The 57671-nt window shown below is 42.0% G+C and carries 54 protein-coding genes and 3 other annotated features (2 of these 57 running past the window's edge); of the genes, 49 read left to right on the forward strand and 5 right to left on the reverse strand.

Going from position 1 to position 57671, the window contains the following annotated elements:
• The 11 genes from tig to NSS77_RS12695 form a co-directional block, all read left to right on the forward strand.
• Nucleotides 1-1268 carry the 3' portion of a trigger factor gene (gene tig / locus NSS77_RS12645; protein ID WP_342469055.1) on the forward strand. The gene continues 25 nt to the left of window position 1, outside the view, so only the last 1268 of its 1293 coding nucleotides appear in the window; its start codon lies beyond the left edge, outside the window; its stop codon occupies nucleotides 1266-1268.
• 203 nt (nucleotides 1269-1471) lie between these two features.
• On the forward strand, nucleotides 1472-2746 hold the full coding sequence (gene clpX, locus NSS77_RS12650) for an ATP-dependent protease ATP-binding subunit ClpX (protein WP_342469056.1): 1275 nt from the start codon (nucleotides 1472-1474) through the stop codon (nucleotides 2744-2746).
• Nucleotides 2747-3076: 330 nt separating this feature from the next.
• The gene (lon, locus tag NSS77_RS12655; RefSeq protein ID WP_342469057.1) at nucleotides 3077-5395 is read left to right on the forward strand and encodes an endopeptidase La; all 2319 of its coding nucleotides are present in this window, start codon (nucleotides 3077-3079) and stop codon (nucleotides 5393-5395) included.
• Entirely contained in the window at nucleotides 5396-5977 is a 582-nt protein-coding gene (yihA, locus tag NSS77_RS12660; RefSeq protein ID WP_342469058.1) for a ribosome biogenesis GTP-binding protein YihA/YsxC, read from the forward strand.
• A gap of 277 nt (nucleotides 5978-6254) precedes the next feature.
• Complete coding sequence (gene hemA / locus NSS77_RS12665; RefSeq protein ID WP_342469059.1) at nucleotides 6255-7613, forward strand: glutamyl-tRNA reductase; 1359 nt, start codon at nucleotides 6255-6257, stop codon at nucleotides 7611-7613.
• Nucleotides 7614-7714: 101 nt separating this feature from the next.
• Nucleotides 7715-8536 (forward strand): cytochrome c biogenesis protein CcsA, encoded by an 822-nt coding sequence (gene ccsA, locus NSS77_RS12670; protein WP_342469060.1) that lies wholly within the window; start codon nucleotides 7715-7717, stop codon nucleotides 8534-8536.
• 18 nt (nucleotides 8537-8554) lie between these two features.
• Nucleotides 8555-9481 carry a hydroxymethylbilane synthase gene (gene hemC, locus NSS77_RS12675; RefSeq protein ID WP_342469061.1) on the forward strand — a complete coding sequence of 309 codons (927 nt, stop codon included), beginning with the start codon at nucleotides 8555-8557 and terminating at the stop codon, nucleotides 9479-9481.
• A complete protein-coding gene (locus NSS77_RS12680; protein WP_342469062.1) occupies nucleotides 9474-10226 on the forward strand; it encodes a uroporphyrinogen-III synthase in 753 nt (250 codons plus the stop codon). The genes hemC and NSS77_RS12680 overlap by 8 nt, the downstream gene beginning before the upstream one ends.
• Nucleotides 10226-11206: a porphobilinogen synthase gene (gene hemB, locus NSS77_RS12685; protein ID WP_342469063.1), complete on the forward strand. Its 981-nt coding sequence runs from the start codon at nucleotides 10226-10228 to the stop codon at nucleotides 11204-11206. The genes NSS77_RS12680 and hemB overlap by 1 nt, the downstream gene beginning before the upstream one ends.
• 1 nt (nucleotide 11207) lies before the next feature.
• The gene (hemL, locus tag NSS77_RS12690) at nucleotides 11208-12497 is read left to right on the forward strand and encodes a glutamate-1-semialdehyde 2,1-aminomutase (RefSeq protein ID WP_342469064.1); all 1290 of its coding nucleotides are present in this window, start codon (nucleotides 11208-11210) and stop codon (nucleotides 12495-12497) included.
• A gap of 119 nt (nucleotides 12498-12616) precedes the next feature.
• Nucleotides 12617-13474, forward strand: a complete 858-nt coding sequence (locus NSS77_RS12695) for a hypothetical protein (RefSeq protein WP_342469065.1) — start codon at nucleotides 12617-12619, stop codon at nucleotides 13472-13474.
• Here NSS77_RS12695 and NSS77_RS12700 read toward each other — a convergent pair.
• Nucleotides 13467-13676, reverse strand: coding sequence for a hypothetical protein (locus NSS77_RS12700; protein WP_342469066.1), 210 nt, complete (start codon nucleotides 13674-13676; stop codon nucleotides 13467-13469). The genes NSS77_RS12695 and NSS77_RS12700 overlap by 8 nt on opposite strands.
• Before the next feature lie 77 nt (nucleotides 13677-13753).
• Nucleotides 13754-13976 (forward strand) — a binding site (T-box leader).
• A gap of 56 nt (nucleotides 13977-14032) precedes the next feature.
• On the opposite strand from NSS77_RS12700, the gene NSS77_RS12705 reads away from it, so the two are divergent.
• The 22 genes from NSS77_RS12705 (at nucleotide 14033) to NSS77_RS12810 (ending at nucleotide 33891) form a co-directional block, all read left to right on the forward strand.
• Nucleotides 14033-16681, forward strand: coding sequence for a valine--tRNA ligase (locus tag NSS77_RS12705; RefSeq protein ID WP_342469067.1), 2649 nt, complete (start codon nucleotides 14033-14035; stop codon nucleotides 16679-16681).
• Between the two features lie 447 nt (nucleotides 16682-17128).
• Nucleotides 17129-18421 (forward strand): folylpolyglutamate synthase/dihydrofolate synthase family protein, encoded by a 1293-nt coding sequence (locus tag NSS77_RS12710; protein WP_342469068.1) that lies wholly within the window; start codon nucleotides 17129-17131, stop codon nucleotides 18419-18421.
• Nucleotides 18418-19683 carry a folylpolyglutamate synthase/dihydrofolate synthase family protein gene (locus tag NSS77_RS12715; RefSeq protein ID WP_342469069.1) on the forward strand — a complete coding sequence of 422 codons (1266 nt, stop codon included), beginning with the start codon at nucleotides 18418-18420 and terminating at the stop codon, nucleotides 19681-19683. Before NSS77_RS12710 ends, NSS77_RS12715 begins: the two co-directional genes overlap by 4 nt.
• Nucleotides 19684-19847: 164 nt before the next feature.
• Nucleotides 19848-20483 (forward strand): hypothetical protein, encoded by a 636-nt coding sequence (locus tag NSS77_RS12720; RefSeq protein ID WP_342469070.1) that lies wholly within the window; start codon nucleotides 19848-19850, stop codon nucleotides 20481-20483.
• Between the two features lie 94 nt (nucleotides 20484-20577).
• On the forward strand, nucleotides 20578-21165 hold the full coding sequence (locus NSS77_RS12725; protein ID WP_342469071.1) for a Maf family protein: 588 nt from the start codon (nucleotides 20578-20580) through the stop codon (nucleotides 21163-21165).
• Between the two features lie 16 nt (nucleotides 21166-21181).
• Nucleotides 21182-21880: a DNA repair protein RadC gene (radC, locus tag NSS77_RS12730; protein WP_342469072.1), complete on the forward strand. Its 699-nt coding sequence runs from the start codon at nucleotides 21182-21184 to the stop codon at nucleotides 21878-21880.
• A 350-nt stretch (nucleotides 21881-22230) separates the two neighbouring features.
• Nucleotides 22231-23250, forward strand: a complete 1020-nt coding sequence (locus NSS77_RS12735; protein WP_342469073.1) for a rod shape-determining protein — start codon at nucleotides 22231-22233, stop codon at nucleotides 23248-23250.
• Nucleotides 23251-23262: 12 nt separating this feature from the next.
• On the forward strand, nucleotides 23263-24180 hold the full coding sequence (mreC, locus tag NSS77_RS12740; protein WP_342469074.1) for a rod shape-determining protein MreC: 918 nt from the start codon (nucleotides 23263-23265) through the stop codon (nucleotides 24178-24180).
• On the forward strand, nucleotides 24180-24707 hold the full coding sequence (gene mreD, locus NSS77_RS12745) for a rod shape-determining protein MreD (protein ID WP_342469075.1): 528 nt from the start codon (nucleotides 24180-24182) through the stop codon (nucleotides 24705-24707). The genes mreC and mreD overlap by 1 nt, the downstream gene beginning before the upstream one ends.
• A gap of 27 nt (nucleotides 24708-24734) precedes the next feature.
• Complete coding sequence (locus tag NSS77_RS12750) at nucleotides 24735-25400, forward strand: septum site-determining protein MinC (protein WP_342469076.1); 666 nt, start codon at nucleotides 24735-24737, stop codon at nucleotides 25398-25400.
• Between the two features lies 1 nt (nucleotide 25401).
• A complete protein-coding gene (gene minD, locus NSS77_RS12755) occupies nucleotides 25402-26199 on the forward strand; it encodes a septum site-determining protein MinD (RefSeq protein WP_342469077.1) in 798 nt (265 codons plus the stop codon).
• Nucleotides 26200-26381: 182 nt separating this feature from the next.
• On the forward strand, nucleotides 26382-26933 hold the full coding sequence (locus tag NSS77_RS12760) for a M23 family metallopeptidase (protein ID WP_342469078.1): 552 nt from the start codon (nucleotides 26382-26384) through the stop codon (nucleotides 26931-26933).
• Nucleotides 26906-27544 (forward strand): site-2 protease family protein, encoded by a 639-nt coding sequence (locus NSS77_RS12765; protein WP_342469079.1) that lies wholly within the window; start codon nucleotides 26906-26908, stop codon nucleotides 27542-27544. The genes NSS77_RS12760 and NSS77_RS12765 overlap by 28 nt, the downstream gene beginning before the upstream one ends.
• A gap of 38 nt (nucleotides 27545-27582) precedes the next feature.
• Nucleotides 27583-27658 (forward strand) — a sequence feature (ribosomal protein L21 leader region).
• Nucleotides 27659-27671: 13 nt separating this feature from the next.
• Entirely contained in the window at nucleotides 27672-27980 is a 309-nt protein-coding gene (rplU, locus tag NSS77_RS12770; protein ID WP_342469080.1) for a 50S ribosomal protein L21, read from the forward strand.
• Between the two features lie 11 nt (nucleotides 27981-27991).
• Entirely contained in the window at nucleotides 27992-28348 is a 357-nt protein-coding gene (locus tag NSS77_RS12775) for a ribosomal-processing cysteine protease Prp (protein ID WP_342469081.1), read from the forward strand.
• Between the two features lie 5 nt (nucleotides 28349-28353).
• Nucleotides 28354-28644, forward strand: a complete 291-nt coding sequence (gene rpmA / locus NSS77_RS12780; RefSeq protein WP_342471279.1) for a 50S ribosomal protein L27 — start codon at nucleotides 28354-28356, stop codon at nucleotides 28642-28644.
• 187 nt (nucleotides 28645-28831) lie between these two features.
• Nucleotides 28832-30106, forward strand: a complete 1275-nt coding sequence (locus tag NSS77_RS12785; RefSeq protein WP_342469082.1) for an ISL3 family transposase — start codon at nucleotides 28832-28834, stop codon at nucleotides 30104-30106.
• A 182-nt stretch (nucleotides 30107-30288) separates the two neighbouring features.
• Complete coding sequence (locus NSS77_RS12790) at nucleotides 30289-30810, forward strand: Spo0B domain-containing protein (RefSeq protein ID WP_342469083.1); 522 nt, start codon at nucleotides 30289-30291, stop codon at nucleotides 30808-30810.
• 4 nt (nucleotides 30811-30814) lie between these two features.
• Nucleotides 30815-32101 (forward strand): GTPase ObgE, encoded by a 1287-nt coding sequence (obgE, locus tag NSS77_RS12795; RefSeq protein ID WP_342469084.1) that lies wholly within the window; start codon nucleotides 30815-30817, stop codon nucleotides 32099-32101.
• A 15-nt stretch (nucleotides 32102-32116) separates the two neighbouring features.
• Nucleotides 32117-32572 carry an ACT domain-containing protein gene (locus NSS77_RS12800; protein ID WP_342469085.1) on the forward strand — a complete coding sequence of 152 codons (456 nt, stop codon included), beginning with the start codon at nucleotides 32117-32119 and terminating at the stop codon, nucleotides 32570-32572.
• A 50-nt stretch (nucleotides 32573-32622) separates the two neighbouring features.
• Nucleotides 32623-33495, forward strand: a complete 873-nt coding sequence (pheA, locus tag NSS77_RS12805) for a prephenate dehydratase (protein ID WP_342469086.1) — start codon at nucleotides 32623-32625, stop codon at nucleotides 33493-33495.
• A gap of 3 nt (nucleotides 33496-33498) precedes the next feature.
• Nucleotides 33499-33891, forward strand: coding sequence for a DCC1-like thiol-disulfide oxidoreductase family protein (locus NSS77_RS12810; protein ID WP_342469087.1), 393 nt, complete (start codon nucleotides 33499-33501; stop codon nucleotides 33889-33891).
• 143 nt (nucleotides 33892-34034) lie between these two features.
• On the opposite strand, the gene NSS77_RS12815 is transcribed toward NSS77_RS12810, so the two are convergent.
• Nucleotides 34035-34565, reverse strand: a complete 531-nt coding sequence (locus NSS77_RS12815; RefSeq protein ID WP_342469088.1) for a transcription repressor NadR — start codon at nucleotides 34563-34565, stop codon at nucleotides 34035-34037.
• Between the two features lie 143 nt (nucleotides 34566-34708).
• On the opposite strand from NSS77_RS12815, the gene safA reads away from it, so the two are divergent.
• The 8 genes from safA (at nucleotide 34709) to NSS77_RS12855 (ending at nucleotide 41963) form a co-directional block, all read left to right on the forward strand.
• Nucleotides 34709-35935, forward strand: coding sequence for a SafA/ExsA family spore coat assembly protein (gene safA, locus NSS77_RS12820; protein WP_342469089.1), 1227 nt, complete (start codon nucleotides 34709-34711; stop codon nucleotides 35933-35935).
• A 48-nt stretch (nucleotides 35936-35983) separates the two neighbouring features.
• Nucleotides 35984-36796, forward strand: a complete 813-nt coding sequence (locus NSS77_RS12825) for a phosphotransferase (RefSeq protein ID WP_342469090.1) — start codon at nucleotides 35984-35986, stop codon at nucleotides 36794-36796.
• A 124-nt stretch (nucleotides 36797-36920) separates the two neighbouring features.
• The gene (gene ruvA, locus NSS77_RS12830; protein ID WP_342469091.1) at nucleotides 36921-37541 is read left to right on the forward strand and encodes a Holliday junction branch migration protein RuvA; all 621 of its coding nucleotides are present in this window, start codon (nucleotides 36921-36923) and stop codon (nucleotides 37539-37541) included.
• Nucleotides 37542-37556: 15 nt separating this feature from the next.
• Nucleotides 37557-38558: a Holliday junction branch migration DNA helicase RuvB gene (gene ruvB, locus NSS77_RS12835; protein WP_342469092.1), complete on the forward strand. Its 1002-nt coding sequence runs from the start codon at nucleotides 37557-37559 to the stop codon at nucleotides 38556-38558.
• A gap of 14 nt (nucleotides 38559-38572) precedes the next feature.
• Nucleotides 38573-39610: a tRNA preQ1(34) S-adenosylmethionine ribosyltransferase-isomerase QueA gene (queA, locus tag NSS77_RS12840; protein ID WP_342469093.1), complete on the forward strand. Its 1038-nt coding sequence runs from the start codon at nucleotides 38573-38575 to the stop codon at nucleotides 39608-39610.
• Nucleotides 39611-39663: 53 nt separating this feature from the next.
• Nucleotides 39664-40809: a tRNA guanosine(34) transglycosylase Tgt gene (gene tgt / locus NSS77_RS12845; protein WP_342469094.1), complete on the forward strand. Its 1146-nt coding sequence runs from the start codon at nucleotides 39664-39666 to the stop codon at nucleotides 40807-40809.
• 122 nt (nucleotides 40810-40931) lie between these two features.
• Nucleotides 40932-41192 carry a preprotein translocase subunit YajC gene (gene yajC, locus NSS77_RS12850; protein WP_342469095.1) on the forward strand — a complete coding sequence of 87 codons (261 nt, stop codon included), beginning with the start codon at nucleotides 40932-40934 and terminating at the stop codon, nucleotides 41190-41192.
• Nucleotides 41193-41312: 120 nt separating this feature from the next.
• Complete coding sequence (locus NSS77_RS12855) at nucleotides 41313-41963, forward strand: DUF421 domain-containing protein (RefSeq protein WP_342469096.1); 651 nt, start codon at nucleotides 41313-41315, stop codon at nucleotides 41961-41963.
• Here the strand turns inward: NSS77_RS12855 and NSS77_RS12860 are convergent.
• Entirely contained in the window at nucleotides 41934-43451 is a 1518-nt protein-coding gene (locus NSS77_RS12860) for an oligosaccharide flippase family protein (RefSeq protein ID WP_342469097.1), read from the reverse strand. The two genes, NSS77_RS12855 and NSS77_RS12860, sit on opposite strands and share 30 nt — an antisense overlap.
• A 97-nt stretch (nucleotides 43452-43548) precedes the next feature.
• Here NSS77_RS12860 and NSS77_RS12865 point away from each other — a divergent pair, with 97 nt between their 5' ends.
• Nucleotides 43549-43878, forward strand: a complete 330-nt coding sequence (locus NSS77_RS12865) for a post-transcriptional regulator (protein WP_342469098.1) — start codon at nucleotides 43549-43551, stop codon at nucleotides 43876-43878.
• A gap of 241 nt (nucleotides 43879-44119) precedes the next feature.
• A complete protein-coding gene (gene secDF, locus NSS77_RS12870; protein WP_342469099.1) occupies nucleotides 44120-46387 on the forward strand; it encodes a protein translocase subunit SecDF in 2268 nt (755 codons plus the stop codon).
• A gap of 28 nt (nucleotides 46388-46415) precedes the next feature.
• Here secDF and NSS77_RS12875 read toward each other — a convergent pair whose 3' ends face one another.
• Complete coding sequence (locus NSS77_RS12875; RefSeq protein ID WP_342469100.1) at nucleotides 46416-48068, reverse strand: IS1182 family transposase; 1653 nt, start codon at nucleotides 48066-48068, stop codon at nucleotides 46416-46418.
• A 235-nt stretch (nucleotides 48069-48303) separates the two neighbouring features.
• On the opposite strand from NSS77_RS12875, the gene recJ reads away from it, so the two are divergent.
• The 4 genes from recJ (at nucleotide 48304) to dtd (ending at nucleotide 54031) form a co-directional block, all read left to right on the forward strand.
• Nucleotides 48304-50625 (forward strand): single-stranded-DNA-specific exonuclease RecJ, encoded by a 2322-nt coding sequence (gene recJ, locus NSS77_RS12880; protein ID WP_342469101.1) that lies wholly within the window; start codon nucleotides 48304-48306, stop codon nucleotides 50623-50625.
• A 13-nt stretch (nucleotides 50626-50638) separates the two neighbouring features.
• Nucleotides 50639-51151 carry an adenine phosphoribosyltransferase gene (locus NSS77_RS12885; RefSeq protein ID WP_342469102.1) on the forward strand — a complete coding sequence of 171 codons (513 nt, stop codon included), beginning with the start codon at nucleotides 50639-50641 and terminating at the stop codon, nucleotides 51149-51151.
• 221 nt (nucleotides 51152-51372) lie between these two features.
• Complete coding sequence (locus tag NSS77_RS12890) at nucleotides 51373-53568, forward strand: bifunctional (p)ppGpp synthetase/guanosine-3',5'-bis(diphosphate) 3'-pyrophosphohydrolase (protein WP_342469103.1); 2196 nt, start codon at nucleotides 51373-51375, stop codon at nucleotides 53566-53568.
• 22 nt (nucleotides 53569-53590) lie between these two features.
• Nucleotides 53591-54031: a D-aminoacyl-tRNA deacylase gene (dtd, locus tag NSS77_RS12895; RefSeq protein ID WP_342469104.1), complete on the forward strand. Its 441-nt coding sequence runs from the start codon at nucleotides 53591-53593 to the stop codon at nucleotides 54029-54031.
• A 362-nt stretch (nucleotides 54032-54393) separates the two neighbouring features.
• Here dtd and NSS77_RS12900 read toward each other — a convergent pair whose 3' ends face one another.
• On the reverse strand, nucleotides 54394-55941 hold the full coding sequence (locus NSS77_RS12900; protein ID WP_342469105.1) for an SH3 domain-containing protein: 1548 nt from the start codon (nucleotides 55939-55941) through the stop codon (nucleotides 54394-54396).
• A gap of 144 nt (nucleotides 55942-56085) precedes the next feature.
• Nucleotides 56086-56309, forward strand: a binding site (T-box leader).
• Between the two features lie 58 nt (nucleotides 56310-56367).
• On the opposite strand from NSS77_RS12900, the gene hisS reads away from it, so the two are divergent.
• Nucleotides 56368-57639 carry a histidine--tRNA ligase gene (gene hisS, locus NSS77_RS12905; RefSeq protein WP_342469106.1) on the forward strand — a complete coding sequence of 424 codons (1272 nt, stop codon included), beginning with the start codon at nucleotides 56368-56370 and terminating at the stop codon, nucleotides 57637-57639.
• Between the two features lie 25 nt (nucleotides 57640-57664).
• Nucleotides 57665-57671 carry the 5' end (the start) of an aspartate--tRNA ligase gene (aspS, locus tag NSS77_RS12910; RefSeq protein WP_342469107.1) on the forward strand. It continues 1760 nt past the right edge of the window, so the window shows 7 of its 1767 coding nt (coding positions 1-7); the start codon lies at nucleotides 57665-57667; its stop codon lies beyond the right edge, outside the window.

Raw genomic sequence — 57671 nt, forward strand, 5'->3', positions numbered from 1 at the left:
ATGGAAACACTGGAGTATTAACAATTGAAGTTCCTGCTGAGAAAGTGAATAAAGCACTCGATCAAGCATTCCAAAAAATCGTAAAACAAATCAACGTGCCTGGATTCCGTAAAGGAAAAGTTCCACGCAATATCTTTGAAAAACGTTTTGGTGTGGAAGCATTATACCAAGATGCATTGGAAATTTTAGTTCCTGAAGAATACTCAAAAGCTGTCGATGAAACTGGCATCTTCCCAGTAGATTATCCTGAAATCGGTGAACTTGACGGTTTTGAAAAAGATAAAGATTTTACATTTACTGCGAAAGTGACAGTAAAACCTGAACCAAAACTTGGAGAATACAAAGGGTTGGAAGTGAAAAAATTAAGCACAGAAGTAACGGATGAAGAAGTGGAAGAACAAATCCAAAACTTATTGAACAGAAAAGCTGAATTCGAAATCAAAGAGGATGAACCAATCGTTGAAGGCGATATCGCTGTAATCGACTTCGAAGGATTCATCGGCGACGAAGCTTTTGAAGGTGGAAAAGGAGAAGATTATTCTCTTGAAATCGGATCCGGCCAATTCATCCCTGGTTTTGAAGATCAATTAGTTGGCGTAAAAGCTGGCGAAACAAAAGATGTTCAAGTGACTTTCCCTGAAGAATACCATGCTGAAGAACTTGCTGGTAAAGATGCAACTTTCAAAGTGACTGTGAAAGAAGTAAAAACAAAAGTGCTTCCTGAGTTGAATGATGAATTCGCAAAAGAAGCTGATCCGGAAGTTGAATCAGTTGACGAGTTGCGTAACAAAATCAAAGAAAGATTGGCTGAACAAAAGAAAAACGAAGCTGAAAGCACACTTCGCGACGAATTGGTAGAAAAAGCGGCTGAAAATGCTGAAATGGATATCCCTGAAGCAATGATCCATAATGAAATTCATCGCATGATCGACGAGTTTGCTCAACGTCTTCAAATGCAAGGCATGTCCCTTGACCTTTATTATCAATTCTCTGGCCAAACGGAAAAAGACTTGCATGAGCAATTCAAAGAAGATGCGGAAACTCGCGTGCGCATTTCATTAACATTGGAAGCAATCGCTAAAGCTGAAAACATCGAAGTGACTCAAGAAGATATCGATAAAGAACTTGAAAAAATGGCTGAACAATTCAAAATGGACAAAGAACAAATCATTACAGCTTTAGGCGGTTCAACTGAAATTTTAGAGAACGATATCCGCACACAAAAAACAGTTGAATTTTTAGTTGAGAATGCCAAAATTACTGAATAATTTTCCGTTTTCCTTTAAAATGGATAGTGAGGATAACTGAATAATTTCACTGACAAGGTACGGCATATACTACCGTGCCTTGTTTTATACCAGCAAGAAATTTTTACATACTGACAGATATAAACCGACAGCATCTAGTACTTCTTATTTGCTAAAGCGTTTAATATCTTGTATGATTGTTGCTTGAATAGGGGTGAAACAAATTGTTTAAATTTAATGATGAAAAAGGCAATTTAAAGTGTTCTTTTTGTGGGAAACCACAGGAACAAGTGCGCAAATTGGTAGCTGGACCCGGAGTTTACATTTGTGATGAATGTATCGAACTTTGTTCCGAAATCGTTGTTGAGGAATTAGGTGCAGAAGAGGAAATCGATTTTCAGGATGTTCCAAAACCGAAAGAAATTTTAAACATTCTGGACGAATATGTGATTGGACAAGAACGTGCGAAAAAAGCTCTTGCCGTTGCTGTATATAACCATTACAAACGAATTAATTCAAACAGTAAAATAGATGATGTGGAATTGTCAAAATCCAATATTATTTTGATTGGGCCGACTGGTAGCGGGAAAACATTGCTCGCTCAGACACTTGCGAGAATTTTAAATGTGCCTTTTGCGATTGCGGATGCCACTTCTTTGACAGAAGCCGGTTACGTTGGCGAAGACGTGGAAAACATTTTGCTGAAACTGATCCAAGCTGCTGATTATGACATTGAAAGAGCCGAAAAAGGGATTATTTATATAGATGAAATTGATAAAATCGCCCGCAAATCCGAAAATCCTTCCATTACACGTGATGTATCAGGTGAAGGAGTACAGCAAGCATTGTTAAAAATTCTTGAAGGTACAGTGGCCAGCGTCCCTCCACAAGGCGGCCGTAAACACCCCCATCAGGAATTTTTGCAAATTGATACAACCAATATTTTATTTATTGTTGGTGGCGCCTTCGATGGAATCGAAAATATTATCAAACGCCGTTTAGGCCAAAAAGTCATCGGCTTTGGTTCTGATGCGAAAAATAAAAATGTGGAAAGCGATTCTCTGCTTTCACAATTAATTCCGGAAGATTTATTGAAATTCGGGTTAATTCCGGAGTTTATTGGCCGTTTGCCTGTCATTGCGACACTGGAGCAATTGAATGAGGATGCTTTAGTCCGCATTTTAAATGAACCGAAAAATGCATTGGTGAAACAATATCAAAAAATGCTTGAATTGGATAATGTGGAATTGGAATTTGAAGAAGAAGCGCTTCGGGCGATCGCGAAAGAAGCCATTGAACGCAAAACAGGCGCCCGCGGACTCCGTTCCATCATTGAAAATGTCATGCTTGATATGATGTACGAATTGCCATCCCGTGAAGATATTGCAAAATGCATTATCACAAAAGAAACGATTACAGATAAAGCACAGCCAAAATTAATTTTAAAAGATGGAACAGAATTGAAGGATTTGAAGGACAATAAAAAAACTTCCGCATAACTTGGAAGCAAGGAACTGAAATAAGGAATCCATAAAGAGCTGACTGCGAATTTGCTTATGCATTTCTCGTTAGTCAGCTCTTTATAACGAAAATACAGATTACATTTTTTTACAATTGTTCTTCCGTGTAAAAATATTTCTGAAAAGCATTGGCAATAATCCTTTTATAGGAATAATAATTAGTGAAAAAGACAATAGTAAATGCTGTTATGAAATCGACCTTATTTGAAATTGCTATGTAAATCCAAGTGAAAACTCCTTATTTTTTCACATACTAAATGTGCAAAGGCGGGTGCATTCTTAGTATCAAAATGGAGGTGAGGATCCCGCATGACTGAAATAAAGAAAAATGTTCCGCTGCTTCCTTTGCGTGGACTGCTCGTTTTTCCTACAACGGTATTACATATTGATGTTGGAAGAAAACGTTCCGTCGCAGCTTTAGAACATGCAATGATGAATGACAGCCGGATTTTTTTAACCGCCCAAAAGGATTTGCGGGTGGAACTGCCTGAAAAAGAAGATTTATATATGGTTGGGACTTATGTCTCCGTCAAACAAATGTTGAAGTTGCCAAACGGTACTTTGCGCATTTTGGTGGAAGGAATATGCCGCGGAAAAATCATCAATTATCAAGAAAATGACGACTTCACGACGGTGGATATTGAATTGCACGAAGATTCAAAAGAAAAAGACGTTGAGACTGAAGCTTTAATGCGCACGGTGATGAATTACTTTGAAAAGTATGCGAAAGCTTCCAATAAAATTACGGCGGAAACAATCCAAGCCGTCATGGACATCGAAGAGCCGGGAAGACTTGCCGATATTATCGCTTCCCATCTGCCGTTCAAAATTGCGGAAAAACAAGAAGTATTGAGCATGTTCAATGTCAAAAAGCGGTTGGATCATCTAATGATCCGGTTGCATGATGAACAGGAAGTATTGGATTTAGAAAAGAAAATCAATTCAAAAGTAAAACAGGCGATGGAACGTACGCAAAAGGAATATTATTTGCGTGAGCAGATGAAAGCGATTCAGGCGGAACTTGGAGACCGGGAAGGAAAGACCGGCGAAATTGCGGATCTCAAAAAACGGATTGAAGAGGCCGGAATGCCTGAATCCACGCAAAAGGCGGCACTGAAAGAACTTGACCGCTATGAAAAATTGCCTGCAGCCAGCGCAGAGAGCGGCGTGATCAGAAACTATATCGAGTGGCTTGTCACAATTCCATGGAAAGAAAAAACGGAAGACCGGCTCGATATTAAACTGGCCGAGGAAATTCTGAACCGCGATCATGATGGACTGGAAAAGGTAAAAGAGCGCATTTTGGAATACTTATCCGTCCGTCAATTGAAAAATTCCATTCGTGGCCCGATCCTTTGCTTGGTCGGCCCTCCTGGGGTAGGGAAAACATCCCTTGCCCGATCCATTGCGGAAAGCCTTAACCGCAAATTTGTCCGGGTTTCCCTTGGGGGCGTCCGAGACGAGTCGGAAATTCGCGGACATCGGCGCACATATGTAGGGGCAATGCCGGGACGGATCATCCAAGGCATGAAAAAAGCTGGCACAATCAATCCGGTATTTTTATTGGATGAAATCGATAAAATGTCCAATGACTTCAAAGGGGATCCTTCTGCGGCGATGCTTGAAGTATTGGACCCTGAACAAAACCATACGTTCAGCGATCATTACATCGAAGAGCCGTATGATTTGTCACAAGTTATGTTTATTGCCACAGCCAATGATTTGAGCACGATCCCGGGACCGTTGTTGGACCGGATGGAAGTGATCTCCATTGCCGGATATACGGAAATGGAAAAATTGAATATTGCAAAAAATCATCTCATTCCAAAACAGTTGGAAGAAAACGGCTTGAAAAAATCTCAAATTGTATTTAAAGAAGAAGCCATCGTTGATTTGATCCGCTACTACACTCGGGAAGCGGGGGTACGCGGCCTTCAACGCCAAATAGCAGCCGTTTGCCGCAAAGTTGCAAAAGTGATTGTTTCCGGCGAACGCAAAAGGGTGACTGTCAATTCGAAATCCTTGGTTGAAATGCTCGGCAAACATAAATATCGTTACGGCCAAGCGGAATTGGAGGACCAAGTAGGTGTAGCTACCGGATTGGCATACACAACCGTTGGCGGCGATACGCTTCAAATTGAAGTATCGTTGACACCGGGCAAAGGAAAACTTTTACTTACAGGTAAATTGGGAGATGTAATGAAAGAATCTGCCCAAACGGCACTTTCATATGTCCGTTCCTTATCCGATCGACTCAACTTGGATGCGGATTATTTTGAACAGCACGATATTCATATCCACGTGCCTGAAGGGGCGGTACCAAAAGATGGACCATCCGCGGGGATTACCATTGCCACGGCTCTTGTGTCTGCCATTTCCAATAAACCGATCAGAAAAGAAGTCGGCATGACCGGAGAAATAACATTGAGAGGGCGAGTTCTCCCGATTGGGGGGTTAAAGGAAAAATCCTTGGGTGCTCACCGTGCGGGACTAAAAACTATCATCATTCCTCAGGACAATGAGCGGGATATTGATGATATTCCTGAAACGGTTCGCGGAGAGTTGACCTTTAAACCTGTTAAAACAGCGGAAGAAGTGTTGAATATCGCCCTTGTTGGAGGGTTTTAAATGAAAATCAGTCAAGTGGAAATGGTGATCAGTGCCGTAAAGCCGGAGCAGTACCCTGATGATGGTCTCCCCGAGTTTGCTTTGGCCGGCCGATCAAATGTAGGGAAATCATCTTTCATCAACAAAATGCTCAACCGAAAATCTTTGGCCCGTACGTCATCAAAGCCTGGGAAAACACAAACACTGAACTTTTATAAAATCAACAATGAGCTGTTTTTCGTGGATGTTCCAGGCTACGGCTACGCCAAAGTTTCCAAAAAAGAGCGCGAGGCCTGGGGCAAAATGATCGAACGATATTTGACCGGCCGCAGCGTTTTGAAAGCGGTCGTATTGATTGTGGATTTGCGGCATCCGCCTACCGGAGACGACCGCATGATGTATGACTTTTTAAAGTACTACAATATTCCAACCATCGTCGTTGCAACAAAAGCGGATAAAATTCCAAAAGGCAAGTGGGATAAACATAAAAAAGTTGTTAGAGAGACGCTGGAAATGGATAAAGAAGAACCTCTCATCCTGTTCTCAGCGGAAACTGGGGTAGGAGTGGAAGAAACATGGGCTGTAATTCAAAAGTTCATGTGATTCCATACATAGTTCACAACAGAGCAAGTTGGAAAACGTTATATTTTCCAAATTGCTCTTTATTTATGTATTCAAAAGTGTAAATTGTCGAAATTTGATGAATACTAACCCTGAAGTTTATTATCATTGAAAATGGGCCTGAATTTTGTTATTCTTACATTAGAATAATTTTAAATTAAAAATATTTTTCATAACTTTTTCACAATTTGCGTTTGGATAGCGCTTTCTTTGTGATAGAATTAAAGTTATGAAATAGTTCGTGAGAGGTGTTAAGTTCATGCACACACTTGTTGTCGGCTTGAATTATCGAACTGCGCCAGTCGAAATTCGCGAAAAATTGTCGTTCATTGAAAGTGAATTAGCACAAGCGATGGCTGCGTTGAAAAAAGAAAAGAGCATACTTGAAGATGTGATCGTATCAACTTGTAACAGAACGGAAATATATGCGGTCGTTGATCAGTTGCATACAGGCCGTTATTATATAAAACGTTTTTTATCAAACTGGTTCAACATCCCGATTGAAGAGTTCGAACAATATTTATATATACGTGAAAGCGAAGAGTCTTTGGAACATCTTTTCCGCGTAACTGCAGGAATCGATTCGATGATTCTTGGCGAAACGCAAATTTTGGGACAAGTGAAGAAAAGTTTTCTTGAGGCGCAAGAAATCGGTGCAACGGGAACGATTTTTAACCGATTGTTCAAACAAGCCATCACCTTTGCGAAAAAAGCGCATAAAGAAACGACAATCAACGAAAATGCCGTTTCTGTTTCATATGCTGCTGTCGAACTTGCCAAGAAAATCTTTGGTTCATTGAAACATAAGCACGTAACGATTTTAGGTGCCGGTAAAATGGGCGAGCTGGCAATGGAAAATCTTTATGGGAACGGTGTAGGTAAAGTAACGGTATTGAATCGCACCTTTGAAAAAGCGGTGTCGCTAGCGGAAAAATTCCATGGACAAGCAAAATCGATCAAGGAATTGCAATGCACTTTACTGGATACGGACATTTTAATCAGTTCAACAGGTTCGCCGCAATATGTCATCGACTATGAATTGATGCAATTTGTGGAGTCTTTGCGTAAAGGGAAACCGTTATTTTTGGTTGATATCGCTGTTCCAAGGGATATCGATCCGAAAGTCGGCGATTTGCCAAATGTGTTCTTATACGATATCGATGACTTGCAGGGAATTGTGGAAGCAAACCTGGCAGAACGAAAACAAGCCGCCCAACAAATCGAAAGAATGATTGAACAGGAGATTGACGAATTTAAAGACTGGATCGCAACGCTGGGTGTAGTGCCGATTATCGCGGCATTGCGCAAAAAAGCGGATATGATCCAGCAAGAAACGATGAAAAGCATCGAAAATAAAATGCCAAATTTAACAGAACGGGAACGTAAAATTTTAAATAAGCATACGAAATCCATCATCAATCAATTGTTAAAGGAACCAATCCTTCAGGCGAAGGAAATTGCCAACTCACCAAAAGCAAACCAAAATCTTCAATTGTATCAACAAATTTTTGGAATCGAAGAACTTGTTCAAGAAGAAGTTCGCAATCAACAATTGAAGGCAGCCGCAGAAAAGGAACCTGTTCAAGATATTCAAAATCAACCAAAATTATCATTTTAAGCAAGAAATTTAAGGCGTTTTCGTATCTATGTGGTAAACTATTGATACGGAAACGCTTTTAGTTTGGAGATTAAGACGTATTGGATGGAGAAGGGTTTCGTATGACTGAAGTGATGTCCAACCTTTATCAAATGATGGTTGTCCTTTATGCAATCAGTATTATGTTGTATTTTACAGATTATTTTTATAAAAAGGATTTCATCCGTCGTTCCGCTTTTTGGCTGATTTCCATTGTATGGGTGATGCAGACGGCCTTTATTATAATAAATATTTTTGAAACGAAACGTTTCCCGATTCTGTCCCTTTCTGAAGGAATATATTTTTACGCCTGGCTGCTTGTAACCTTGTCGATTTTTTTGCATTGCATTGCAAGAGTCGATTTGCCGGTGTTTTTCGTCAATATCCTCGGATTTGTTTTTATGACCATCCGGTTATTTGCGCCAAATAATTTGAACCCTGTATTAAAAACATTAGAATCAGAAATGCTGTTTATACATATAAGTTTTGCCATATTTGCCTATGCAGCATTTTCCATTTCTTTTGTTTTTTCAATATTATATTTAGTTCTTTATCGTTTATTGAAAAAGAAGAAATATACCAAGATTTGGTCCCGGCTGCCTTCTTTGACCCAAATGACCCAATGGATGAACTACTCCATCATCATCGGCATCCCAATCTTGGTCATCAGTATATTGCTCGGGTTGGAATCTGCATTTATGAAGGTGGATTCTGTTTCGATTTTTGATGCAAAAATTGTCGGTTCTTTCGTTATTCTTATCATCTATGTCGTTGTGCTGCTGTTAAAGCAGAGGGGAAAAATAACCGGCACTTCTTTTGCATGGATTCAAATATATGCTTATTTTGTTGTATTAATCAATTTCTTTTTAGGAAGCAAATTATCACATTTCCACTTATGGTATTAGCAGAAAGGTAGGTCCATCATGAGAAAAATTATTGTAGGTTCTCGAAAAAGCAAATTGGCACTGACACAAACTAACTGGTTCATCAACGAATGCAAAAAAGCCGGAATGCCGTTCGAATTTGAAGTCAAAGAAATCGTGACAAAAGGTGATAAAATTTTGGATGTGCAGTTGTCGAAAGTCGGCGGGAAGGGATTATTTGTCAAGGAGATCGAAAAGGCGCTCCTTGAGAAAGAAATCGATTTTGCCGTGCATTCGATGAAAGATATGCCGGCAGTATTGCCTGACGGATTGACGGTTGGCTGCATACCGCTAAGGGAAGACCCTCGGGATGCACTGATTTCAAAAAATCATGTGAAATTTAAAGATTTGCCGGAAGGTGCCGTTGTTGGAACAAGTTCATTACGGCGCAGTGCACAGCTTTTACAGGTGCGTCCGGACCTTGAAATCAAATGGATTCGCGGAAACATCGATACCCGCTTGAGAAAACTTGAAACGGAAGATTTTGATGCCATCATTCTTGCCGCGGCAGGTTTGAACCGCATGGGTTGGTCAAAGGATGTGGTAACGGAATATCTGGACACAACCATTTGTCTTCCTGCTGTCGCTCAGGGGGCACTGGGCATCGAGTGCCGTGAAGATGACGAAGAACTTTTGACGGAACTTGCAAAATTAACGGATGAAAATACGAAAAAAGCGGTGATTGCCGAGCGCGCCTTTTTAGCGGCGATGGATGGCGGCTGTCAAGTGCCGATTGCCGGTTATGCGACGGTGGATGGGGAAGAAGTGAAGATGACCGGTTTAGTTGCTTCTCCAGATGGTTCCATTTGTTATAAAGAAACAGTGAAAGGACAAAATCCTGAAGAAGTTGGCAAAAAACTTGCCCAAATTTTAACAGAGCAAGGTGCCTATGATTTAATTGAAAAGGTGAAAGCGGAAAATGCATAAGCCGTTGGAAGGAAAGACAATCTTATTAACCGGTTCCAAAAAAACACAATCGATTGTTGACACGATTGTCCAACAGGGCGGGGAAGCGGTCGTTTGTCCGCTCATTAGAACTGTGGAAGTGACGGAAGCGGATGATTATGAACGATTGGCTTCCTGCAAGCATTATGATTGGCTTATTTTTACCAGCCAAAATGGAGTCGAGTTTTTTTGGAAAAAAATAGAGCGGCATCAATTCAATTTGTCGCAGCTTTCCGGTAAAATTGCAGCTGTAGGCGAAAAGACCGCCGCGTTGCTGGAGCGATATGGATTCACAGTCCATTTCATGCCCTCCATCTTCAGCGCTGACACCTTTGTAAAAGAATTTCCTTCCGTCAGTGGCGAATCCCCCAAATGTCTATTTATTCGGGGGGGATTGGCAAAGGATACATTAAAAAAAGGGCTGCCTTTTCCGATTGATGAATGGACGGTTTATACTACCGTTGAAAACAAGGAATCCATAGACAAAATCGTAGAAACGGTCCGAAACAGCAGACAGCCGATCCTCATTTTCGCCAGCCCATCGGCGGTGGATTGTTTCCATAAATATGCAGTGCCTGAAATCGGCTGGAACCAGGCAAAAATTGCTTGCATTGGTCATATAACAAAAGGCGCCGTTGAAAAATATGGTGCCCACGTTACATATTTTCCACAAAAATATACAATGCAGTCTGTCATAGAAGCGATTGCAAAAGGAGAGGAAATGTAATGTCAGAATTAGAATTCAGAAGACATCGTAGACTACGCTCAAATGCGACCATTCGTTCAATGGTAAGGGAGAACCATTTGCATAAGGAAGATTTAATTTACCCGATTTTTGTCATTGAAGGGGAAAACATCAAAAATCCTGTAAAATCCATGCCGGGTGTTTATCAACTTTCATTGGACAATTTGGATGCCGAAATTGACGAAGTGGTATCCCTTGGAATTCCTGCGGTGATTTTATTCGGAATTCCTGCCGAAAAAGATGCAGTAGGAACTGGAGCTTTCCATGATCATGGCATCGTGCAGAAAGCGACAAAACAAATCAAAGAACGTTATCCTGAACTGATGGTCATTGCGGATACATGTCTATGTGAATTTACGGATCATGGCCATTGCGGTCTAGTGGAAGGAGACAAAATTTTGAATGATCCTTCCCTTGATGTATTGGCCCGTACAGCGGTTTCCCAAGCAAAAGCGGGTGCGGATATCATCGCCCCTTCCAATATGATGGACGGATTTGTTGCGGCTATCCGCAAAGCTTTGGATGAAGCGGGATTCCAGGACGTGCCGATCATGTCCTATGCCGTAAAATACGCTTCCAGCTATTACGGTCCGTTTCGTGATGCGGCGGAAGGAGCGCCAAAATTCGGCGACCGAAAAACGTATCAAATGGATCCGGCCAACCGTTTGGAAGCGTTCCGTGAAGCGGAATCCGACATTGAAGAAGGAGCCGATTTCTTAATTGTGAAACCTGCCCTTGCGTATATGGATATTATTCGCGATGTGAAAAACCGTTATCCGGTTCCGGTGGTGGCTTACAATGTTTCCGGAGAATATTCAATGGTAAAAGCGGCGGCTTTGAACGGCTGGATTGACGAAAAATCCGTTGTATTGGAAACATTGGTGGGAATGAAGCGTGCCGGTGCGGATTTAATCATCACTTATCATGCAAAAGATGTAGCTCGTTGGTTGGAGGAGAAATAATATGCGTACGTATGAAAAATCAATCAAAGCATTTAAAGAAGCTGTCAATTTAATGCCAGGCGGGGTGAACAGCCCTGTACGAGCTTTTAAATCCGTCAATGGAGATCCGGTATTTATCGAATCCGGAGAAGGCGCCATTATCCGCGACATTGACGGCAATGAATATATCGACTATGTACTTAGCTGGGGTCCGTTGATTTTGGGACACTCCCATCCGGATGTGGTGAAAGCTATTCAGGAGCAAGCGGCAAAAGGCACTTCATTCGGTGCTCCAACTTTACTTGAAAATAAGCTTGCCGAAATTGTCATAGAGCGGGTTCCTTCCGTGGAGATGGTGCGCTTCGTTTCATCCGGTACGGAAGCGACGATGGCTGCGCTCCGTCTTGCCCGCGGCTACACTGGACGGGATATTATCATGAAATTTGAAGGTTCTTACCATGGCCATGGGGACTCTTTATTGATCAAAGCCGGTTCTGGTGTTGCAACGCTCGGCTTGCCAGACAGCCCAGGGGTACCGGCGGATGTGGCAAAAAATACGACAACGGCTCCTTATAACGATTTGGAAGCTGTAAAAGCGACATTTGAAAAATTGGGCGACCAAATTGCGGCGGTGATTGTGGAGCCGGTTGCCGGAAACATGGGGGTTGTTCCGCCAAAACCAGGTTTCTTGGAAGGATTGCGTGAAATTACGAAACAATATGGCGCGCTTCTTATCTTTGATGAAGTGATGACAGGATTCCGAGTGGATTATCATTGTGCCCAAGGCTATTATGGCATTGAACCGGATTTGACATGCTTAGGTAAAGTGGTTGGCGGAGGACTTCCTGTTGGCGCTTATGCAGGAAAACGGGAAATCATGGAAAAAGTGGCGCCAAGCGGACCGGTCTATCAAGCTGGTACATTATCCGGAAACCCATTGGCGATGACTGCGGGGATTGAAACCTTATCCCGTTTAACTCCTGAGAGTTACGAATATTTTAAAAAGCTGGGAGACATGCTGGAAGAAGGAATCCGTGAAGCGGCAACAAAATACAACATCCCGCATACAGTGAACCGTGCAGGCAGCATGATCGGTTTATTCTTAACAAATGAGGATGTCGTTGATTTTAGATCCGCCCAAACATCCGATTTGGAAATGTTTGCAGAATATCATCGTCTCATGCTTGAAGAAGGGGTTTACTTGCCGCCTTCCCAATTTGAAGGATTGTTTATTTCCACTGCCCATACAGAAGAACATATCGCGAAAACCATTGATGCATTCCATAAAGTGTTTGCCAAATTGGCCCGCTGATGATCAGAGTGTCTTTTCCTTTAATGAAGGGAAAGACGCTCTTTTTTTGTCAAAATTTTTGAAATGCCATTTATCATACTTCGAATTTTCGGGCATAGAGTAGTACGGGAGGGAAACACATGGCAAAAATTAATTGGGAAATGATGACGCAGTTTATCTTTTCAAAAGAATACGGGATTGTCGAAGAAGTTGTATCGGTCCAAGTCATCCCCCGTTGGCAACAGGAAGAGACGGAAGATTCCATTCGTTTGACGGGCATTTATCATATCAAGTCGACGGTGAGATTCAATCCTGCGATCAAACCGAATTTCAGCGAAGGTACATTGATCGAATATATTGATTTGCAAGGCGATGAAGGATATTTTGAATATTCATTGCCTTTAGAAGTGGATTTGCCAAAGGAGAAAGTTGCGCAAACTTCTCAGCTGGAATTGCATGTTGAGGATATATCCTTATTTGTATACGATGGCTCAAGCTGCACCTTTAAATGGGAAGTGAACTGCACTTTTGACGAGCCGGTGGCAGGCGCTTTATTCCAAGTGGAATCCGAAGAGAAAGTGGCGGAACGGGTAGCCGTAGTGGCCGCGAATACGGGGGAAGTTTTGGAAAGAGCCAAAACCGACCAGCCCCCTGCCACATTGGAACATCCACTGGTGAATGAAGAATTGAATAAAGTGCAGGAAAGTGCACCAAATTTCTCGGAAGCTATTGAAGATGAATCGTTATCAAATTACGTAGATTTCATCAGACCGTTGGATGAATCGGCAAATGAAAGCAATTCTATTCAAGGGGAACCAATCGGACATTCCCACTTTGAGGAAGAAGCCAAAAAAATCCGCAAAGAAGAGAATGAAGTGATACATGTTAATGAGTCTTCCAGCAAAATCATGATTGATGAAAAATTCAAGATCCCTTCAGATACGGATGATTTTTACAACGAACTTTCCGAATCCTATAGCCTTTTGAAATTTAAATAATATCTGTCCATAACAACCATGAAATGAGTGCGAGAATGAAAAGCAGCAGCACATCGCCCGTCGTTGGGACGAAGAGCGTGTGAATGGCTTGAAACACGGTGATCGGAATGCAAATGTGTTTTGCGTAAAAACGCACTTTTCGGATCCAAGGGGGTAATAGCCAGGGATTATAACATTTTCTTCTTTTTTTTAAAAAAGACATGGAAATCACTCCTTTCATTTCCCTGAAACTTGAAAACTGCTGTTAAATTTTATACAATGATTTAAGCAGTTGAATATGCGGATGCAATGAATTGGAAGAGTAGAATGATGATGCATGCCACAGAGAGGAAACGGCAGCTGAGAAGTTTCCGCATGCAATCATTTGAAGGTAGCCATGGAGCAGCTTTTATGAATCCAGTAGTAAAAGCCGGTTAAACACCGTTATCGGAATGAGAGCTGTTTAGACGTTTTATGGTCTAAATGGAAAAAAGGTGGTACCGCGAACTCCTTCGTCCTTTTCGGATAAAGGAGTTTTTCTTTTTGCCAAAATTTGATTCAACTAAAGGAGGAACAGTCATGACAGAAAACGTGTCAATGCCGACAAAGTACGACCCGAAGTCTGTTGAGCAAGGTCGTTACAAATGGTGGTTGGAAGGAAAATTTTTCGAATCACAACCAAACAGCGATAAAAAACCGTATACCATTGTAATTCCGCCTCCAAACGTAACCGGGAAGCTGCATCTTGGCCACGCTTGGGATACAACATTGCAAGATATCATCATCCGCATGAAACGCATGCAAGGATATGATGCCCTTTGGCTTCCGGGAATGGACCATGCGGGAATTGCGACACAAGCAAAAGTGGAAGCCAAACTTCGCGAACAAGGAATCAGCCGCTACGATTTAGGACGCGAGAAATTCCTTGAAAAAACATGGGAATGGAAGGAAGAATACGCAAGCCATATTCGCGAACAATGGGCGAAATTAGGATTGTCTTTGGACTATACAAAAGAGCGGTTTACTTTGGATGAAGGTTTATCCGATGCTGTAAAAGAAGTGTTTGTACGTCTTTATGAAAAAGGATTGATTTACCGCGGCGAACGCATCATCAACTGGGATCCGGAAGCAAAAACCGCTTTATCCGATATCGAAGTAATTTATAAAGAAATCCCTGGAGCCTTCTATCACATGAAATATCCGCTTGCCGACGGTTTCGGCTACTTGGAAGTGGCGACAACACGCCCTGAAACAATGCTTGGAGATACGGCGGTAGCGGTTCACCCTGAAGACGAACGTTACAAACAGTATATTGGCAAAACAGTCATTTTACCGCTTGTAAATCGTGAAATTCCAATTGTGGCCGATGAATATGTGGACATGGAATTTGGTACAGGGGTTGTGAAAATTACGCCTGCCCATGACCCGAACGACTTTGAAGTGGGCAACCGCCACAATTTGGAGCGCATTTTAGTGATGAACGAAGACGGTACAATGAATGAAAAAGCGGGCAAATATCAAGGATTGGACCGCTTCGAATGCCGCAAACAAATCGTGGAAGATTTAAAAGCGCAAGGATACTTAATTAAAATCGAAGAGCATGTGCATTCTGTTGGCCACTCTGAGCGTACAGGTGCAATTGTAGAGCCTTACTTGTCAAAACAATGGTTCGTGAAAATGAAGCCGCTTGCGGAGGCAGCATTGAAATTGCAACAAGACGAAGAAAATAAAGTGAATTTTGTACCGCCACGATTTGAAAATACGTATCTTCATTGGTTGGAAAACATCCGTGACTGGTGCATTTCCCGTCAGCTTTGGTGGGGCCATCAAATTCCGGCTTGGTATCATAATGAAACGGGCGAAATTTATGTTGGCAAAGAACCGCCAAAAGATGCGGAAAATTGGACGCAAGATCCGGATGTATTGGATACGTGGTTCTCAAGTGCCTTATGGCCATTCTCCACAATGGGCTGGCCGGATACAAACAACAAATTGTATCAACGTTACTATCCGACAGATACGTTAGTGACAGGTTATGACATCATTTTCTTCTGGGTTGCCCGCATGATTTTCCAAGGCATTGAATTTACCGGCAAACGACCATTCAAAGATGTGCTCATCCACGGTTTGGTTCGTGACGGCGAAGGGCGAAAAATGAGTAAATCCCTTGGAAACGGTGTTGACCCAATGGATGTTATTGACCAGTACGGTGCAGACTCTTTACGCTACTTCTTGGCAACAGGTTCAACACCAGGCCAAGACCTCCGTTACACAAACGAAAAAGTGGAAGCAATCTGGAATTTTGCGAACAAAATTTGGAACGCATCCCGTTTTGCGCTTATGAACATGAACGGTTTGAAATACGAAGAAATCGACTTGACAGGCGAATTAAATGTCAGCGATAAATGGATTTTAACCCGTTTGAATGAAACGATTGAGAAAGTGACGGATTTGGCGGAACGTTATGAATTTGGTGAAGTGGGACGTGAATTGTATAACTTCATCTGGGACGACTTCTGTTCATGGTATATTGAAATGGCGAAACTTCCTTTATATGGCGATGATGAAGCGGCTAAACTCACGACCCGTTCAGTATTGGCTTATGTGCTTGACAACACGATGCGTCTGCTTCATCCAATGATGCCATTTATTACGGAAGAAATTTGGCAACATCTTCCGCATGAAGGCGAATCCATTGCCGTTGCCGAATGGCCAAAAGTGAGACCGGAATTTGATTTCAAAGAAGAGTCCGGCCATATGAAACTTCTTATGGACATTATACGTTCCGTGCGCAATATCCGTGCAGAAGTGAATACGCCAATCAGTAAAAAAGTGTCGCTATTCATTAAAGCGAAAGATGCGGAAACGGTAAAAATCCTGGAAGATAATAAAGCGTATATTGAAAGATTCTGCAATCCTGATCAATTGGTGATCGGGGTGGAAGTGGAAGCCCCTGAAAAAGCGATGACAGCCGTTGTTACCGGAGCGGAATTGTTCTTGCCGCTTGCAGGATTAATCAATTTGGAAGAAGAAATTGCCCGCCTCGAAAAAGAATTGGATAAATGGGCGAAAGAAGTGAAATTGGTATCCGGCAAACTTTCCAATGAGAATTTCGTGAAAAAGGCACCGGAAGCGCTCGTTGCGAAAGAACGCGAAAAACTTGCGGATTACCAAGAAAAATACGATACAGTGAAAAAACGTTTGGATGAGTTAAAAAACATGAAATAAAGCCGTGTTGAATTGAAATTCGCCGGATCGATGGAAACATCGGTTTGGCGAATTTTTGTTGGATGAACGGCGGTATTGGATAAGTCCCTTGGATTTTGGGTCATTGGATAGCCATTTGGGTGAGCGGGGGAATTATACTAGGAACTGTGGGTTAGCCGATCAAGTGAGTCATCCGAGCAAAAGAGGAGGAATTATCTGAGCAAGCAGGGGAGTCATCCGAGCAAGCAAAAGAACCATCCGCGAAAGCAGGAGAAATTAACCGATCAAGCTGCATCCGCACAAATCCGGGGATCAAACCGTCCGATCAATGAAATATTTTCAAAAGAGGCGAATCACCCAAAAAAGATGAGCGTCATTCGCGTATGAGATGGCATCAGTCTTACCATTTTTAATGCCACACCACCGCTTTTGGAGTAAAATAAGGGGAGGTTAGGAGGCGGATTCATTTTGTTTACATCAATGGAAGAATGCATAAAGTTTATGTACGGCTTAAGGGCAGAAATACATAAAGGGGAGCCTTTTCATGCGATGAACAAAATTTTGCCTGAGCTCAACAATCCGCATGAAAAGGTGCCTTTTATTCATATCGCCGGTTCCAATGGAAAAGGATCCACCGTCAATTATTTAAGAGAGATGCTGCAGCAGGCAGGATATAAAGTTGGAGCTTTTACATCCCCCCATTTGGAAAGGGTGAATGAACGCATTACAATCAATGGGGCGGAAATTTCGGATGAACGGTTTTTAGCCCTTGCCAATCATTTATTTCAAATCATTGAACAAATCGACGGAGAATATCCGAGCTTTTTTGAATTGATGACGCTCATTGCGTTCATGTACTTTGCGGAAGAACAGACAGATATCGCACTTATTGAAGCGGGAATTGGCGGCCGTTTTGACTGCACTAATGTCATCACGCCCCTTTGCTCCATCATTACAACGGTGTCGCTCGATCACACCCACATACTGGGGAACACGCAGAAAGAAATTGCCTATCAAAAGGCGGGCATCATTAAAAGAAATGTTCCGGTGGTGACTGCTGTAACTGACAAAGATGCATTGGAAGTCATTCAACTTGAAGCGGAACAAAAAAACGCGCCCCTTTTCATCTACGGAGAAGATTTCTTTGCCACAGATATTCGCATGTTGAATAATAAGCAGCATTTTACATACCAATTAGGAAATGTGAAATACAATGTTGCTTTACAAATGCTGGGGGCGCATCAAATTGCCAATGCTAGTTGCGCTTTGACCGCTGCAACGATTTTAAGAAGCATGGGATTTACCCGTTTTACCGATCAACGGATTCAATCCGCATTGGAAAATGCCTTTTGGCCGGGGCGTTTCGAACAAATTGGCGGGCAAATCATTTTGGACGGTTCCCATAATCCGGAAGGGACACAAGCCTTAATCGACACCCTTATCAGGCAATACCCGAACCAAAAGTATAAGTTCATCTACTCTGTGATGAGTGATAAAGATTATATCGGGAGTATCTCGATTTTGGATGAAGCGGCCCATGCCATCTTTTTCACGGAACTTCCCATACCGCGGGCTGCAAAGGCAAAGGAATTGGCCAGCCATTCAAAACATCCTTCCGTAGTGGTGAATGAAAACTGGAAGGAGCTGGTGGCAAAAGAAATGGAAAAGCTTCAAAAGGATGAACTGCTGATTGTGACGGGGTCCATCTTTTTTATCGCGGAAGTGCGGAAATTTCTAAAAGCGAAGGAAAGAAGCTTATGATATTGAACTTTGACCAATATAAAGAAAAATGGAATGTGGAAAGCGACCCTGCCATTAAACCGGGATTGGAGGGAATGAAAAAAGCGTTGACCCTTTTACAAAACCCTCACAAGCATCTCCGGGTTGTCCACGTGGCAGGGACGAACGGGAAAGGCTCCACCATTGCCTTTCTGGAACAGATTGCCCTTCATCACGGGCTTTCAGTGGGAAAATTCACATCCCCTTGCATTGTGGATGTGCATGACCAAATTCAAGTGAATGGCAAGCCGATCACTCAAGAACAAATGGACATTGTATTTCAGCAAATGAAAAAAGCAGGGGTGAGCGGCCTCTTAACGGATTTTGAGCTGCTTACCTGCGCGGCTTTTCTCCATTTTGCAAATGAAAAAGTGGATCTGGTTCTGTTGGAAACCGGATTAGGCGGATTGGAAGACAGCACAAATGTGGTGACTCCACTGGTTTCCGTCATTGCAAGCATTGCATATGACCATACCCGAATTTTGGGCAATACCATTGAACAAATCGCTTATCATAAAGCGGGCATCATTAAATGCGGCAAACCTGTCATTGCCGGAAGTTTGCCGGAAGAAGCCTTTTCCGTCGTAAAGCGGAAGGCGACTGCTGAAAAGGCTCCATTATACGTTTATGGCGACTCCTTTTATGTTCAAGACGATATGCAGGGAGAAGTGTATGTGCACAAGCAGGAAGAAGTCATGATCGATCGCCTGGCAAGAAAGATGGCAGGGGAACATCAGAAAGTGAATATGGCATTGGCGATTTCCGCTTTTTTGGAAGTGGCGAAAATCTTCCAATTGGAAGTATCGAAGGAATCCATTCGTAAGGGAGTGGAAATGACTAGCCTGGCAGGACGGTTTGAGCGGGTGTTACCAAACGTATATTTTGATGGAGCCCATAATCCTGCAAGCGTCGAAAAACTTGTCGAAACCATTAAGCGGCGTTTTCCTGATGACACCATCCGCTTTGTTGTTGGAATGGTGAAAGATAAAGACATTGAGCAAGTGCTGCGATTATTGGAATCGGTTGGCGATGAATTTTATTTTGTCGATTTCGAAAATCCCCGGGCGGCGAAAGCGGAAGATTTACTGTGTTTGTCCCATGCGAAGAAGAAGGAAAAATTGCAGGAAATCATTCCTTTTATCCAATCGGCCGGAAATTTTGACGGAATAACGTTTGTCACCGGTTCTCTTTATTTGCTGGCTGAAATCCGGAATGGGCTGATCGATGCTACGCATGAGTCATAGATTCGAGCCTGCCGATTGATAGAAAACGATAAACCCTTTTCAGAAGAATTGATGCGAATAAATAACCTTGAATGCTCATTTTCAATAAAACATAAACATATGAAATAATATGGGCGTTGTTCGGCCAAAAATCGTACGGATTCGTGATTGAAAAGGGTGATTCGATGAAATTTCCACATATCATTGGGCGTCGGGAAATGATGCGGGCGGCTCTATTAGGCTCTATTACGGGATTGGTAGGCGTTCTCGTATTTATTCTCATTTTGAATTCGATGGATTCAACTTATACCGAAAAAACTAAACAGAATGATTTGATTCCTGTAAGTTCCCAAAATACGGAAAAAACGGGTGAAGAAGAGCGTTTTACTGAGCAATTTTTTGCCAACCAGCACGGTGTATTTTCCACTTTTGAAAAAGCGACGGAGTTTGTGTACGGCTATCCAAGTCTAAATACGAGCGCCGTTGTTGAAATTGACGGAAGTTTTTATGTCTGGTCCAGCGTTGCTACGACGAAAGAAGGGGTTGTGCTATCGGAGGATCCCCCATCTTTTGTCAAGCCCTTTACTTTATCCGCCGCAGGATGCAAAAAGCCGGAATTACAAAACATTCCGTCTCTATTAAAAAATAAGGATCCTTCAAAAATAAATTTTCAAGGGGACGAAAAAGAGGAAAAAATGCCTTCCGACTGGGAGACGATCACCTATGCATTATCAAGCATTTCAAGCGATTCATCGGTGGTTCGGATGCATCTTTTAGCCCATTATTTCACCGAAAACGACTGTTTGAAAATCAAATTTTAACGAGCAAAAAATGGGCAAATTGTAAAAATCCTGTCGTTCGATGCATTTTTCAAAATGCCATTCCTCGGCTATATTATGTATAGGAGGAATGGAAATGAAATTTACAACAACACATCAACTCGTTTTAGCGTCAGCCTCACCAAGAAGAAAAGAACTGTTTTCGAAGTTGGGAGTCCCGTTCGAAGTCATTGCCAGCAGTGTGGAGGAAACATCTGTCCAAGCAACGGATTTCAAAGACTATGTCCAAAAAGTAGCGCTATTGAAAACGCAGGATGTGGCGACTCTTTGTCCCGGGAAAACGGTGATTGGTGCAGATACGATTGTCGTGTTCAATGATGAGCTTCTTCATAAGCCGAAAACGAAGGAAGAAGCGATTCAACATTTGGAAAAACTATCATCGAATCGCCATCAAGTGATGACGGCCGTGGCTATCATTACAAAAGATCGTCAGGCGGAATCCTTTGTGGAAGTGACCGATGTGTATTTTAAACATCTTCCAAGACCATTGATTGAAAAATATGTCGAGACGAAAGACCCCTTTGACAAAGCTGGTGGTTATGGAATCCAAACAGGTGGCGCCTTATTTATCGACCGGATTGAAGGCGACTACAATACAGTTGTCGGACTGCCGATTGCATCACTTTTTGAAAAGTTGGTGGAACTCAATATCATCGAACTGTAGGGGGTATGCTTGATTCATGTCCATCGGCACTTTTCCTGATTTGTTGATTCGCGATTTGCACGTCGATGATCGTCCAAGGGAAAGGTTAATTAAACAAGGACCTCAAAGTTTATCCAACCAGGAGCTCATCGCCATTTTGCTGAGAACGGGCACAAAGCGGGAATCCGTTCTATCCTTGGCCAATCGGGTGCTGATTTATTTTGAAAAATTGCATGAATTAAAACACGCCACTTTGGAAGAAATCATGTCGATCAAAGGGATTGGACAGGCGAAAGCGGTGCAGTTGCTTGCGGCGATTGAGCTGGGGAGGAGGCTTTCCCAAAAGCAGGTGGAGTCCCGTTTTACGATTCGCTCTCCGAAAGATGCCGCGTCTTTTTTGATGCCCGAAATGGCTTCTTTGCAACAGGAGCATTTTGTGGCGTTGTATTTGAACGTGAAAAATCAAGTGATCCATAAGCAGACGATTTTTATCGGCAGCTTGAATTCATCGATTGTCCATCCCCGCGAAATCTTTAAAGAAGCGGTGAAACGTTCGGCGGCTTCGATCATTTGCGCCCATAACCATCCAAGCGGAAATGCGGCGCCGAGCCCGGAAGATATTGAAGTGACAAAAAGGCTTCAGGAAGCCGGTTTTATCATCGGTATTGAATTAATTGACCACATCATCATAGGCGATCATCAATACTATAGTTTAAAAGAGCAAGGCTATATTTAATGAATGTGTCAATTATGACATGCTGATTCCAAAAAAGTCGAAAGTCCCCTATTTTTTGGATTTTCGGCTTTTTTCATGACAAGCATATTTCAGTGAACCAAAATCCGTAAAATTCGTCTTGTATTGAGTGGATTTGTAATGGGATTGTAAATTATAACAAGAAATTTTTCGTTGTGTCATCAACTATTTAGCAATACAATGATAAATGCGAAAAATGTAGGTGTTACATGAAAATGATTGGGAAAACTATCCCTGACACTATAATTTTTCGACGTAATCCGCTATAATAAAATTTATGATTTTGGACAGTCTTAGAGAAACAAAGCCGTAATAGAAAGGAAGTACAAAATTTGTTTGGATTAGGTAATAAAGACGTAGGTATTGATCTCGGTACAGCAAATACATTAGTTTTTGTCAAAGGAAAAGGAATCGTATTACGTGAACCGTCCGTAGTCGCGAAAAATACAAAAACGGGGGATATTGTTGCAGTTGGTAATGATGCTAAAAATATGATCGGCCGTACACCAGGTTCCATTGTAGCCATACGGCCAATGAAAGACGGAGTTATTGCAGATTTCGACATTACCACTGCAATGATTCAATACTATTTAAAACAAGCGTTAAAAAATTCAGGATCGAATTGGAAAAAACCGAATGTCATGATTTGTGTCCCATATGGCATCACTTCTGTCGAGCAGCGTGCGGTGATTGATGCAGCCCGTCAAGCGGGTGCAAAAGAAGCCTTTACGATTGAAGAACCATTTGCGGCTGCCATTGGTGCAGATCTTCCGGTTTGGGATCCTACCGGTTCGATGGTTGTCGACATTGGTGGCGGAACAACCGAAGTCGCTGTTATTTCCTTGGGAGGCATTGTGACAAGCGAATCGGTCCGCATTGCCGGAGACGCGATGGATCAGGCGATCATCAGTTACATTCGCAAAACGTATAACTTAACGATCGGGGAAAGAACGGCAGAACAAATCAAAATGGAAATTGGTACTGCCCGTGTGGATGATGTGGATGAAACGATGGAAATCCGAGGCAGAGACCTTTTGACAGGCTTGCCAAAAACAATCGAAATTTCGGCAAGCGAAATTTCCGAATCGTTGAAAGAAGCGATTGCAGCCATTATTGATGGCGTGAAGAAAACGTTGGAAAAAACTCCGCCTGAACTTTCAGCGGACGTAATGGAAAGAGGGATTGTCCTTACAGGCGGTGGGGCACTTTTAAGAAATCTTGATAAAGTGATCAGCGATGAAACGAAAATGCCGGTATTTATTGCGGAAAATCCATTGGACTGCGTGGCTATCGGTACTGGTAAAGCATTGGAGCATATTGATCTGATCCGATCTCAACAGATAAAAAAATAAGGGGGGATAGCAATGCCACATTTTACAAATAAAAAAATCATTGTACTTTTGGTTGGTACAATTTTACTTGTGGCATTGATCAGTTTTTCACTACGCGATCGTCAAAATGCGACTATCCCCGAACAATTCATCAAAGATTCAGTTGGCTTGGCACAAAGCATTGTCGCCAAGCCGGCTAACTACATAACTGGAATATTCCAAAATATCCATTCCCTTCTGAACACGTATGAAGAAAATCAGCGGTTAAAAACGAGATTGGAAGATTTTGCTGTCTTACAGGCAGAAGTGAATACACTGAAGTCGGAAAATGAACAATTGCGTGAACTATTAAACAATGAAGATAGTTTAAGAGACTATGAGCCGCTTCGTGCGACTGTCATCGCAAGAAATCCTGATCAATGGGAAGAAAAAATCATCATCAACAAAGGATCTTCCCATGGGGTTGAGAAAAATATGGCCGTTATTACGACAAAAGGTTTAATTGGTAAAATCAGCCTTGTTACCCCATTTACATCTGAAGTGGAATTATTGTATACGAATAATCCAAATTTCCGGGTTTCAGCAGTGGTTCAAAGTGAAAAAAATGTCGCTTACGGATTGATAGAAGGATATGACGAAGAGCGTAATGAATTAATATTAAAACGGATTGATTCCAGTTTGGAAATTAATAAAGGCGATAAAGTGGTGACTTCCGGTTTGGGAGGCATCTTCCCGAAAGGCATTCTCATCGGGGAAATTACAGAAGTGACGACTGAAGATTTTGGTTTGACGAAAATGGCCTATATTAAACCGGCAGCTGATTTTTCAATGCTGGAGAAAGTAATCGTTGCCAAACGCAGTGCAACAGTGATCGATGGATCTGATGGTGAAGGAACAAATGCAGATTTGACAAATAATACGGGCATTCCGGGTGAGGGTGAAGAAGAATAATGTGGATCCGTTTAATGATTCCATTGACAGCCATCATATTATTTTTATTGGAGCCCGAATTTGCATTGTTCTCACCGATTGAATGGAACGGGGAACTCTTTTATTTTGTGCCCCGTTTTCTTATCCTTTATTTGATTTTTCTTTCCATTTATTACAATCCAAAACGCGCGGTATTATATGGTTTGATTTTTGGACTCTTGTACGATGTGTTTTACATTGATATCATTGGTTTATACACTGTGTTGTACCCGCTCGTTTGTTATATTGCCAGTTGGTCTGTAAAATATATCCATCAACATTTGACGATTACAACCATTTTATCCGTATTATTGGTTGCTTTAATGGAAATGGTATTATATTATTTCTTCCTTTTAATTCAATTCACAAATTTGCCATTTATGGAATTTTTCATGAATCGATTAATCCCTTCAATTTTGGCTAATTTTCTTTACTTGATGATGCTTGGCTGGGCCTTTAAATATTTAATAGATGCGAGAGTGTTGCAAAAGATTCGTGAACTTTCTTAATTTAACCAAGCGAGAGGTGTCACTCTTATGAAAAAACAGCTTGTCCATATGAAAGGGACAAAAGACGGCTTAGTGCTTCGGCTTGATGATCAGTGCGCCTACAGCGACTTAGTTGAAGAACTCGAGCGAAAAGTGTCAGAAGGTGGAATCGATGGTAGAGTGAATGTCTCTCTCGATTTAGGCTATCGCTACCTTCTCGAACCGCAAAAGCAAGAATTGATCAATATTATTGAACACCCCGGAAAAATGGTCGTATCAAAAGTGTTTAGCAATGTCATTACAGTGGAAGAAAACGATGCAAAAAACCAAGGGAATCAATGCGATACATACGTAGGCATTGTGCGCTCAGGGCAAATTATTCAGGCGCCAGGGGATATCATTGTCATCGGCGATGTGAATCCGAATGGAAAGATTGAAGCTGGCGGAAACATTTATGTGCTTGGGAAATTAAAAGGGGTTGCTCACGCAGGAATTGGCGGAAACCGGGATGCGATTATCGCCGCTTCCTGGTTCGAGCCGACCCATATTTACATAGCGGATGTCATCGAAGTGATGACGAATGAAAAACCGATTGTAAGAGAACATGCGGAGCAATTATTTGCATATATAAATACAAAAGGAATTATTTCATATGACCGATTACAAGAAGTGCGAAAAATACGGCCATTACTAAACACAAAAGGAGGTAGCTAATGTGGGGGAAGCGATTGTAATCACTTCAGGTAAAGGCGGAGTTGGAAAAACAACAACAACAGCTAACCTAGGTACAGCTTTGGCACTTCAAGGCAAAAAAGTGTGCCTGGTGGATACAGATATCGGTCTAAGAAATTTGGATCTCGTACTTGGCCTCGATAATCGAATCATCTATGATTTGGTGGATGTAGTGGAAGGGCGCTGTAAAATTCATCAAGCATTAGTGAAAGATAAACGCGTTGATGATAAGTTGTTTTTGTTGCCTGCTGCCCAAACGACGGATAAAAATGCAGTGACACCTGAACAGATGAAAGCATTGATTGACGAACTGAAACGGGAATTTGAATATGTTCTGATCGATTGTCCGGCAGGAATTGAACAAGGATACCGAAATGCCGTTGCCGGTGCAGATAGCGCCATTGTGGTCACTACACCTGAAATTTCTGCCGTGCGGGATGCCGACCGAATCATCGGTTTGCTTGAACAAGAGGAAATCAATCCACCAAAGCTGATCATCAACCGGGTTCGAAAAGATTTGATCAATCAGGGCGATTGCATGGACATCAATGAAATTACTACCCATCTTTCTATTGATCTATTAGGTATTATTGTTGATAACGAGGATGTCATTGCCTCATCCAATAAAGGGGAACCGATTGTCATGGATCCGAATAATAAAGCTTCATTGGGCTATCGCAACATTGCGCGGAGAATATTGGGTGAATCGGTGCCATTAATGACGTTGGATGAAGGGCAAAAAGGTGTATTCAGAAGACTGATTTCGATTTTTTCAAAATAATAGATTCCTATAAAAAGGCTGTATAAAAGATTCGTCGCTTTGTTGTTGGACAAAATACCGGCAAAGCGGGCGTTACTTTTGGACAGTCTTTTTCTGTTTTCCTCCCATTCTCATTTTTCAACAAATAGAATCGTATTTTCATCTCGTTCATATAATAAGGAAAAATGGGAATGGATGAGGGTATGGCTAAAAAGTGGAAATGGATTGCAGCATTGTTCCTTTGTATCTGTGTGCTCGCCGGCAACCATCTCCAGGAGACCGGGAAGATTCCGGTTGATGTGAAAAGAATCGTGTACAGCTCTGAAGATTTGACCTTCATGCGCAACATGCTTCGGGAGATTTTTGATAAAGATTCAAAAGACACAATCGCTGTTTCTTCAGAGCCGATTAATCAGGAACTGCTGACCTTTGTACAAGTTAAGCCCTATTACAAAGGCTATCTGTTCACCTATGAGGAATCGGTGCCACTGGTTGCCATCGACCATGGACTCGTCGTCTACACGGGATATTCCAAAGATACGGGGAAAACGATTTCAGTCTATTATGAAGATGATACGACAGTGACTTATGGCAATGTGGATTCTTTCTCATTGCTGCCTTATACATCGATCGAACGAGGAAGTACGATCGGCAAGAAAGAACCGGGAGATTTGTACATTCAAGTGGAAAAGGATGGGAACATTTTAAACTTGGAAGAGACATTATTATGGATGAAAGAGCATATGCGGCCATGATGCGTATGACCATTCATCCATTATTTTTACCCCTTTTATTCGGGTTGATCCTGTATGGGAATGTTTCCTATTATGCCCTCATTTTATCTTCATTGCTGATTCATGAACTGGGGCATCTTCTTGTCGCTTGGCTTCTGGGGGTAAAGGTGGAACGTTGCGTCATCATGCCGTATGGTGGGGAAATAGAATTGAAGGGCGGTTATGCTTTATCCCCACACAAGCAACTTCTCATCAGTATAGGCGGACCCGTCGCCACATTCTGCTGCATGTTGATGGCTCCCTTTTTGGATCCTTTGTTGGCCAAGCCGTTGATCAAAATTCAAATGGTGCTTTTGCTGATTAATTTGATTCCTGTCTGGCCGCTTGACGGGGGAAGAATCGTTTTTTCCCTCATTTTGATCTTCTCGAAAAAGGCGAAAACGTACGAATTGTTTCTAGCCATTTCTTTCATACTGATCACGTTGTCGGTCATCATCACTTTTGTATTGCTGCCCAAAACGATCTTTCTCTTTATTCTAGCCATCTTTCTTTGGATCAAGGTGATTCAAGAATGGCGGTATCGGAAATACCGGATTGCTTTTGAAAAATATGTATTGAATCGATTGACTTAACCCATTGAGTGTGATAACATTTCATTTGTTATGTAGCACCTGTGCTACAACCGCTCTGGGAGGGTTTTTAAGCATCTTTTGATCACCTTTCCACAGGCGAGTCTTAGACTAGAGGAGGTGCAATGAAATGTACGCTATTATTGAAACTGGTGGTAAACAGTACAAAGTTGAAGCTGGACAAGAAATCTACGTAGAAAAATTAGGTGTTGAGCCTAACGAAACAGTAACTTTCGATAAAGTTCTTTTCGTAGGTGGCGAAACAGTGAAAGTTGGTACTCCAACAGTAGAAGGCGCAACTGTAACTGCGAAAGTGGTGAAAGAAGGCCGCGGCAAAAAAATCACTGTTTTCAAATACAAACCTAAGAAAAACTATCGTCGTAAACAAGGTCACCGTCAACCATACACAAAATTAGTCATCGAATCAATCAATGCATAAGAGGTGGCCGGATGATTACGGTAACCATTCATCACGACGAAAATCGCCGTGTATCTGCCTTTGAGTTTTCTGGACATGCCGAATACGATGAACCGGGAAAAGATTTGGTATGTGCGGGCGCATCGACCATCGCCATCGGTACGGTCAATGCGATTTATGCACTGTTGAATATTGAACCGAAAATCGAACAGGCAACCGAGGGCGGAGGCTATTTGAAAGTAGACTTGCCGACGGATATAGATGCTCAATTGGATGAGAAATTGCAGTTGATTGTGCAAGTGATGACAGCACAAGTATATTCGATGGTACAAAACTACGGCCAATATATTCAAATCAAGTACAAGCAAGTAGGAGGTGGAACACAGTGAAATACTTGTTAACATTAGACCTTCAATTCTTCGCTTCCAAAAAAGGGGTAGGTTCTACTAAAAACGGTCGTGACTCTGAAGCAAAACGCCTTGGCGCAAAACGTGCGGATGGTCAATTCGTAACTGGAGGATCAATTCTTTACCGTCAACGCGGTACAAAAATTTATCCAGGTTTGAACGTAGGCCGCGGTGGTGACGATACACTTTACGCTAAAGTTGATGGTATCGTACGTTTCGAACGTATGGGACGCGACAAGAAAAAAGTAAGTGTATACCCTGTTGCTAAAGAAGCATAATGTGAACGGATTTGAAAGGACTGCAAACGTGCAGTCCTTTTTTATATTTAAAAAAAGGGCTCTATAATATTTGGTGTTGGTGAGTATAAACCAGCACCAATTTTTTTGAACAAAAAAAAATGAGACAGTGACAAAACTCTGGTAAAATGTAATCGCCAAAACACATTTTCCAAAGGAGTTGTGTCACATGTCTCACCATCATTCTATACGAAACCTACTCAATATAAAAGATAAAAATATCACATTTGATGAAAATTTTTGTGCAGAAGAACTCATTAAAGGGGTCCAATCAAAAGTCTTTTATGGCCAATTAACTTACCAACCAAAAGCGTGCTATGCTTGTGGACATGTCTTTGATGATCAAATCATTAAACACGGTTTTAAAACGTCTCTCATTAAAATGCCTAGTGTTTCAGGTTTTCATACCTACTTAAAATTGCGTAAACAGCGTTATTTCTGTAAACATTGTCATTCCACGTTTACTTTAAAAACGAGCGTCGTGGCTAAAAACTGTTGTATTTCCAACAATACTAAAGTATCGATTGCTTTAAACGCCAAAGATAAAATATCCGAAAAAGATATTGCGATGAAACATAATGTTTCTCATGCCACTGTCAGTCGAGTCATTGACAGCTTTTATATCTACTATCAACCAAATGTTCACTACCTTCCAAAGCATTTGTGTTTTGATGAGTTTAAATCAGTGAAATCCGCAGCTGGAGCGATGTCCTTTATTTTCTGTGACTCTGAAACGGGGGAGATGGTGGATATCGTGGAGGACCGAAGATTACATGTCCTCAAAGAGTATTTCTTACGGTATTCCAAGAAGGCGAGAGATGCGGTAAAAACGATTGTCATCGATATGTACAGCCCTTATATTTCCTTAATCCAAGAAGTTTTCCCTAAAGCGGAAATCATACTCGACAAATTCCATATCCTCCAACTATTTAGCAGAGCTTTAAACAAAACGCGCATCAACGTCATGAATCGGGATAAAAAGAATTACAATAAATTGAAAAAATACTGGAAGCTCCTTCTGAAAGATCAAACAAAACTTGATTATAAGAACTATAAATATCATCGTTGCTTTAAAAAGCATATGTGTGAGGTGGAGATTCTCCACTATCTCATTGATTTAGATTCTGAATTAAAAGCGTCCTATGAGTTATACCAATACGTTCGCCATTGCATCAAAACCAAAGACTTTGAGCTCCTAAAGAAAACATTAGAGAATAAACAAAATATCGTTTCCAGCTATATGAAAACCGCCATCAAGACAATCAACAAATACATCAATTACATGGAGAATACGTTGAAATATGATTATAGCAACGGCATTTTAGAGGGGATTAATAACAAAATCAAAGTGATTAAACGCATTTCTTTCGGTTATCGATCCTTCTATCACTTTAGAAACCGAATATTCATTACCCAAAACTTAGCGAAAATAAAAACAGCTTAGGGGAACCTCGAATTTCCCCTAAGCCATCCGATTACATATTACCAAATAATGTCACTAAAATTTATTCACCAACACCATTTGACAAAGAACCAAAAAAAGTCGGTCTGAAAGAAGAAATACGAATGAAAACTTGCTATACTAAAAAAGGTATTCCTAAGCAGTACTGTATGGGAGTGGGGGAGTTGACGAAACTTTCTATTCGTGAAATTTTGAGGGCTGCAAACCATGATTTTATTAATCAGCTTCAATTGATCAAAATGAATTTGGATTTGGACCGGATTGACGACGCGAAAAAAATTATAGAAAATTATTGCAATCAATATAAATCTTTTTCAAATTTGAATAAATTGAATTGGCCGAAAACCGTCGAATGGATTCAAACCTTCCCGTATCGTTTTCCCTCAATCGAGTTTCTGCTAAAAAGTAATGTGACAATGACGCCAAAGGTGAAAAAAGATGAGGAAACTGTCGAATACTTAGAAAAGACGATTCAGCGTGTTTATCCTCATCTCGACCCATATACCGAGCAGCAATTACTGATGGAAGTGGAAGCGGATGAAGAGATCGTGAAAATCACCTTTGACTTGCATGGAAAGTGGGACGTTGAGCCTTTCCATTCAGAGATATTGGACAACCATGTGGGAATGTCGGTTGAAAAAGAATCCTTCGATCATTGGAAATATGTTTTAACCATTAAGGAGTGAAAGTATGTTTGTTGATCACGTAAAAATATATGTTAAAGGCGGAGACGGCGGGGATGGAATGGTGGCCTTCCGCCGCGAGAAATATGTTCCCTATGGCGGACCGGCTGGAGGCGACGGAGGAAGCGGCGGGAACGTTGTGTTTGAAGTGGATGAAGGTTTGCGCACATTGATGGATTTCCGTTACAACCGCCATTTTAAAGCGTCCCGCGGCGAAAATGGCATGAGCAAAGGAATGCACGGAAAAAATGCCAAAGATTTGATTGTAAAAGTCCCTCCAGGCACGGTAGTCATCAATGAAGAGACCGGGAAAGTCATTGCGGATTTGGTTGAACATGGACAGCGGGCAATCATAGCGAAAGGCGGCCGCGGAGGACGGGGAAACATGCGCTTTGCCACACCGGCAAATCCGGCGCCGGAAATTGCGGAAAAGGGTGAGCCGGGGCAAGAATTAAATGTTATATTGGAATTAAAATTGTTGGCGGATGTGGGCCTTGTCGGCTTCCCGAGTGTCGGTAAATCGACATTGCTTTCCGTAGTTTCCGCAGCGAAGCCGAAAATCGGCGCTTACCACTTTACAACCATCGTTCCCAATCTTGGCGTTGTCGAAACGGATGATGGCCGAAGCTTCGTCATGGCCGATTTGCCGGGATTAATTGAAGGGGCCCATCAAGGTGTCGGTTTGGGCATCCAATTCTTGCGCCATATCGAACGCACGAGAGTCATTGTCCATGTGGTGGATATGTCCGGTATGGAAGGCCGGGACCCTTACGATGATTATGTAAAGATCAACAAAGAGTTGGAACAATACGATTTGCGCCTGACAGAGCGTCCTCAGATCGTAGTTGCCAATAAAATGGACATGCCTGGTGCGGAAGAAAATTTGGTAGAATTTAAGAAAAAAATCGGGGATGACATAAAAGTATTCCCAATCTCCGCTCTTACAAAGAAAGGGCTTAAACCATTGCTGCATGAAATCGCAGACTTGTTGGAAGTAACCCCTTATTTCGAATTGCATGATATCGCGGATGAAAGCGATGCAACGGTTTTATATAAACATGAGAAAAAAGAACGGGATTTTGCAATTACCCGCGATGATGATGGCGCTTATGTTCTAAGTGGGGATACGATCGAACGGCTCTTTAAGATGACAGACTTTAGCCGGGATGAATCGGTCCGCCGTTTTGCAAGACAGCTCCGCCATATGGGCGTGGATGACGCTTTAAGGGAACGTGGAGCCCAAGACGGGGATACGGTGAGAATTTTGGATTATGAGTTTGAATTCATCGAATAATTGGGGGGGATGGAGATGAAAAATGTTGCTGAACAACGCTATTATCTGGTGCGGGAAGATGTGCTGACCGATGCGATGCAAAAAACATTGGAGGCAAAGCGGTTATTGGAATCGGGCAAGGTCAACTCGATATGGGATGCGGTGAAACAAGTGGATCTTTCAAGAAGCGCCTTTTATAAATATCGGGATGCCGTCTTTCCCTTTCACTCCATCGTAAAAGAGAGAATATTGACCATGATTATCCAATTGCAGGATCAAAAGGGGACATTGGCCAAAGTATTGGAAATTATTACAGAAGCCCATTGCAATATTTTGACAATCCATCAAACGATTCCGATTCAAGGCCGGGCCAACGTAACCCTTTCCTTGGATGTAACGAGCATGATCATGGATTTGCATGAACTGATCAAAAAGATGAACGATTTGGAATTTGTTGAATCAGCAGAAGTCATAAGCTCTGGAGCTTTATGATAAATTCTGCGGATAAATGGTGTCATGAATGGTTGATAGGAGGCTTAATGGTGACGAACAATGAATGGAAGTACCGGGTTGCCTATTTAGGGCCGGAAGCTTCTTTTACGTATCTGGCAACAAGGGATGTATTCCCAAATGAATGGATCATTGCTTATAGAACAATTCCGGAATGCATTGACGCTGTAACGAATGATATGGTGGATTATGCCGTTGTGCCCTTGGAAAACGCTTTGGAAGGCACGGTGCCACTGACGATCGATTACTTATTCCATGAAGCCAATTTATATATTATTGGGGAAATCAAACTAAAAATCCAGCAGCATTTAATGGTGAATAAAGCGCAAAAAGATAATTGGGAAAAAATTGAAGGGATCTATTCCCATCCCCATGCATTGGCTCAATGCCATAAATATTTATTTTATCGCTTTAGCCATGTGCCGTTGCACCAAACGACCTCCACGGCGGAAGCGGCAAAGATGGTGGCGGAAAACCCTGATAAATGCATTGCGGCCATTGGGAATGCCTCTTCTGCGGAAAAGTACGGTTTGGAAATCGTTGAGGAAAATATCCATGATTTCCATTTCAACCATACCCGCTTTGTGATTTTATCCAAGCACAATACCCGCTTGCCGATCGAAAATTCGGATGGCCAGCCGAAAACGATGCTGATGCTGACGCTGCCTCATGATGATTCGGGAGCCTTGCATCAAGTGCTTTCCGTTTTTGCCTGGAGAAAATTGAACTTGAGCAAAATTGAATCCCGTCCGTTGAAAACGGGTTTGGGCAACTATTTCTTTATCATTGATGTGCTCGCGGATGAAAATGAACCGATGATGAAATGGGCTTTGGAGGAATTGCAATCGCTCGGATGCACCGTCAAATCACTCGGAACTTATTATACATATAATGCATCGGAGTGATGAATGCTGAAAAAGATTGTGCTGTTTGATGGGGAATGCGGTTTTTGCCACCGTGGCGTGCAATTTATCATCAAAAGAGATCCCCGGAAAATTTTTCAATTTGCTTCCCTGGAAAGCGAAATCGGCAAACATTTATGCGCCCATTATCAAGTTCCTTCCGGTTTGGAAAGTTTGATCCTTATTGAAAATGGAAGGTATTATGCAAAATCCGCCGCAGTGCTGCGCATTTGCAGAAAGTTGAGCGGTCCATGGAAGGTTTTTTATTTATTTTGGATACTCCCGCCTTTTCTCCGGGATGTTCTGTATGATATGGTGGCAAAAAACCGCCATCTCTTTGGAAAAAAAGATGCATGCCCACTGCCCGGGAAAGAAGATTTGGAACGGTTTCTTTCATAAGAAGGGCTGTTTGGAAAGCAAAAGATTCCAAACAGCCCGATTTTTCCAATCATTTCCCAATTATTATAAGTTCATTACCCTTCATCAAAAAAGAGCCAATGAAGATTGTGACGCCTTCTCGATCTTCATTGGCTCTTATTTGATTATTCCTCCACCAAATATCCCTTTTCCCGAAGTCTTCTTTCAGCTTCTTCGATTTGTTCGATCGTTGGAGCGGAAATGACATGCAGATGCGTGCCGTTAGTTAAGACGGAAAGGTAAGTTGCCTTCGTTTCTTCCACTTTATTCAGAAAATTTTCCACGTCTATCCGGGATGACAACATCATCGAAGCGGTAATTTCCCCGTATACCGGATGTTCGACAATGACGTTCTTGATCGTCACCCCGCAATCAACGATCGTCATCATTTCATCCTCCGCCTCTTCCGCTGTATGTATACATACTATTTTCTTTTCAATGAGCGAATCGGTATCTTCCTGACTCAAATATAAATACCCTTGACTGGTTGAAATGATTGGCAAATTGCGGGCCTTCAACAAATTCATATCGTTCACAATCACTTGCCGGCTGACGTTTGCATATTTTGCTAATTGAGTTCCGGTAATCGGTTTTTTTGCATCCTTTAACAAATTCAATAATTCATTTCTTCGTTCTTCCCCAAGCATTTTTTTCATAGAGCAACACCTTCTAATCAACAAATTATGTGTATACGGATAAGCCTTCAAAACATAGTTTAACACGAGGTGGATGTAAGCGCATATTTTTGTGACCTTTTTGTTTAACCGACATATTATAAAACGAGAGAAGGAGGATGTTTGTGCGAACACACATTGTACAAAAAGGAGATACACTTTGGAAAATTGCCAAGCAATATGGAATCGATTTTGAGGAGTTAAAAAGACTAAATTCCCATTTAGCAAATCCGGATTACATTGTGCCTGGTATGGAAATTATTTTACCAGATGACCATTCCATTCGGAAACCGTCGCAAGTCCAAAAAGAGTTGCCTGAAAAAGCAAAAACGGTTGAAGCGCCGAAAAAGGAAAAGAAAGCGGAGACTCCGCCAAAGGCAAAAGAAATTGTATTACCGGAGAAAAAACAGCCGGTGGAAAAGGAAATGAAATTGCCGGAAATTCCACCGACACCGCCAGTGCCACAAATTGTGCCAATTCCTCAACAAGTGCATCCACATGAAAAGACGGAATTCCATTTGGATTTTTCTCCGCATTTAAACATACAGCGCCACATGGCACAGCCGCAATTCATGCCAATTCCGCAACCGGTGATGCCGCAGCCGATTTTTATAGAAATCCCTCAACAAGCACCACAAGCAGAGAAAAAGGAAGAAGAGAAGGAAAAAGTGATTGAAAAAGAAGTGGAATATATACCGGTGCCTCAGACACATGTTGAATATGTTCCTGTGCCGCAACCAATCTATATCCCTTGCATTCCACAGCAAGTTCATCCTTGCCATTGCAAACCGCGAAGAGTGGAACACTGCGGTTGCAGGGAACCTGAACATGTTCACCACCATGCTCAACCATATTTCGCGGGCCCACACATGTTGCCGCCTTGCCCGGACTATTCGCAAATGCAGTATCAGATGATGCCGCAAGGATTTGGAATGCCATATGGAGTTCTGCCGACACAGGAGTTGGACTACGAACACCAGCAATATGCCGGAGCGTTGCCGCAAATGGATGCAACTATTGAAGAAGTGCAAGATGATGCAGATTGGCTGTACGACTCCGCTTCGGAAGGGGAAGAAACAAAAGAGCAGGTGACAATCAGTGAAGATTATAGCCAATCCCAGGAACAATATCAGGATTATAAAGGTTTTGAACAAGCAACATTGCCTTCATATGATTATGCTCAATTTCCACAAGGCTTTTTCCCAATGGAACAAGGATATTATCCACCAGCCAATCAATACATGCCGCAACCAATGTATCCGCATTTCGAACAGGGGACGCATCCATATTTTCAGCAATATCCAGCGGGTATGAATCCTTGTGCACCACAATTTAAACCGTGGTCATATTAAATGCAAATCAAAAATAATATTCGGAAGCAACATAAAGGGAATGAAACATTGTTCATAAAAAAGTACGATCAAATTCACGTATTTGAAAAAGTGGCACTTATTCACGAAGAATTGGAAAAAATTCAGTTTCCCCACATCATTCCTTTAAAAAAATCAAATGAACCTTATTCACTTGTTCAAGGTTGGCAAAAGAACAGTTACAGCGCGGATTTTGCCAAAGCGAAACATCGCAGGAAAGCGGTGAAAATTCTAAAAGAGCTCCATGAAACGAATCATCTGATCGAGTGGAGTCGTTATTCCGTCATTCCAAAACTCAATCTAATACAAAAGTGGAATGCAAGGTTGGAACGTTTCTTACTGCAAGAAAATGAGCTGGTAAAATATTTGCGCCACCACTTTTATGATATTGTCCTTTACGCAAACAAAGCGTTGAAAAAGATTCGTCAAAAACCGGGACCAACTCCGAACCGATTGAGCCTGCTCCATGGGGATGTGGTTCATCATAATTTCTTAATCACAAAGAATGGAATGAAATTGATCGATTTCGATTTGGCGGTCGTTGGCGATGCGGCGGAGGAAATGATTTTGTGGATGCACCGGGCACTTCCAAATATGGATTATGACATTGAAACATTATTACAAGAAAATAAATATTTAAGAGAGATTTGCCTCCCAAAATTACACTACTTGCAATACCCAAACGAACTATTGAGAGAATGGCAATATGTTTTGTATCTGGGGGATCATGAAAAAGATGCTTTTTTAGAATATATAATGCCGTTTACGGAAAACGCGTTAAGACATTGGCCTGAATTCATCGCAACAACGGAAAAAATTCAGGAAATGTTTGAAGTGGGATAAACTACGAGATTATGATAATATAGAATGGAAATAGAAAATAGGTGACCGTCATCATAAGACGGTCTTTCTTTTGTTTTCTATAAAGTGTTTATTGAATAAACACGGGTGATTGTGAGGAATGAACATGTATGATTATATCATCGGACAGGTGACGCGAATCACCCCGGAATACATCGTGTTGGAGCAAAGCGGGATTGGCTATGCAGTGATGACGCCAAATCCATATGCCTTTAGAGTAAATAATGAAAATCAAAAAATCTTTATACATATGCATATCCGTGAAGATGCGCATCAGTTGTTCGGTTTTAAAACATTGGAACAGCGGGAACTTTTCCGGAAGCTGATTCAAGTGTCCGGCATTGGTCCGAAAAGCGCTTTGTCCATCTTGGCGAGCGGCAATCCATCGCAAGTTGTTGCCGCGATTGAAATGGAAGATGAGGCATTTTTAGTGAAGTTTCCTGGCGTTGGCAAGAAAACCGCAAGACAAATGATTCTTGATTTAAAAGGAAAACTTGGTTCACTTCTTGAACATGTGGAACTTCCAAGCGCCCAGGATGAACTGCCGTTATTCGGGGGCAATTCCCATCAACAAGAGTTGGATGAGGCCGTGTTGGCCCTTAAGGCATTGGGTTATTCTGAAAAAGAATTGGCAAAAATCCTGCCGGAATTAAAAGCCAAAGAAGATTTGGAAACAACCGAACACTATATGAAATATGCATTAAAACTGTTGTTAAACACGAAGTAACAAGGAGGGCGGCAAGTGGATCGGATTGTATCTAGCGAAGCAAATGAATCGGAACAACAATACGAGCTTTCCCTCAGACCCCAATGGTTGTCCCAATATATCGGGCAGCAACAAGTGAAAGAGAATTTAAAGATTTTTATTGAAGCGGCAAAAATGAGGAAAGAGTCCTTGGACCATGTGCTGCTGTATGGCCCCCCAGGACTCGGGAAAACCACATTGGCCAATATCATTGCCAATGAATTGGGGGTCAATATACGGCTTACGAGCGGTCCTGCCATTGAACGGCCGGGTGACTTGGCGGCCATTGTCAATTCATTGGAACCGGGGGATGTTCTTTTTATTGATGAAATACACCGGCTTTCCCGGGCAATAGAAGAAGTGCTTTATCCCGCGATGGAAGATTTTTGTCTTGATATCGTCGTCGGAAAGGGACCTGAAGCGCGATCCATCCGATTGGACTTGCCGCCTTTCACATTGGTGGGGGCGACAACAAGGGTCGGCTCATTGTCAGCACCTTTAAGGGATCGTTTCGGCGTATTATTGAGACTGGATTTTTATGATGAAGAATCTTTGATTGAAATTGTCAAAAGAAGTAGTAAACTGTTTGAAGTGGATATTGATGACAAAGCGGCAGAGGAGATTGCGAGACGCTCCCGCGGGACTCCCCGGATTGCCAATCGCTTGCTGAAACGGGTGCGGGATTATGCGCAAGTGATCGGGAACGGATGGATTACCCTTGACATTGCCAAACAGGCTTTGGAACTGCTTCAAGTGGACCGTTTTGGATTGGATCAGATTGACCATAAATTGCTGCAAAGCATGATTGTCCAATTCAACGGGGGACCGGTCGGACTCGATACGTTGGCTGCTTCGATCGGCGAAGAACGCATCACCATTGAAGATGTGTACGAACCTTACTTGATGCAAATCGGATTTATTCAACGGACGCCACGTGGCCGGGTTGCGACAAAACTAGCTTTTGAACATCTTGGTTATACTTATCATGAAACTAAGTAAAAGGAAGTTTAAGTATGAAAATAGAAGAATTTGATTTTGATTTACCTGAAGAATTGATTGCCCAAACACCGCTCGAGGATCGCGCCGCAAGCAGACTTCTTGTGGTGACACCTTTTACAAAGGAGATTGAACATCATCAATTTTCGCATATTATAAATGAGCTGAATCCCGGTGATTGTCTTGTGTTGAATGATACCCGCGTGATGCCTGCACGGCTTTTTGGCGTGAAGGAAGAAACAGGGGCGCACGTGGAAGTATTGTTATTAAAACAATTGGAAGATGACAAGTGGGAGACATTGGTCAAACCGGCCAAAAGGGTAAAAATCGGCACAACCATCACCTTTGGGGATGGACGGATGAAAGCGACCTGCACGGACATCCTCGAACACGGCGGACGGGTTTTCGAGTTCCATTATGACGGCATTTTTTATGAAGTGCTGGACAAGCTCGGAGAAATGCCGCTGCCACCATATATTCATGAAAAGTTGGAAGATAAAGAACGCTACCAGACGGTTTATGCAAAAGAAGTCGGTTCGGCTGCGGCGCCCACTGCGGGACTTCATTTCACGGAAGAACTGCTGGAACAGATCCGGAATAAAGGGGTGGAAATTGTCTTCATCACCCTTCATGTTGGATTGGGCACTTTCCGTCCGGTGACAAGCGATACAATCGAGGAACACAAGATGCATTCAGAATTTTACAGCATCAGTGAAAGCGCCGCTGAAACGATCAACCGCGTGAAGGCGAACGGCGGAAAAGTGATTGCTGTCGGCACCACATCCACAAGAACCCTTGAAACCGTCGCTTCCAAATATGATGGGAAAATCAAGGCGGAACAAGGTTGGACGGATATTTTTATTTATCCGGGCTATGAATTTAAATGCATTGACGGACTTGTTACAAACTTCCATCTGCCTAAATCCACCCTTGTCATGCTTGTCAGCGCATTGGCCGGAAAAGAAACGATTTTCCATGCATACAGTGAAGCGATCAAAGAGCGGTACCGTTTCTTCAGTTTCGGGGATGCGATGTACATCAGACCGAAACAATAGAACTCAATCAATCGAAGTACTGTTTATACTTTAGATGAAGAGAGGAATTATTGATGACTCAACCAGCAATTCGTTATGAACATATAAAAACATGTAAACAATCAGGCGCGAGGTTAGGGATCGTCCATACGTCGCACGGTTCTTTTGAAACACCAGCCTTCATGCCTGTGGGAACGCAGGCGACGGTAAAAACGATGTCGCCTGAAGAGCTGAAAGAAATCGGGGCAGGCATCATCTTGTCAAACACATACCATTTATGGCTCAGACCGGGAAATGATATCGTGAAAGAGGCGGGCGGCCTCCACAAATTTATGAATTGGGACCGTCCGATTTTGACCGATTCCGGCGGATTTCAAGTATTTTCCTTGAGCGATCTTCGGAAAATTGAAGAAGAAGGGGTTTATTTCCGCAACCATCTGAACGGGGACAAACTGTTTTTGAGCCCTGAAAAATCCATTCAAATTCAAAATGATTTGGGGTCAGACATTATCATGGCCTTTGATGAGTGTCCCCCATATCCAGCATCCTACGACTATATGCTGCAAAGCGTCGACCGGACAACGCGCTGGGCAAAGCGATGCAAAGAAGCCCATCAACGTCCGGAAGAGCAAGGTTTGTTCGGCATCGTCCAAGGCGGCGAATTTGAAGATTTAAGAAAGCGTTCCGCGGAAGCCCTTGTGGAACTGGATTTGCCAGGGTATGCGGTCGGCGGTTTATCGGTAGGGGAACCAAAAGATGTCATGTACCGCGTTCTTGAATTTACAACCCCATTACTGCCGGAGAATAAGCCCCGCTATTTAATGGGAGTCGGTTCACCGGATGCTTTGATTGAAGGGGCGATCCGGGGCATTGACATGTTTGACTGTGTGTTGCCTACAAGAATTGCCCGTAACGGCACGCTCATGACATCACAAGGCCGCCTTGTGATCAAAAACGCCCAATATGCACGGGATTTTGGCCCACTCGATCCAAACTGCGATTGTTATGCATGCAAAAACTATTCCCGTGCTTACGTGCGCCATTTGCTCCGGACAGGCGAAATCTTTGGATTGAGACTGACAACGTACCACAATCTTTACTTCTTGTTAAGATTGATGGAAAAAGTGAGACAGGCTATCAGGGAAGACCGGTTGCTTGACTTCCGTGATGAATTTTTCGAACAATATGGCTTCAATAAGCCGAATGCAAAGAATTTTTGATGCATAAAAAATGAAAGATTGAAAAAAACGAGTTTTTTTAAATAAATTAGAAAATAAAATCGATTTTTACCAATGTTTTATACTATACTTATGAAGTGAGAATCAGAAAGGGGAGTCAACAAGTGGAAACATTATATAATTTACTACTGATCATCATTATGTTTGTGGCGATGTGGTTCATTTTGATTCGTCCAGCCCAAAAGCGCCAAAAAGCTACGCAAGAAATGCAAAATAATTTAAAACGCGGAGATAAAGTGGTGACAATCGGGGGGCTTCACGGAGAAGTCGAGTCTTTGGAAGATTCAGTGGTTTATCTTCTTGTAGATGGGAAAACCCGCTTAAAATTTGAACGTCAAGCAATTGGACGAGTAATCAACGATTAATCAAGTGGAATAGAAAAAATGAAGAAAAAGGTTTACCTGTTTCCTATAAAGGTAAACCTTTTTTATTTTGCATAGTTGATGGGCACTTCGCAAACAATAGAAAAGAAAGGGTGTGGGTGTATGGAAATATATTTGCAGATCCTTTTCCGAACCGTTTTTTTATATATTCTTGTTTTAATCGTCTTTCGCCTGATGGGAAAACGGGAAGTCGGCGAATTGAGCATCATGGATTTGGTCGTTTTTGTGCTGATTGCAGAATGTGTGGCTTTCTCTATAGATGAGTTGGAAAAGCCCATATTTGAGAATGTTTTTCCAATTTTGATTTTATTAGGCATTCAATATTTAAATTCAATGCTTGCATTAAAAAGTAAAAAACTGCGCGATTTAATCGATGGAGATCCATCGATTATTGTGGAAGACGGCGTCATCAATCAAGAGGAAATGAAAAAGCAGCGCTACAATTTGGATGACTTGTTCCAGCAAATGCGTGAACAGCGCATTTCATCCGTTCAACAAATCAAATATGCATTTCTGGAACCGTCCGGTAAACTATCAATCTTTTTAAGAGACGATGAACCGGTAGTTTTCCCATTGATCGTGGACGGCTATATTGTGGACCGGCATTTGCAATTTATTGAAAAAGACAGGGAATGGCTGTTGGAAACCTTAAAAAAGAAAGGGTATGACAATCCCGAGGAAATTTTTTACTGTTGTTATGAAAATTATGATTTGCATATTCAATTAAAATCTGCGACCAAAAACGGATCGTAAATATCGAAAATCGCTCCATTTAAATTGATTTGTCAGAAGCAGAAGGAACGTCAACAACAGGATTGTCAATGCACTGTCTTTCCAAAAGCCAAATGAGATTTTACTGAGCAAATAATTTTGGATGAAACAAGTAATGATAAAAATCACGTAAGGAATGGCAAAAAACCGGAACCCGGAACTGATCATTTTATGCCCTCTGAGTGTTGCCATATGTAAAAACGATGTCACCAATACTCCGAATCCGATGGCGATAATCGCTCCGTATTCTTGAATAAATGGTTGGGAAGCCAGTACAAACATGACAAATAATTTTCCGATCCCTCCGTAAATGGAGTTCATCATCGCCGGTCTGGCTTCATCAATTGCCTGCAAAATGGAATGGAGAGGGCTTTGTATATAGTAGAAATAGAAAATCGGCGCCAGGATCTTCATAAAACCGCGGTTTTCCTCCAAGTGAAAGAGGCGCATTGCGAGTTCATCGCCATGGAGGAAAAAATAAGTGGCCGCATATGCACCGATAATGGATGAAAGGCGCAAACTTACTCCGATGCGATCGTTCAATAACCTGTGATTGTTTCTTGCCACCGCATCACTTACCGCAGGAATCAGCACAATGGCCAATGCATTCGGAATGAAAGAAGGGAATAACAATAAAGGTACATGTACGCCGGAAATGATTCCGTACAGGGTTGTTGCACCTGCCGCAGTCAGTCCGGCCAATGTCAAGGCTTTCAAAAAGACGATTGGTTCCAAAAACCAGGTGAACGTTCCAAACAATCTGCTCCCGGCACTGGGAATGGCGATTCGCAGTAAAGGCATTGCAGGATAAGGTTTGGTGGAAGATGGTTTTTTCAGTTTCCCTTTTTTTGTTACATAGTGGATGTATAAATAGATGAATGAGATCAATTCGCCAATGGCGGTAATTGCCATTGCATAGGCTGCAGTCAATTCAGGGTTGTCCGGCACGACAAAAAAAGGCAATGCCAAGGTAATCAATACGATGCGCACCAATTGTTCGATCATTTGGGACCAGGCAGTTGCCGAAATGATGGCGATGCCTTGCAAGAATCCCCGGATCAGACCTGAAAAAACGATGATCGGAACAGCACCTAAAGCTATATACAGGGTAATTTTTGTTCCTTCATTATGTAAAAGGGTTTCTGCTAAAAATGGGATGAAAATGATTAAAACGGGCGTAAATAAAATGATGGATAAAACGGACCAAACTGAAGCGGTTTTCATGACCGAATGAAGTTGTCCCATTTGACGTTTCGCATACAGTTCCGCAATCACTTTTGCCACCGCGATCGGAATGCCAAGCTGCAAAACGGAAACGAAAAAGATATACGCGGGATAGGCCGTCATATAAACTCCGACAGCTTCTTCCCCTGCCACTCTCATAAATTGCATTCTATATATGAATCCGAAAAGTTTTGATAAGAAAATGACAACGGTGAGAAAAATTGTCCCTCTAACAAAAGATGCCATTCCTACAGTCCCTTCTCAAGTAATGTTTTTTTCGTTACAATATTTGTATGCTTTCAAATATTCAGTTAAAACAGAACGGTGGAGTGATGAAATAACGATGGTCGAACATGAGCGCTTATTTAAGCAGGTCTTGCCGGTGTTGAACAGTAAATTGGAAGAAATAAAGTTAAATGGTTATGAAGGTATTGCAATCGAAGATCTTTGGAATTTTTGCCTCCAAAAGAAATGGCGGAAGAAAAACTTGGCTGAAATCCGGATTCATGAGGTGGTTTCGACGATTTTTTCTTTAAGGGCTTCAGAAATTGTCAGTCATTTGCAAATACAGCAGTTTCAATCGACGAACTGGTTTTCCGAATTGAATCAGGATGAATTGAAAGAACTGTTAAATCCTGCAAAACATAACAATTCTGACACAGAAAACAACTAGAATCAGTTTGACAGCTTGACTTTCGTGTTCCATAATTAGTTTGTTACATAGGAAATGGAAAGGTATATTTTTACAATTATTTCGAACGATGATTTTTCATTTCAAGTCTATTCCGCAGGGTCCGGGAATATCACGAAAAATTTTTCAGCGTCCCTTGTTCGAAAGATTATTGTAAAGATATGCTTTCATGTGTTTATGTATGTACAAGCATTTGTACATATTGCATCGAGGAGGATTTTAGATGAATTCAAAAAGCCGTATCATAGCCTTTATTGTGGCTGTTGTCGTCCTATTTGGAGCGATGGGTTATACAGTAAAAGGCGTTTTGGAAGATGTAAAACTAGGGCTTGACTTGCAAGGCGGATTCGAAGTTTTATATGAAGTACAACCTTTGAAAGATGGGCAAAAAATTACCCATGATATCGTTGCGGATACGACGACCGCCTTATCAAAGCGGATTGACGCTTTCGGTGTAAGTGAGCCAAGCATACAGGTTGAAGGGGAAAACCGCATCCGCGTTCAGCTTGCAGGAATTGACGATCAATCGTCTGCACGGGAAATGTTATCAAGTACGGCGAATTTAACATTCCGTGACGTCAACGATAATTTATTATTGGACGGTTCGGATTTGAAAGAGGGCGGTGCGGCGGCTTCGTTCGACAATCAAAACCGGCCGATTGTAACATTAACTTTGAAAGACGCGCAAAAATTTGCTGAAATCACTTCGAAAATTTCCAAAATGCCGCAAGGGGAAAATCTGCTCGTAATTTGGATGGACTTTGAAGAAGGAAAAGATTCTTTCAAAAAAGAAGCGGCAAAACCTGATCCAAAATACATTTCGGCAGCATCGGTAAATCAAACATTAAATACAACGGACGTCATGATTTCCGGTAATTTTACCGTTGAGGAAACAAAAAACTTGGCAAGTATCTTAAATGCAGGGGCGCTACCGGTAAAATTGACGGAAATTTATGCGACATCCGTGGGCGCTCAGTTTGGTGAACAAGCATTACAAAGCACAGTATTCGCCAGCATCGTCGGCGTAGCATTAATCTTCATCTTCATGTTGCTTTACTACCGTTTGCCTGGATTCATTTCCATCATCACGTTAACGGTATTCTCATACTTGGTGCTCCTCATCCAAAATTGGATTGGTGCCGTGTTGACGTTGCCGGGGATTGCCGCGCTCGTGCTCGGTATCGGGATGGCCGTGGATGCGAACATTTTGACGGCCGAGCGGATTCGGGAGGAACTCCGGGTCGGAAAATCCGCAGAAGAAGCATTTAAAATCGGATCCAAAGTATCCTTGAGCGCGATTATTGATGCGCAGCTCACAACTTTGCTTGCTGCGGTTGTATTATTCTACTTCGGTACAAGTTCTGTTAAAGGATTTGCAACAACGTTAATCATTTCCATCTTATTGAGTTTCTTAACTTCTGTCTGGTTGTCCCGTGTGCTGCTAGGATTGCTTGTGAAAAGCGGCAAATTCGAAAATCCATTCTTCTATGGCGTTCGCAAATCAAAAATTCACGATCCTTCAGAAGGCGTGGAAACATTAGATTTGTCCACGAATTTTGACCGTTTCGACTTTGTTCATAACCGCAAAAAATTCTATGCCATTTCGTTGGTCATCATCATTCTTGGGGCTATCATGATTGGCATTTTCCGGTTGAACTTGGGCATCGATTTCTCCAGCGGTACGCGTGTGGAAATTTTGACAAATGAACCGACAACTCAGGAAAAAATGGCCGATTATTTGGATAAAATCGGATTTGCTCCGGATGAATTGGTCATCAGCGGAGAAAACAGCGATACCGCTGTTGCAACGTATAAAAAAGACTTCACACAACAAGAAACATTGGATTTGAAAAAGGCGATCATGGATGACTATGGCCATGAACCAAATGTCAGCACCGTTTCCCCAACGGTTGGCCGGGAATTGGTGAAAAATGCGATTAAAGCATTAGCCATCGCTGCCATAGGAATTATCATTTATGTGGCTGTACGCTTCGAATGGAGAATGGGGATTGGTGCGATTGCTTCATTGCTCCATGACGTATTCTTCATGGTTGCGATTTTTAGTGTGTTCCGTATAGAAGTTGACATTACGTTTATCGCCGCGATCTTGACGATTGTCGGTTATTCCATCAATGATACGATTGTTACCTTCGACCGTATCCGTGAAAATGTCGACCATAAAGGTGAAATCAAAACAAAAGAAGCGCTTGCGGACATTGTTAATAAATCTCTCCGCCAAACAATGGGACGTTCCGTGAACACGGTGTTGACGGTCATTGTCGTTGTCGTTGCACTCTTGATCTTCGGGGCGCCGGCTATCCGAAACTTCTCGATTGCCTTGCTGATCGGTTTGGTAACGGGTATGTATTCATCCATTTGTATCGCGGCACAGATTTGGTATACGCTTAAATCAAGAGAAATGGACAAGAAAGGTACAACGTTGAAGAAAAAAGAGAAAAAACAATGGGGTTCAGACGAGCCGGTTGTTTAATGACCGTTTGAATGGGGCTGGGACAAAACTAGCTTCTAGATAGGAAAAAGGAGAATTTGAGTTGGCTCAAATTCTCCTTTTTCCATTTATCCCCATTATTTTTGGTTAGTTGATCTTTGTTGGCCGTGTATTTTCGTAAATTCACGGCCATTAAGGCAATGCCCATTTCATTTTCCACTTTCGATTTTCCTCGAACGGAAAATCGAGTGAAACGCAAATTAGCCTTCAAGAATCCAAAAACTGGTTCTACGTCTATTTTACGTTGACGGAAAATAGAACCAGCTTTTTCTTCTGAAAGCTTCGCTCTTACATATTCTTTTTGTTGTTCCCATTTTTCATTCACCATGACCTTTCGGTGATTGCCTTCCTTTGCTTTTGTGCATGATGAACGAAATGGACATCCTGAACAGTTTTCACATTCATAGATTTTCAATTCTCGTTTGAAACCAGTCTTATCTGTACGTACAGAACGATAACGGAAGGTTACTCGCTGCTGATTTGGACAAATGTAGGTATCACTTTCTTCGTCGTACATCCAATTGTCTGGATGAAATGGATTTTGTTTATATTTCTTCTTTTGTTCTTTCTCATACATGGTATATGGAATAAGTGCCTCACATTTTCGATTCGAAAGGATGTCCTCATAGTTCTGTTCACTACCATAACCAGCATCTGCGACAATATATTTTGGCAATGGAAAATAATGCTTCTCAATCTCATTCAAGAACGGAATCAATGTACGTGTATCAGTAGGATTTGGAAAGATGCTATAAGCTAGTGCGTATTGACCTTCTGTTGCGATTTGTACATTGTATCCAGCTTTCAATTGACCGTTTTTCATATAGTCGTCTTTCATTCGCATGAACGTCGCATCTTGATCTGTTTTGGAATAACTGTTCCGTTCCCCCAAGATGTCCAAGTCTTTTTGGTATTTTTGTTTTCGTAGAATGAAGTCTATTAATTGTTTGTACGCTTGTTTTGGATATTTTCGTTCGCTTCTTAATGCTTTTCGTTCTGTGGCATCGGGCGATGTTTCTATCTTTTGGTCATATTCCTTAATGACTTCATCGACTTGTTGCACCATTTGAGCGAGTTCTTCTACGGACAGTTCTCCCTCATTTTCCCGCTCCATTTCAGGGATGATTTCTTTTTCTAATAGTTCGTTGTATAACTGATTGGACTTTTCAATTAAGTTTTGGTTGTATTTTTCAATGGATTTCTTCCATACGAAAGTAAATTTATTGGCATTCGCTTCAATCTTCGTACCATCGATAAAAATGGCTTCTTGATCGATTAACTTTTCTTCCACCAGTTGGCAACGGAATTGGACAAAACATTGACGAATTAATTCTTTTACTTCCGGATGCACACGAAAACGATTGATCGTCCGATAACTTGGTTCATATCCTTGTGCCAACCACATCATTCGTATACTGTCCTTTAATAGCGCTTCAATTTTTCGACCTGAAAAGACAGACTGCGAATAGGCACACAAAATAATTTTTAGCATCATGCGTGGATGATAAGCAGGACAACCTGTATTTCGAAGAAACGGCTGGAAGGCTTCATTTGGAATACTTTCAACTAAATGGTGAATATGGAAGGCAATATCATTTTCTTGTAATTTTATTTCTAAATCTAGAGGTAAAACTAATTGATTCATGTTATAATATTTAAACATAAGGACCCTTCTTTCTGTTAGTTTTGGTGGTAACTTAATTTTAACAGAAGAGGTCCTTATTTTTTATTGAAAAAATGAAGAACAGCTCATGAAATTTCATTCCAAAATTTCATGAGCTGTTTCCATTTTAGAGGGGGTTTTGTCCCAGCCTCTTTTTGTCTGCCGGCTTCTATAAAATTCATATCCAATTCTATTGAAATTTCGGTATAATGAACTTCGTGAGGAAGTGAGGAAAATGATAGAGTCTACGAAAACGTGGAAGATTCAGAGACCCGATGAAATGTTTGTTCAACAACTTCAAAAGGAATTGGACATTTCCAGTTTAGCTGCAAAAATATTGGCTTCAAGAGTCCAAACGATTGATGAAGCGAAGGATATTTTCTATACAGATGACGATCATTTACATAACCCTTATTTGTTATCGGGAATGAAAGAAGCGGTGGAACGCATTGAGCTCGCCCTGGAACGGGGAGAAAAAATATTGATCTACGGAGATTATGATGCAGACGGTATTACAAGTACAACGGTCATGCTCAATGTGCTGCTTGATTTGGGAGCGGATGTTGACTACGAAATCCCAAACCGCTTTGTCCATGGCTACGGCCCGCATGAAGAATTGTTCAGAAAGGCCCATGAAAATGGAATTCAATTGATTATTACCGTCGATAATGGGATTAGCGGGATTGAACCGATTCGGCTGGCGAAAGAGCTTGGCATGGATGTCATTGTAACGGACCATCATGAACCGGGGGATGAGCTTCCACCTGCAGACGTTATCGTTCATCCGAGAATTCCGGAAGGGCATTATCCTTTTGGCGAATTGGCGGGGGTAGGAGTGGCATTTAAACTGGCCCACGCTTTATATGGAGAAGTGCCTGAACATTTATTCGAGTATGTGGCAATCGGTACCATTGCGGATTTGGTGCCATTGAGAGGGGAAAATCGGTACCTTGCAAAAAAGGGGATTGAATATATCCGGCATTCAAACCGGCCATGGGTTCAGGCATTATGTGAGGTCTCAGGTGTGAAACAGCATGAAATCGATGAAGAGGTCATCGGATTTTATTTTGGCCCCCGTTTAAATGCGATTGGCCGTTTGGATGATGCAAAACCCGGCGTGGAATTTTTAATGAGCGAGGATATGCAAAGCGCTGCGGCTGGTGCAAAATTATTAAATCAAAAAAATAATGAACGGAAAGACTTTGTCAATGAGATAACCAAAGAAGCCATTGAGATCATTGAAAACAATCCTGAAATAGGAAACTCCTTGGTGCTGGTCGTTGCAAAGGAAGGGTGGCATGCGGGCGTCATTGGGATTGTTGCTTCCCGTTTGGTGGAGAAATATTACAAACCAACGATTGTCTTATCCATCGATCCGGAGACCGGCCTTGCGAAAGGCTCCGCAAGAAGCATCGACGGATTCCATCTTTACAATGAACTTGCGAAAAACCGGGATATTCTCCCTCATTTTGGGGGCCACCCGATGGCTGCCGGGATGACATTATCCGTTGACAATATCGATGAATTGCGGAATCGTCTCCATCAGCAAGCATCGGAATGTTTGACCGAAGAATTGTTGACGCCAAAGTTGTCGATAGATGTGCTGGTCGATTTAAGTGAGGCTACGGTGGAAGCCATTGAAGAAGTGCAGGCATTGAAACCCTTTGGCGTTGGGTTTGAAAAGCCGATATTTGCGATTCAGCAAGTCTCTGTCCGATCGATGCGAAAAATCGGGGCGAACGAAGATCATATTAAAATGGAACTGGAAAATGCCCATGGAATCATTGATGCGGTCGGATTCAACAAAGGCCATTTGTATAATGAAATCACTTATGGCGTTAAATTGTCCGTTGCCGGAGATTTGCAAATCAACGAATGGCAAGGCCGGAAAAAGGCGCAATTTTTCATTTCGGATGTCCAAACTTCCGAGTGGCAATTATTCGATTATCGGGGAAAAGCAAATGTGAATCAATTGTTGAAAACGATCCCCATGGAATCTGCCTTTGTGGCTTTTCGGGAGGAAACGGTCCAGTACTTCCGCGGAATGCTGCCATCCGTACAGTTCATCGGGGATGGGATCTCTGATTCCGTTTCGCCGTATCTGGTGTTACTGGACTTGCCAAAACAGCTTCATGAAATGGAAATGCTGATTGAAAACGTCAAACCAAAGCGGATTTATGCAGTTTTTTATACACCAAATTCTCTGTTCTTTAACGGGATGCCGACACGCAAACATTTTGCGCATTATTACACGTTGCTAAAGAGCCGTCCATTTGTTGACTTGAACGAGCATATCCCCCATTTATCTAGACATCTGGGATTGAATGGGGAAAACATTAAATTTATGACAAAGGTGTTTTTTGAACTCGGTTTTGTTACAATAGAAAATGGTTTGATTACAGTGAATCAATTTGCCGAAAAACGCTCCCTTGCAGAAGCGGCCACATATCAATTGCGCAAACAGCAAATCGAATTGGAACAACAGTTTTTGTATTCCACTTATTCTGAGTTGAAGCAATGGTTTAATGAACGAATCAAGGATTTTTCATATTCCTAAGGAGGAAATTTGAATGGATTTAAAAGAATATATTGCGATTGTGGAAGACTTTCCAAAAGAAGGGATCAGCTTTAAAGATATTACACCATTGATGGATAATGGGGCGGCATTCAAATATGCGGTTGACAAAATTGTTGAATTTGCAAAAGAGGTCGAAGCGGAAATCATCGTTGGACCGGAAGCGCGGGGATTCATTATCGGCTGCCCAGTGGCATACGCTTTGAACATCGGTTTTGCGCCGGTTCGTAAACCAGGAAAATTGCCAAGGGAAGTCGTGAGTGTGGAATATGATTTGGAATATGGGACGAATGTTCTTGCCATGCACAAAGATGCCGTTTCACCCGGCCAAAAAGTGTTAATCATTGATGATTTGCTTGCAACTGGCGGCACGGTGGATGCAACGATCCAAATCGTTGAAAAACTTGGAGGCAAAGTGGTTGGTTGTGCATTTCTCATTGAGCTGACAGAATTAAATGGCCGCGAAAGAATTGGAAATTATCCTATCAAAACATTGATCCAATATTGATTTCCATTGAAGAATTCGCACGAAATAAAAGCGGTGCGAATTCTTTTACTATATAATTTAAAGAAATCCATTACAGCAGAAAAATTTTGACAAATTCCGACAGTATTCTAAAATGTTGATTGAAAGCAATATTCGAAGACTTGACTTTACATTTTATATATTTTTTTTATAAAATTAATCTTATACTATTAAACAGAAAATTTTTTGAAGGTGGACAAATCATGGCGAAGGAGCAAATTTTGACGCCCGAAGATGTATTCGCAAAAGTAAAAACTTATATGAATGATGAGCACGTCGAATTTGTGAAAAAAGCTTATGAGGTGGCAAAAGAAGCGCATAAGGAACAAACTCGTAAATCGGGAGAACCATATATCATTCATCCAATTCAAGTGGCGGGAATTTTGGCGGATCTCCAAATGGATCCGGAAACGGTGGCTGCAGGCTTCCTTCATGATGTGGTGGAAGATACTTCGGTTACCCGGGAAGATTTGGTGGCCGAGTTTGGGGAAGAAGTGGCCATGCTCGTCGATGGTGTCACAAAATTAGGAAAAATTAAATATTTATCAAAAGAAGAGCAGCAAGCAGAAAATCATCGAAAAATGTTTGTTGCAATGGCACAGGATATTCGTGTCATTTTGATTAAATTAGCTGACCGCCTTCACAATATGCGTACGTTAAAGCATTTATCCGCAGAAAAGCAGCGTCGGATTTCCCAAGAAACGTTGGAAATTTTCGCTCCTCTTGCCCATCGCCTCGGAATTTCGAAGGTGAAATGGGAGTTGGAAGATACGGCTCTCCGCTATTTAAATCCTCAGCAATATTATCGAATCGTCAGCTTAATGAAAAGAAAACGTACGGAACGGGAAGCGTATTTGGAAAATGTCATGGCAGAAATCCGCTCCCAATTAAAAGAAGTCAATATTGAAGCAGAAATATACGGCCGTCCGAAACATATTTATAGTATTTATCGGAAAATGGTTCTGCAAAATAAAGAGTTCAATGAAATTTATGATTTATTGGCTGTCCGTATCATTGTTGATAGCATCAAAGATTGCTATGCGGTTTTAGGGATTGTTCATACCCTTTGGAAGCCGATGCCTGGCCGTTTCAAAGATTATATCGCCATGCCGAAACAGAACTTGTATCAATCCCTTCATACGACGGTCATTGGTCCATATGGGGATCCGTTGGAAGTGCAAATCCGCACGAAAGAAATGCACAAAATCGCGGAATACGGGATTGCTGCGCACTGGGCATATAAAGAAGGGAAAACGGTCAATCCAAATAAGGAAAGCATCGACCAAAAACTCACTTGGTTCCGTGAAATTTTGGAGTTCCAAATCGAATCTTCCAATGCGGAAGAGTTTATGGAAGCGCTCAAATTGGATTTATTTTCCGATATGGTTTATGTGTTTACGCCAAAAGGGGATGTCATTGAATTGCCTGCAGGCAGCGTTCCAATCGATTTTGCGTATCGTGTGCATACGGAGGTTGGAAACCGTACCATCGGCGCCAAAGTGAATGGTAAAATGGTGCCTCTTGATACGCCGCTGAAAACGGGCGATATTGTTGAAATATTGACATCCAAACAATCCTTTGGCCCAAGCAGGGACTGGTTGAAAATTGCGCAAAGTTCCCAGGCGCGAAACAAAATCAAACAATTCTTCAAAAAGCACTTGCGCGAAGAAAATGTGCTAAAAGGAAAAGAATTGATTGAAAAAGAAATAAAAGCCCAAGAATTTGATGTAAAAGAAGTTCTATCCGAAGAGAATTTGCAACGGGTTTTAAATAAATTGAATTTTGCCAATGAAGAAGATTTATATGCTGCGGTCGGCGTCGGGGGAATCACTCCTCAGCAGGTGGTGAACCGCCTTGCCGAGAAAAAACGCAGAGAGCGTGAAAAGGAAGAAGCTCTTGAAAAACTTCAAAAAGAGATGCAAAGCCAGAAACAGAAGAAAAGCAGCGGGGAAATGGGCGTTGTTGTCAAAGGGATCGACAATTTATTGGTCCGATTATCCCGATGCTGTACGCCGGTCCCTGGAGACGAAATCGTCGGATTCATTACAAAAGGCAGGGGGGTCTCCGTTCACCGCAAAGATTGTCCGAACGTGCAATCCGGCTGTGAAGACCGTTTGATTGAAGTGGAATGGGAACATAGCGACACATCCATGAAAAAAGAATATCCTGTCGATATTGAAATTTCCGCATTTGACCGGCCTGGAATTTTAAATGACGTCATGCATGCCGTGACAGAAACGAAAGTGAATATTTTGGCGGTTTCCGGTCGCGCGGCCCATGATAAGATTGCAACGCTTCATTTGACTTTGGCAATTTCGAACATTTCCGTATTGCATAAAGTGGTTGAAAAAATAAAACAAATGCCGGATATTTATTCTGTGCAACGGGTGATAAATTAGTCGTTTTGAGGTGTGTTTGTCGATGAGAGTTGTTTTGCAACGCAGCAAAGAAGCAAAAGTGACAGTGGATGGAAAAGTGACAGGGCAAATCGAAAAAGGATATGTATTGCTTGTCGGCATTACCCATTCGGATACAATGGACGATGTGAACTATTTAGCGAAGAAAGTGGCGGAAATCCGTCTTTGGGAAGATGAACAAGGGAAAATGAACCATTCCATTAAAGAGCATGGTGGGGAAATTTTATCCGTCTCCCAATTCACTTTGTATGCTGAAACGAAAAAGGGGAGAAGGCCGAGCTTTGTGGAAGCTGCCCGGCCGGAGCAGGCGGAACCCCTATGGAACGCTTTTAATGAAGCATTGCGGGAACAAGGGTTAAAAGTGGCAACGGGCATTTTCGGTGCCATGATGGAAGTGTCCCTTGTCAATGATGGCCCGGTGACAATCATTCTGGAATCAAAGTAATATAAAAAGGCTGCTTGGAAAGTTCTTTTCCGGGCAGCTTTATCTTTTTCACCATAAAAAGTGAGAAGGAGAATGCCAAAAATAAAAAAGAGGCTGGGACAAAAGATAAAAAACACCATTTTCTCCCGGGAGAAAATGGTGTTTTTTTGATAATTGAAGAAAATTGATTTCCGTTCCGGGGACGCTTTCCGCGGGCCCGACTCGAGCCTCCTCGGAGCTCAATCCTTCGCTCCTGCGGGGTCTCGAGAGGGCTCGTCGCAGGAAAGCTTTTGCTTTGCGACTAAGCGTGCGCGACAGGAGCACTCGCCCCGTCACTCCAATCAATTTATTACAAAAAATCTTTTTGCAGCTCGTTCACTTTATTAGTTATGTCCCAGCCTCTTTAACTGATCATCAAAATATTTTAATATTCCTTCATAAATGCCCATGGTTGCCTGTTCACGGAAGCGATCTGTATTGATCACTTTCTCTTCGCCAGGATTGCTTAAATAGCCCAACTCCAGCAAAACGGCATTTTGTTTATTTTCCCTCAAGACTAAATAATTCCCTTTCTGCACGCCACGGTCACGCAATGACAACTGCTTTGCCACCCCTTCGTGCACATATTGGGCAAGGGATTCCTGATAAGAGTGGTAATAATAGGTTGTAAATCCCGAGATGGTGCGGTCTTCACTGGCATCATAATGGATGCTGATGAAGGCGTCCGCCGCCTGCTGATGGGCCATTGCCACCCTCTTTTGGAGCCCGACGTACACATCGAATTCCCGGGTTAAATACACGTTTGCCCCCGCTTGCTGCAATTTGGATCTTAACAGTTCAGCGGTTTTTAAAGTGATTTCTTTTTCAATGGTGTTTCGGAGTCCGGCGGTTCCCTGGTCGTTCCCGCCATGTCCAGGGTCAAGCACGATGGTAACACCATTCAATGTCCCTTTTTTCCGTTTCTCTTTCTTTTCCTCCAATTGTGGTTGTCCATTGGTGGAAACGACCCAACCAGCCACATACCCGATTTCATCATTCGGAAGCTGAATTTTGTACCAATCGCCATCTACGGTTATGACATCATATTGCTCACCGGCTTGGGCATTCATTAACACATTGAATGAAGTGCTGGGTTCTTCCCGTATATTTGTACCATTGTAAATGATTGTAATCCGATTCGATTGATTGTCTTCATCCTTTGCTGCCGAGTCAAAAGATCCGTAAAAGCTGTAAATCCATCCTTTTTTGCCGTGAAAATCGATTTGAAGCCAATGGTGATCCCGATCCAGGACTGTATATTCCTCGCCTTTATTCGCAATACCCAGTTTTTTCGATTTTAAATTCGGTTTTTTTCGCACGATGACCGCATCGACGGTGATTGTGAAATGATCCGCTTCCTCTGCTTCGATTCTTTCGGGTTCTTCAGTCGCGTTATTGCTTTCTTCATACTTTTCTTCTTTTATCGTAATAAAATCCGAAGAAACCCAACCGGTGGATTGCTGATACTGGATTTGAACCCATTGATCTCTCTCGTCTTGCACGGCCACCTGTTCTCCTGTAAATAGTTGTCCGATCACTGGAGAATCAAGGGATGGTTCCAGCCGAATATTTAAGTGATCGACTTGGATAACCGCATATTTTTTTGCATCCCGGTTTTGCTCTTTTTGTGTCAACCAGGAAGCCACCCAGCCTTTCTTCCCGCCGGTTTCGACGTAAAGCCAATCCCCCTCGGAATCCAACACCTTCAACTTTTCATTTTGTTCAAGGGTATCGAGGATTGGGTAGGATAAACCGGGACCTTCCCGCAAATGCAATTTTTCAGCATGGACAATGCGGTTTTCTTTATTGTCCGCTGAAACAAAGGATGGAAGATATGTAGTTAAGCTTGTAACGATCAGCATGATGCAGAGAAAAAATAATGTTCGCTTCATAAACATCCAACTTTCAATGACAATAAATGTTGAATTCTCTTTTTTATTGTAAAATGTATGTGTGGCATAAATCTATACTTTTTTGAAAATGGTTGACAACTTTTCATTCCACAATTATGATAAAAAGTAATGTGAAAATGTTGTCGAAAGCCCATGACCAAGAGAGTAGCAATTGCCTGAAGTCCAGAGAGGGAAAGACATAGGCTGAAATCTTTCCTACTGACGGTTTTTGTGAAGAACACTTGAGAGGCTTTTTCCTGAAAATGAGTAGGGAAAAACGGAAACGGCCGTTATCCGTATTGAGTGGACGTGTATGCTGCACGTCAACTAGGGTGGAACCGCGGAAGTGATATGCTTTCGTCCCTTGTAATGAGGGATGAGAGCATTTTTTTGTTCCAAATTTTGTTTGCAGGAAGGAGATACAAAATGGCTTTTAAAGTACCTAGAGGAACACAGGATATTTTGCCGGAACAAACGCCAAAGTGGCAAAAAATCGAGTCCGTTTTACGGGAATTGGCACGTGTTTATCGATATAAAGAAATACGGACACCAATCTTTGAACATACGGAACTTTTTCAACGGAGTGTAGGGGATACGACGGATATCGTTCAAAAGGAAATGTATACCTTTGAAGACCGGGGCGGCCGTTCATTGACATTGCGACCGGAAGGAACAGCTTCCACGGTTCGCGCCTATGTGGAACATAAAATGTATGGTGCTCCGGAACAGCCGGTGAAACTGTCATACATGGGGCCGATGTTCCGCTATGAGCGTCAGCAGGCAGGACGATACCGCCAGTTTGTACAATTTGGCGTTGAAGCCATCGGAAGCGCAGATCCTGCCATCGATGCGGAAATCATCTCATTTGCAATGGATATTTATCAAACATTGGGATTAAAAGATTTAAAATTGGTCATCAATTCTTTAGGGGACAAAGAAACGAGAGATGCCCACAGAACAGCGCTCATCAACCATTTCAAACCAAGCATCCATGAATTTTGCGATGACTGTAAAAACCGATTGGAAAAAAATCCATTGCGCATTTTGGACTGCAAAGTGGACCGGGAGCATCCACTGATGGAAACAGCTCCGAAATTGACGGATTATTTGACACCGCCATCAAAAGAGTATTTTGATCAAGTGAAAAAGTATTTGGATGTATTGGGCATCGAATATGAGGTTGATCCAAATCTGGTGCGCGGATTGGATTATTACAACCATACCGCCTTTGAAATTATGAGCACTGCAGAAGGATTTGGCGCCATTACAACCTTATGCGGAGGCGGAAGATATAATGGCCTTGTGGAAGAAATCGGAGGGCCAAGTGTTCCGGGAATCGGATTTGCCTTATCCATTGAACGGTTGCTCCTCGCTTTGGAAGCAGAGGGTGTGGAATTGGAAGTCAATGATGGGCTTGATGCCTACATCGTTGCCCTTGGAGATGAAGCGAAACTGAAAGCGGTGGAACTTATCAGCTCCTTCCGGTTAAAAGGGATTTCGGCGGATATGGACTACATGATGCGCAAAATGAAAGCGCAAATGAAATCCGCGGACCGTCTGCAAGCGAAATTTGTTGTCATCATTGGCGAGGAAGAGCTTGAAGAAGGCATAGTGGTAGTGAAACATATGGAAACCGGCAATCAAGAAAAAGTCCAAATCAATGAAATTGTTAATTTCTTAAAACAACAATTAAGTTAAGAAGCAAAGAATTGGAGGATTTAAAATGGCAC

Source organism: Ureibacillus sp. FSL K6-3587, from assembly GCF_038593165.1.
Taxonomy (GTDB): Bacteria; Bacillota; Bacilli; order Bacillales_A; family Planococcaceae; genus Ureibacillus; species Ureibacillus suwonensis.

Bases quoted from the DNA above. Each gene is read 5' to 3' on its own strand.
- lon (WP_342469057.1), top strand. From the start codon at position 3,077: ATGACTGAAATAAAGAAAAATGTTCCGCTGCTTCCTTTGCGTGGACTG.
- yihA (WP_342469058.1), top strand. From the start codon at position 5,396: ATGAAAATCAGTCAAGTGGAAATGGTGATCAGTGCCGTAAAGCCGGAG.
- hemA (WP_342469059.1), top strand. From the start codon at position 6,255: ATGCACACACTTGTTGTCGGCTTGAATTATCGAACTGCGCCAGTCGAA.
- ccsA (WP_342469060.1), top strand. From the start codon at position 7,715: ATGACTGAAGTGATGTCCAACCTTTATCAAATGATGGTTGTCCTTTAT.
- hemC (WP_342469061.1), top strand. From the start codon at position 8,555: ATGAGAAAAATTATTGTAGGTTCTCGAAAAAGCAAATTGGCACTGACA.
- NSS77_RS12680 (WP_342469062.1), top strand. From the start codon at position 9,474: ATGCATAAGCCGTTGGAAGGAAAGACAATCTTATTAACCGGTTCCAAA.
- hemB (WP_342469063.1), top strand. From the start codon at position 10,226: ATGTCAGAATTAGAATTCAGAAGACATCGTAGACTACGCTCAAATGCG.
- hemL (WP_342469064.1), top strand. From the start codon at position 11,208: ATGCGTACGTATGAAAAATCAATCAAAGCATTTAAAGAAGCTGTCAAT.
- NSS77_RS12695 (WP_342469065.1), top strand. From the start codon at position 12,617: ATGGCAAAAATTAATTGGGAAATGATGACGCAGTTTATCTTTTCAAAA.
- NSS77_RS12700 (WP_342469066.1), bottom strand. From the start codon at position 13,676: ATGTCTTTTTTAAAAAAAAGAAGAAAATGTTATAATCCCTGGCTATTA.
- NSS77_RS12705 (WP_342469067.1), top strand. From the start codon at position 14,033: ATGACAGAAAACGTGTCAATGCCGACAAAGTACGACCCGAAGTCTGTT.
- NSS77_RS12715 (WP_342469069.1), top strand. From the start codon at position 18,418: ATGATATTGAACTTTGACCAATATAAAGAAAAATGGAATGTGGAAAGC.
- NSS77_RS12720 (WP_342469070.1), top strand. From the start codon at position 19,848: ATGAAATTTCCACATATCATTGGGCGTCGGGAAATGATGCGGGCGGCT.
- NSS77_RS12725 (WP_342469071.1), top strand. From the start codon at position 20,578: ATGAAATTTACAACAACACATCAACTCGTTTTAGCGTCAGCCTCACCA.
- radC (WP_342469072.1), top strand. From the start codon at position 21,182: ATGTCCATCGGCACTTTTCCTGATTTGTTGATTCGCGATTTGCACGTC.
- mreC (WP_342469074.1), top strand. From the start codon at position 23,263: ATGCCACATTTTACAAATAAAAAAATCATTGTACTTTTGGTTGGTACA.
- mreD (WP_342469075.1), top strand. From the start codon at position 24,180: ATGTGGATCCGTTTAATGATTCCATTGACAGCCATCATATTATTTTTA.
- NSS77_RS12750 (WP_342469076.1), top strand. From the start codon at position 24,735: ATGAAAAAACAGCTTGTCCATATGAAAGGGACAAAAGACGGCTTAGTG.
- NSS77_RS12760 (WP_342469078.1), top strand. From the start codon at position 26,382: ATGGCTAAAAAGTGGAAATGGATTGCAGCATTGTTCCTTTGTATCTGT.
- NSS77_RS12765 (WP_342469079.1), top strand. From the start codon at position 26,906: ATGGATGAAAGAGCATATGCGGCCATGATGCGTATGACCATTCATCCA.
- rplU (WP_342469080.1), top strand. From the start codon at position 27,672: ATGTACGCTATTATTGAAACTGGTGGTAAACAGTACAAAGTTGAAGCT.
- NSS77_RS12775 (WP_342469081.1), top strand. From the start codon at position 27,992: ATGATTACGGTAACCATTCATCACGACGAAAATCGCCGTGTATCTGCC.
- NSS77_RS12785 (WP_342469082.1), top strand. From the start codon at position 28,832: ATGTCTCACCATCATTCTATACGAAACCTACTCAATATAAAAGATAAA.
- obgE (WP_342469084.1), top strand. From the start codon at position 30,815: ATGTTTGTTGATCACGTAAAAATATATGTTAAAGGCGGAGACGGCGGG.
- NSS77_RS12800 (WP_342469085.1), top strand. From the start codon at position 32,117: ATGAAAAATGTTGCTGAACAACGCTATTATCTGGTGCGGGAAGATGTG.
- NSS77_RS12810 (WP_342469087.1), top strand. From the start codon at position 33,499: ATGCTGAAAAAGATTGTGCTGTTTGATGGGGAATGCGGTTTTTGCCAC.
- NSS77_RS12815 (WP_342469088.1), bottom strand. From the start codon at position 34,565: ATGAAAAAAATGCTTGGGGAAGAACGAAGAAATGAATTATTGAATTTG.
- ruvA (WP_342469091.1), top strand. From the start codon at position 36,921: ATGTATGATTATATCATCGGACAGGTGACGCGAATCACCCCGGAATAC.
- queA (WP_342469093.1), top strand. From the start codon at position 38,573: ATGAAAATAGAAGAATTTGATTTTGATTTACCTGAAGAATTGATTGCC.
- tgt (WP_342469094.1), top strand. From the start codon at position 39,664: ATGACTCAACCAGCAATTCGTTATGAACATATAAAAACATGTAAACAA.
- NSS77_RS12855 (WP_342469096.1), top strand. From the start codon at position 41,313: ATGGAAATATATTTGCAGATCCTTTTCCGAACCGTTTTTTTATATATT.
- NSS77_RS12860 (WP_342469097.1), bottom strand. From the start codon at position 43,451: ATGGCATCTTTTGTTAGAGGGACAATTTTTCTCACCGTTGTCATTTTC.
- NSS77_RS12865 (WP_342469098.1), top strand. From the start codon at position 43,549: ATGGTCGAACATGAGCGCTTATTTAAGCAGGTCTTGCCGGTGTTGAAC.
- secDF (WP_342469099.1), top strand. From the start codon at position 44,120: ATGAATTCAAAAAGCCGTATCATAGCCTTTATTGTGGCTGTTGTCGTC.
- NSS77_RS12875 (WP_342469100.1), bottom strand. From the start codon at position 48,068: ATGTTTAAATATTATAACATGAATCAATTAGTTTTACCTCTAGATTTA.
- recJ (WP_342469101.1), top strand. From the start codon at position 48,304: ATGATAGAGTCTACGAAAACGTGGAAGATTCAGAGACCCGATGAAATG.
- NSS77_RS12885 (WP_342469102.1), top strand. From the start codon at position 50,639: ATGGATTTAAAAGAATATATTGCGATTGTGGAAGACTTTCCAAAAGAA.
- NSS77_RS12890 (WP_342469103.1), top strand. From the start codon at position 51,373: ATGGCGAAGGAGCAAATTTTGACGCCCGAAGATGTATTCGCAAAAGTA.
- dtd (WP_342469104.1), top strand. From the start codon at position 53,591: ATGAGAGTTGTTTTGCAACGCAGCAAAGAAGCAAAAGTGACAGTGGAT.
- NSS77_RS12900 (WP_342469105.1), bottom strand. From the start codon at position 55,941: ATGAAGCGAACATTATTTTTTCTCTGCATCATGCTGATCGTTACAAGC.
- hisS (WP_342469106.1), top strand. From the start codon at position 56,368: ATGGCTTTTAAAGTACCTAGAGGAACACAGGATATTTTGCCGGAACAA.